28 protein-coding genes and 1 tRNA gene (1 of these 29 cut by a window edge) are annotated in these 43,743 nt (G+C 43.5%); 13 read left to right on the top strand and 16 right to left on the bottom strand.

Annotated features, from left to right (window positions below):
* Positions 1-668: 668 nt before the first annotated feature.
* The 3 genes from ABDW33_RS25520 (at position 669) to ABDW33_RS25510 (ending at position 5,804) form a co-directional block, all read left to right on the top strand.
* Positions 669-753, top strand: a tRNA-Ser gene (locus ABDW33_RS25520).
* A 934-nt stretch (positions 754-1,687) separates the two neighbouring features.
* A complete protein-coding gene (locus tag ABDW33_RS25515; RefSeq protein ID WP_343692934.1) occupies positions 1,688-5,191 on the top strand; it encodes an ABC transporter permease in 3,504 nt (1,167 codons plus the stop codon).
* Positions 5,192-5,435: 244 nt separating this feature from the next.
* Positions 5,436-5,804, top strand: coding sequence for a hypothetical protein (locus ABDW33_RS25510; RefSeq protein WP_343692933.1), 369 nt, complete (start codon positions 5,436-5,438; stop codon positions 5,802-5,804).
* A gap of 67 nt (positions 5,805-5,871) precedes the next feature.
* On the opposite strand, the gene ABDW33_RS25505 is transcribed toward ABDW33_RS25510, so the two are convergent.
* From ABDW33_RS25505 to ABDW33_RS25475, 7 genes are all read right to left on the bottom strand, one after another.
* The gene (locus tag ABDW33_RS25505) at positions 5,872-8,262 is read right to left on the bottom strand and encodes an ABC transporter permease (protein ID WP_343692932.1); all 2,391 of its coding nucleotides are present in this window, start codon (positions 8,260-8,262) and stop codon (positions 5,872-5,874) included.
* Between the two features lie 990 nt (positions 8,263-9,252).
* Positions 9,253-10,038: an AraC family transcriptional regulator gene (locus ABDW33_RS25500; RefSeq protein ID WP_343692931.1), complete on the bottom strand. Its 786-nt coding sequence runs from the start codon at positions 10,036-10,038 to the stop codon at positions 9,253-9,255.
* A 25-nt stretch (positions 10,039-10,063) separates the two neighbouring features.
* Entirely contained in the window at positions 10,064-10,969 is a 906-nt protein-coding gene (locus ABDW33_RS25495; protein WP_343692930.1) for an SDR family NAD(P)-dependent oxidoreductase, read from the bottom strand.
* A gap of 334 nt (positions 10,970-11,303) precedes the next feature.
* A complete protein-coding gene (locus tag ABDW33_RS25490) occupies positions 11,304-12,221 on the bottom strand; it encodes a helix-turn-helix transcriptional regulator (RefSeq protein ID WP_343692929.1) in 918 nt (305 codons plus the stop codon).
* Between the two features lie 49 nt (positions 12,222-12,270).
* Entirely contained in the window at positions 12,271-13,071 is an 801-nt protein-coding gene (locus tag ABDW33_RS25485; RefSeq protein WP_343692928.1) for an SDR family oxidoreductase, read from the bottom strand.
* Between the two features lie 128 nt (positions 13,072-13,199).
* Complete coding sequence (locus ABDW33_RS25480; protein WP_343692927.1) at positions 13,200-13,988, bottom strand: AraC family transcriptional regulator; 789 nt, start codon at positions 13,986-13,988, stop codon at positions 13,200-13,202.
* An 8-nt stretch (positions 13,989-13,996) separates the two neighbouring features.
* A complete protein-coding gene (locus ABDW33_RS25475; protein WP_343692926.1) occupies positions 13,997-15,034 on the bottom strand; it encodes an aldehyde reductase in 1,038 nt (345 codons plus the stop codon).
* Positions 15,035-15,517: 483 nt separating this feature from the next.
* On the opposite strand from ABDW33_RS25475, the gene ABDW33_RS25470 reads away from it, so the two are divergent.
* The 3 genes from ABDW33_RS25470 (at position 15,518) to ABDW33_RS25460 (ending at position 20,733) form a co-directional block, all read left to right on the top strand.
* Entirely contained in the window at positions 15,518-17,368 is a 1,851-nt protein-coding gene (locus ABDW33_RS25470) for a beta-L-arabinofuranosidase domain-containing protein (RefSeq protein WP_343692925.1), read from the top strand.
* A 28-nt stretch (positions 17,369-17,396) separates the two neighbouring features.
* Complete coding sequence (locus tag ABDW33_RS25465) at positions 17,397-19,034, top strand: alpha-L-fucosidase (protein ID WP_343692924.1); 1,638 nt, start codon at positions 17,397-17,399, stop codon at positions 19,032-19,034.
* Between the two features lie 97 nt (positions 19,035-19,131).
* Positions 19,132-20,733 carry a glycoside hydrolase 43 family protein gene (locus ABDW33_RS25460; RefSeq protein WP_343692923.1) on the top strand — a complete coding sequence of 534 codons (1,602 nt, stop codon included), beginning with the start codon at positions 19,132-19,134 and terminating at the stop codon, positions 20,731-20,733.
* A 239-nt stretch (positions 20,734-20,972) separates the two neighbouring features.
* On the opposite strand, the gene ABDW33_RS25455 is transcribed toward ABDW33_RS25460, so the two are convergent.
* Together ABDW33_RS25455 and ABDW33_RS25450 are read right to left on the bottom strand one after the other, a co-directional pair.
* Positions 20,973-21,422: a hypothetical protein gene (locus ABDW33_RS25455; protein WP_343692922.1), complete on the bottom strand. Its 450-nt coding sequence runs from the start codon at positions 21,420-21,422 to the stop codon at positions 20,973-20,975.
* A gap of 115 nt (positions 21,423-21,537) precedes the next feature.
* Positions 21,538-22,638, bottom strand: a complete 1,101-nt coding sequence (locus ABDW33_RS25450; RefSeq protein ID WP_343692921.1) for a hypothetical protein — start codon at positions 22,636-22,638, stop codon at positions 21,538-21,540.
* A 628-nt stretch (positions 22,639-23,266) separates the two neighbouring features.
* On the opposite strand from ABDW33_RS25450, the gene ABDW33_RS25445 reads away from it, so the two are divergent.
* The 7 genes from ABDW33_RS25445 (at position 23,267) to ABDW33_RS25415 (ending at position 33,523) form a co-directional block, all read left to right on the top strand.
* Positions 23,267-23,842, top strand: a complete 576-nt coding sequence (locus ABDW33_RS25445) for an RNA polymerase sigma-70 factor (RefSeq protein ID WP_343692920.1) — start codon at positions 23,267-23,269, stop codon at positions 23,840-23,842.
* Positions 23,843-23,910: 68 nt separating this feature from the next.
* The gene (locus ABDW33_RS25440) at positions 23,911-25,056 is read left to right on the top strand and encodes a FecR domain-containing protein (protein ID WP_343692919.1); all 1,146 of its coding nucleotides are present in this window, start codon (positions 23,911-23,913) and stop codon (positions 25,054-25,056) included.
* 160 nt (positions 25,057-25,216) lie between these two features.
* Positions 25,217-28,540, top strand: a complete 3,324-nt coding sequence (locus ABDW33_RS25435; protein ID WP_343692918.1) for a SusC/RagA family TonB-linked outer membrane protein — start codon at positions 25,217-25,219, stop codon at positions 28,538-28,540.
* Between the two features lie 9 nt (positions 28,541-28,549).
* Positions 28,550-29,965: a RagB/SusD family nutrient uptake outer membrane protein gene (locus ABDW33_RS25430; protein WP_343692917.1), complete on the top strand. Its 1,416-nt coding sequence runs from the start codon at positions 28,550-28,552 to the stop codon at positions 29,963-29,965.
* Between the two features lie 5 nt (positions 29,966-29,970).
* On the top strand, positions 29,971-30,678 hold the full coding sequence (locus ABDW33_RS25425; protein ID WP_343692916.1) for a DUF4843 domain-containing protein: 708 nt from the start codon (positions 29,971-29,973) through the stop codon (positions 30,676-30,678).
* On the top strand, positions 30,623-32,104 hold the full coding sequence (locus tag ABDW33_RS25420) for a PKD-like family lipoprotein (protein ID WP_343692915.1): 1,482 nt from the start codon (positions 30,623-30,625) through the stop codon (positions 32,102-32,104). Before ABDW33_RS25425 ends, ABDW33_RS25420 begins: the two co-directional genes overlap by 56 nt.
* Positions 32,105-32,383: 279 nt before the next feature.
* Positions 32,384-33,523 carry a TlpA disulfide reductase family protein gene (locus ABDW33_RS25415; protein WP_343692914.1) on the top strand — a complete coding sequence of 380 codons (1,140 nt, stop codon included), beginning with the start codon at positions 32,384-32,386 and terminating at the stop codon, positions 33,521-33,523.
* Positions 33,524-33,745: 222 nt separating this feature from the next.
* Here ABDW33_RS25415 and ABDW33_RS25410 read toward each other — a convergent pair whose 3' ends face one another.
* The 7 genes from ABDW33_RS25410 to ABDW33_RS25380 form a co-directional block, all read right to left on the bottom strand.
* Entirely contained in the window at positions 33,746-34,621 is an 876-nt protein-coding gene (locus ABDW33_RS25410; protein WP_343692913.1) for a serine protease, read from the bottom strand.
* Positions 34,622-34,685: 64 nt separating this feature from the next.
* Positions 34,686-35,777 carry a thioredoxin family protein gene (locus ABDW33_RS25405; RefSeq protein WP_343692912.1) on the bottom strand — a complete coding sequence of 364 codons (1,092 nt, stop codon included), beginning with the start codon at positions 35,775-35,777 and terminating at the stop codon, positions 34,686-34,688.
* 10 nt (positions 35,778-35,787) lie between these two features.
* Entirely contained in the window at positions 35,788-37,134 is a 1,347-nt protein-coding gene (locus tag ABDW33_RS25400; RefSeq protein WP_343692911.1) for a TlpA disulfide reductase family protein, read from the bottom strand.
* Between the two features lie 55 nt (positions 37,135-37,189).
* Entirely contained in the window at positions 37,190-38,116 is a 927-nt protein-coding gene (locus tag ABDW33_RS25395; protein ID WP_343692910.1) for a hypothetical protein, read from the bottom strand.
* A 9-nt stretch (positions 38,117-38,125) separates the two neighbouring features.
* Complete coding sequence (locus ABDW33_RS25390) at positions 38,126-39,709, bottom strand: RagB/SusD family nutrient uptake outer membrane protein (protein ID WP_343692909.1); 1,584 nt, start codon at positions 39,707-39,709, stop codon at positions 38,126-38,128.
* A gap of 12 nt (positions 39,710-39,721) precedes the next feature.
* Positions 39,722-43,384: a SusC/RagA family TonB-linked outer membrane protein gene (locus ABDW33_RS25385; RefSeq protein ID WP_343692908.1), complete on the bottom strand. Its 3,663-nt coding sequence runs from the start codon at positions 43,382-43,384 to the stop codon at positions 39,722-39,724.
* Between the two features lie 119 nt (positions 43,385-43,503).
* Positions 43,504-43,743, bottom strand: partial view of a FecR domain-containing protein gene (locus ABDW33_RS25380; protein ID WP_343692907.1) — the final stretch only. Its footprint extends 915 nt past the window's final position; the window shows 240 of its 1,155 coding nt (coding positions 916-1,155); the start codon falls outside the window, past its right edge — the gene reads right to left on this strand; it ends in the stop codon at positions 43,504-43,506.

Genomic DNA, 43,743 nt, shown 5'->3' with positions numbered 1-43,743 from the left:
TTTAATGCGAAAATCAAAGCGTTTAGAAATGCGATGAGAGGAGTAAGAGATGTAGAATTTTTCCTGTTTAGGTTATCCAAAATTTATGCTTGACAGGATCAATCCCCCAAGAATTCAACTTGATCCAAAAAATAGAATCAAGTTGAATTTTTTGGGACCAGGTAGAATTCCTGGGGATTTTCGGTTAATTACATCTTTTTTTATTTGAATCGTTTCTCAAACGATACATAAACCCACCAATTAATATTTCTGGCAAATCAATATTCGTGTGGCTGGTAAATAGATGAATACATGATCGGGGATTATCCCAGGGCTACATTTTTTCACTCTCTTTTACCCTTTTATACTGTGATGTATCCTCGAAGGCTGCGGAGGTAGGAATGACTGTGTTGCATCTTGATGAAGATGAGATATAGATGTACACGTTAGGCATACAACCAGAGAAATAAGAGATAAAAGGTGGAAAACCAGGTAAGTGCAGTAAAGAGAAATTCCCATCAAATGACTGGGAGCATTTAGGAGTGTAGCGATGAATACCAATAGTAGCGTGGCTTTGAGGCGGGATTGATAACGGAAAATGATTGCCTTTGGAGGTAAGGTTTGAAAAATGTTTTACACATTTTAAAAAAATATTTGGTGAATCACTTTCAGTTTTTCACTTTTGCACCGGAGAAATGGCAGAGCGGTCGAATGCGGCGGTCTTGAAAACCGTTGACTGTAACAGGTCCGGGGGTTCGAATCCCTCTTTCTCCGCTAAGAGGGACTGATTATCGAAAAGATGATCGGTCCCTTTTTCGTTAGTAACCGTATTGCCCACCTGTTGGGCAATACGATTGAAAATATAATTGACTTTTGGAGTTCGAAATGCCTCATTTTGGCGGTCATAGATGATTCCGTTGGGGAATATCAGGGTTTGGAGTTTTTCTTTTGCACCTGTGTTACTGGAACGCCATACCATAGCGAGATTGGAAGAAAGTGTCAGCGCTTTTTCAATCGCTTCTTCTGGGTTCGAAATACTTTTTGAGCTTTTCTCCAATTGGCTAGAAATAGTTTCTCGCTCTTTACTGTACCGGGAGAAGAATTTATCAAACGTTTCCTGGCTTATTTCTTTTAATACATACCTGCTTTCCTCCAAATTATCAATCTTGGTATCTATCTCTTTTAATTGGGTCGTCAACGTTCTCTCCTCTTCTAGACTCTCCTGATTCTTTTCGTGATACTCCGCTAATAGCATGCTCTTAAGAGATTCTTTCAGGGTATCATTGAAGCAATATTGTACCAACAAGTTCCAAGGAAGTGTTTTTCTTTCCCAGCAAAGTTTATAAGACCTAAACGAGGGGCAGACATTTTTTTATATCAATATCTATAATTGCTTTCTAACTGGTCTTGACCTAAAAAACGGATACCCTGTTAACCTACATTTTTTAATTTCATTTCCTGACAGTTTAACTCAAATTCATCAGGAGATACATAGCTAAGAGGAAATATTTTGCCGTCAAAAGAGAAAAATGACAATTCCTGTAATTTTCATGAGTTCGCGCGACAAGGTTCACTGTTACGCAAAGCTGACTCATAAAACCGAACACGTGATCGTGCGGTTTCGGACACTATTTATTTATGGCTATAACTTAAGTGCTGTATATTAACACCTTACAAAGCTGGAACAACGATTGTAAGAGCTAATGAATTGAAATACTTTTTATCTCATATTGACTTATACCACCTGGCCGTCTTTGGCGCAGTCTTCATCGGCTCCTACCTCGCGTTGCTTTTAATGTGGAATAAAGGTAGCGATCGGGCCGCTGATCGCTGGCTGGCGCTCACGCTGATAAGCAGTATGTTAGGTCTTTTTTGGATGCCATTTGGTCTGGTCGTCGGGCCATTGTTATACTTTTTTGTCCGGAAAATGACCGATCCGGCGGGATCGTTACAGAAAGCAGATCGTCTTCATTTTGCACCATTGATCGTAGCCATTGCAGGCATCCTGATACCGCCTTTTCACCAGTGGCCGTTGGTGTGGCAAGGGACTGCCTGGGTTTGCATTATCGGTTATATTTATCACGGTCGCCGGGTGATCGAAGAATTTTACGACCGGCAAAGCTTCACAGGAAATGACCGTTTTCGCCACGCTTTCAGGTGGCTGCATCACTGGTTGACAGGGATCGGCACTGTCGTGCTGCTGTCGTCGGCCGTCACACTTATTACTTTCTTTTCTGCCAGTGAGCACATAGTTACGCAAGCTGCTGAAACAGGTTATTTGTTGCTGTTAGTTGTTATAATCGGGATGGCCAGCAGGACATTACTCAGTTCAATGTCTGCCCCGGCCCTGAACACGTTGCCGTTACTCAAACCCATGCTGCCTGACGACCTGAAACAAAAAGCTGCCCGGGTAAGAAGCGAGATCAGGACTAACCGTTATTACGAGGACCCGGAACTGACCTTAACTTTATTGGCGACTAAACTAGGGTTGACCACGCATGAACTCTCACACCTGACTAATTCCGTTTTTAAGAAAAGCTTTAACGGCCTGGTCAATGAATACCGGGTGCAGGCGGTCATCCGGAAAATGCAGGATCCGGCTTACGATCATCTTACCCTGCTGGGTATCGCTTTTGAGTGTGGCATTAACTCCAAGCCCACCTTTAACCGCATTTTCAAGCAGTTAACAGGCAAAAGCCCGGTGGAACACAAAGCGTTGCTGCAAAAAGAGGTCTTACCTTATAACCTGAGACGCTATCCTCAGGCACCAGCGGTAATTTCGAAGTGGAAATTAAACCGCAACATCATGTTCAAAAACTATTTCAAAATTGCCTGGCGCAGCCTGCTGCGCAACATGAGCTATACCATCATCAATCTAACCGGCCTGTCCATCGGAATTGCCGCCTGCCTGCTTATCTTCCTGGTGGTTCGTTATGAGACCAGCTTCGATAGATTTCATACCCAAAAGAATCAGATCTACCGCGTGGTCGGGGTAACGAAGAAACCCTCTTATAGTTTAAGCAGCGGTGTGGCATTTCCGGTCGCAGACGCGTTACGCCTTGATTTTCCTCAATTGAAGCAAGTAGCCACGATCCTGCGCAATGAGGGTAGCGTGTTTAGTATAGGTGACAAAAAGTTCAAGGAAGATGAGACCTATTATGCCGGACCGGAATTCTTTCAAACCTTTGACTTTGCTTGGTTGGCCGGTGAGCCCAGGACTGCCTTAGCCGGGCCGAATACCGGGGTCCTTTCCCGAGACGAAGCAAACCGGCTCTTCGGCGATTGGCACCAGGCGCTAGGGAAAACCCTCCGGTACAAGAACAAATTTGATTTCAAGATCACTGGCATTTTGGAAAATGTGCCGGCGAACAGTGACTTTCCGTTGAAGGTCGTGCTTTCCTATGCGACCCTGCATACCAAGGGCGCAGACTATGATGCCCGTTCTTCCGACTGGGGCTGGGTGATCGGCGAGCATTACTGTTTTGTTACCTTACCACAAGGAGTGGACGTGTCGCTTTTCAACCGGCAGCTGGATGCTTTTATCAAGCGGCATATTCCTGCCCGCTACGCAGACGTGGCAGGAATGCAACTACAGCCGCTAACGGAAATGCATTACGACACCCGCATCGATATTTTTACCGGGCATCCTTTCAGCCGGGCGCTGATCACTGCGATCAGCCTTATCGGCCTGTTCCTGCTGGTAATCGCCTGCGTAAATTTTATCAACCTGGCTACCGCTCAGGCGGTCAACCGTTCCAAAGAAGTCGGCATCCGGAAAGTGCTAGGCAGTGACCACCCGCAACTGATGCTCCAGTTCATGAGCGAGACCTTCATCCTGACCCTGGCAGCGTTATTGATCGGTACGCTTGTCTCCGGGTTCTGCTTAAGCCTGCTAAACCGGTTGCTGGAAACTCATCTGAGTATAAACTTATTGTTCACCCCGGCCGTCCTGCTTTTCCTGCTGCTTACATTGATCGGCGTTACTTTCCTCGCCGGTTTTTACCCTGCGCTGGTCCTGTCAGGCTTTAACCCGATCGGGGCTTTTCGGAACAAGATCAAAGCGGGCCGTTCTAGCGGCATTTCGCTCCGCCGTGTCCTGGTCGTATTTCAGTTCGGTATCGCGCAGGTACTCCTTATCTGCACGCTGGTGATCATCTCCCAGCTGAATTACTTCAAAAACAAATCATTGGGGTATAACCGGGATGCCATTGTGACCATACCCATTCCAAATGACAGTCTGAGCAGGAGCAGGCAGGCAGGCCTGCGGGATGACCTGTTACAACAACCCGGCATCGAGGGCGTCAGCTTTAGCCATAGCAGTCCTTCCGATGTAAATGCCTGGTTTAGCTCTATCCATTTTGATCACTCGTCCGAAGAGACCGACTTCGGTGTCAGCCTGAAATTCGCGGATGCCGACTATTTCAAATTGTACAAACTACAGTTTGTAGCGGGCGGGCCTTATCAGGCAGCAGATACCCCGCGTGGCTATGTCATTAATGAGACGCTGGTCAAAAAGCTTGGCTTAAAAAATGCACTGCAGGCGATCGGCAAAACAATCAATTTAGGCGGGAACGCCCATACCAATTTTCCCGTAGTTGGCGTGGTACGGGATTATATCACGGGTTCATTGAAAAATGCCGTCCCCCCGGTATTAATGGGTTCGTACAAAGGAAGCTACCAGTTACTTAGTGTGAAGATAAAGCCTGGCCAATTGCAACAAACACTAACAAAGATCGAGCAACAGTTCAATGCAGCGTTTCCGCAGGCTTTATATGAATACAATTTCGTGGATGATCAAGTGGCACGTTTTTATAAGACCGACACCCAGCTTTCGCAGCTCTACCAGATCGCGGCCGGTATTGCGATACTGATCTCCTGCCTCGGACTTTTCGGCCTCGTCTCGTTCATGGCCGTCCAGCGAACCAAAGAGGTCGGCATCCGCAAAACGCTCGGCGCTTCGGTCGGGCACATTGTTTACCTGTTTTCGAAAGAATTCACGCTCCTTGTAATCATCGCCTTCGTTATCGCCTGTCCTGTCGGTTACTACCTCATGCAACAATGGCTGCAATCGTTCGCATACCGTGTCGAGTTAGGCCCAGGCGTATTTTTGCTGGCAATCGCGTTTTCTGTGCTCATCGCCTGGATAACTGTCGGCTACAAAGCCGTCAGGGCAGCGTTGGTAAATCCAGTCAAAAGCCTGCGAAGCGAATAGGCGGTGACTGTATTGATATTATTATAAGCTGCAAAAGATGCCGCGGTTATTGCTCAACAGCTGTAACCAGGCAATTGGGGTAGTATATGATCTGCCTGCAAATAAATAATTAGTCGTATGAACTACCGCAAAAACTGTTGCATCAACTCATGAAAATTATATTCCCAAAAAATATTTTTAAATCATCTGATAAGATTTGATTTTTCAAACGCTATATAAATAGAAACCAACCACTAGATTGTCCATGATTGATCCGAAAGTGCAAGAACTGCTTCGGCGGTATGAAGAAGGCTTGTGTACTCCTGACGAAAGACGGGCCGTAGAAGCCTGGTATGATAAACAAGCTTCTTTGCAAGCTGAGCCTGAATTGGAAGATTTTCAGCAATTGGAAAAGGAAATGCGGCACCGCATCCCTTTGGGTTCTCCAGCTTTTGGCCGTCGGATCAGAAATTGGGCAATTGCTGCATTGGTCATGGCGGGCATCGGCATTGCCTGCTTGACGTATCCCTACGGGCAACAGCATATTTCCAGAGTAATAAGTAAGATTATTTTTGCTGCATTATCCAATTATGTAGAAGTAGTTCTTTCATTTTATTTACTTAAATGGTTTTGACTGTAACAGGTCCAGGGGTTTGGATCCCTCTTTCAATTGCTTTTAAAAATACCTGTCTGCAAAACTGTTATTCTGTTCTTAGGCTTTTTACCGGATCAGTTAACGCAGCTTTCATGGATTGAAAACTTACTGTTAACACGGCAATCAATATTGCCAGTATACCTACTCCTGCAAAAATCCACCATTGTATGATAATTCTATTAGCAAAGCTGTCCAGCCATCTGTTCATGCTCCACCAGCATAACGGCGTGGCAATGATAATGGCGATGAGTATCAGTTTTACGAAATCCTTTGTCAACAGTTGCACTATAGCTGCTACGCTGGCGCCCAGTACTTTGCGGATACCTATTTCTTTAGTGCGCCTGCTGACATTGTAGGCAGTCAATCCCAGCAACCCCAGGCAGGTAATGAAGACAGTGAACGCTGAGAAAATGCTGACGATTTTACCAAACCGAATATCTACTTTATATTGGCGGTCGTACATTTCATCCATAAAATAATAGTCAAACGGATGACCGTTGAAATTCGCCCGCCAGGTTTTTTCAACTGCAGTGAGATCGGCGCGGATATTACTCCCATCCATCTTCAGCAGATAATAGCCATAGGGAGGGGTCTCATCATACGAGTGGATCATAGGCATCTGTGGTTCTTTCCAGGACCGCTGGCGATAATTTTTCATCACCCCTACTATCGTATGATACTTGCCATCGCTAGACCGAAATGAAATTTTTTCTCCTATAGCTGCTGCTACTGAGGGGAATCCCAACAAACGGGCTGCTTCTTCATTGATGATGACATCTTGCTTGTTTTCTGAACCTGCAAAGAAATTACGACCAGCTACCATGGTAATTCCCAAAGCCGGAATAAAGTCAGCGTCAATACAATAGTGATAATAATTATATCCTGCGTGCACCTCATCCCCCATCCTCGTGATAGAATTATTTGTATTCATAAAACCTTTATCCAGGCCGGGAACCGAGCCGGCCCAGGCTACCTTTTTAATGCCAGGTATTCTCAGTAACTCGCCTTTAAATGCCATCCTATGCTGCAAATTCAAAGAATCCCATTCTCCTCCAGCGCATCTTACTATCAGCGTTTGTTGGATATCCATACCTATTTGCTGGCTGCGCAGATAAAGAAGTTGTTGATATATAATTAAGGCAGCTGCCAGCACTATAATGGCAACCGAAAATTGGCTGACCACCAGCGTTTTTCTCAACCAGCCTCCCTTTGGCGCGTTAGTAAAGCTTCTGTTGGTCACGCTCATGGGTTTTACTGCCGATAACACAAAGGCAGGGTACAACCCTGTTAATAAACAAATGAAAACAAATAAACCGATACTTATGATCCAGAAGCCAGTATCGCTAAAAATGCTGGTGTTGAAAGGTTTATCAACTAGGTTCAAATATATGGGCGCTACTATTCTAATGATGATAAGCGCCAGAACAAATGAAAGTATATTGATCAATAGCGAGTCTGTCAGAAACTGTTGGATGAGCGATAACCTGGAGGAACCCAATACTTTCCGGATGGCAGCCTCCTTAGATCTTTCAACAGACCGGGCTGTGGTCAAATTCACATAATTAATAGAACCTATTAATAAGACCAGGCCGGCGATTACAAGCAGAAAATTTACCGTTCTTGCGTCACCATTTATTTCCGGTTCAAATTCTTTATGAGAATACAAATGTATTTTTCTGATAGGTTCCGCTGTGAATATTTCATTTTTCAATTTTTCTTTAGAAAAAATTCTGAGCTTTTGATTAAAGGAAGTAAGATCAACACCCGAAGACAATTGCAGATACAGGTAATTATTATTGCTTGTCCAGCTATCTACTTTATGGCCGAATTTTTCAATGAAAGAAAAAGGAAGCAGCACATTCATTTTTAAGTGCGTGTTTTCCGGCATATCTCTGATCACGCCTCTTATGGTTACAATATTTCCTCCAATTTTTAATGTTTGGCCGAGCACATTCCTGTTTCCGAAAAATTTCTCTGCTATCGTTTCTGAAATAACGGCATCGGTGGCTCCCCTCAGTATTGTTTGCTTATTTCCCTGGATGAATTGAAAGTTGAAAATGGAAAAAACAGCGGGATCAGCCGCGAATATTCTATCTATCAGAAAAGATTTATTTTCCCCATCGCTTACTTCATTCATTTTAAGATTCTGTATCCTTGCATAATCCACGATTTCAGGCATTCTGAGTTTTAACTCCGGAGCTGCGGCGGGATAGGTTCCAGCATCGGTGGTCACATATTCCCCTCCTTTGTACAAATCAAGCGTTACACGGTAAATATGCGCTGCTTTTTCATGGACATTTTCATAGCTGTATTCGAATCTTGCATAATGAATGATCAATAGGGAAGCAGCGATGGCAAGTGCCAAACCGCCTACATTCAGAAGGGAATAAAATTTATCTTTCTGCAGGTTGCGCCAGGCAAAGCGAATATTGTTCATAGAGGTATGCCATTTAAAGATAACTGTTTGCAACAGCTTTTATGCCATAGCTAATGAGATTTATTTTCAGGTAACTAACAAATAGTATAAAATGATTAATTGTTCGGAAACGGACAGGGTATGTTCTATTGCGCGCTCTGGCAAGCAAGCCAAACTTTTAGGGCTCTTTTTTTTCATGTTCCAACTACAAATGAATGGATGGTGAGCCATGTAATTGTTAAATGCTCAAATAAAGATGATTGTATTTAGTATAAGCAGATCAGATCTGCTGGATATACTGTGACATAGAAAGATGAGATAATATTCCAGCTTTCAATGCATCTTTATATTTAATTTACCTATACGATGGTCATAATACCAATTTTCATAACTATTGATATTATACAGTTTCATAAACTCCGGTTGCAGAGACATTAAATCTGTTAAGCAATCATTTTTGTAGTGCTCGAAGTTTTGTTTTGATGATAAGCTCATTGCTGTTTATTTGTCCAAAGTAAACTTAATATAATCATTTAAAAAAACGGCTCATCACCACGAATGGTCGGACGACTAACTCTTTCGAATTTTTTGTTTTACAGAGGAGCTATTTTTCAATGAACCAATTGAATATCTTTATTTCTATACTTCTCATGATAATGACAGTTCTGTCCAGCCATAAGCTCTACTTATAAATTACTGTCGTAATGATTCATCTACTATTCGTTAATTATATCTTGTAGTGATTTGTCATCAACTACAGGGATATTGATCATAGCCTACTAGAAACCTATATTTTATACATTAACTGGATTCTTTTGTTTCCCTAAGCCTTGCAGATCTATCAGACATTAATAATGCGAGTAAATCGAAATCAGATAAGCTAAATCTGATAAATAAAGTCGGTGGCTACTCCAAAGGAATTATTTTACGAAAGAAGTCTTATAAAGGTCATAGTTTAGATGTAAAATATAAGATTGGAGGTAAGGAATATAATTATAGTACCCTACTCTATTACTCCTGTTCTTGCCGCAACAAATCAGACGGCGAAATATTGAACTGCTTTTTAAACGCAAAAGAAAAATGCGATAAGGTTTCAAAGCCCAGTTCCACATATATATCAGATGGCCTTTGATGTTTCTTTTCAATCAAAAAATAGGCTTCCGCTAAACGCCGACGTACCAGCCAGTGGTTTGGCGTGTCGTCAAATATGCTTTTAAAATCCCGTTTGAAAGCCGACAGGCTACGTCCACTCAGATAAGCAAAACGCTCCATGCTTACATTGAATTTGTAGTTACTGTTCATAAATGCTTCCAGGTTTATTTTTTGCGGAATACCGTAATCAAAAAATAAACCCGCCAGCTCAGGCATTTGCTTCAATAAGATCAGTAACAACTCCTCCCGCTTCACATTTGCGAATACCGGCTCCAACTTCCCGGATTTATAATAGGGAATCAGCGAGTGGATAAAATGCGCTGTCAGCTCGTTAGGCGGCAAGCATAAAACCGCTTCTGCACACTTGAATTTGCAGGATTCAGCGGGATGGGCAGCCTGAAATTTCTTCAAAAAGCTTTCATCCAGGGTGATAAATACTTTGGCAATTTCGCCATCTACCTTCTCCCTGACATAACGAAGCAAATTATTTTTACGAATAAGTCCCGCCTGTCCCGATTTGAAATGATAGGTTTTGTTCCCGTCATATAGGTGCATGCTCCCTTTGATCACATAACAAAAGGTATGCTCCGGAACAAACTGTTCCGCTGATATTTCCCCAATGATATAAGTTTTCACATCTTTCATTGCCTGTCAAATTTACAATATCTGCTTAAACCTGGGTTAGTAAGGCTCGGGTTTCAGCCACAACGCGGTCTTGAAACCCAGTATCCTGAGCTAATTTAGAACCCAACATAGGCCGACCCTTTTCATCGAAATAAACGCCGGTTTTCCCCGGCTGGTTTGTCAGGATACCCGTTATGGTTTTGGCTGTTTTTTCCGGCGTGCTTTTATATTCGGCTACGGCAGGGATCAATGAAAATATTTTGCCAAACAGGTACCGTACTATAGCATTGGTGTCCTCGCCACCAAGATTGGTTCCATGGGTTATTCCCGGCTCTACCGCATTGACATGTAACCTCGGATTTTCCCGTGCCAAAGCCATCGCCGCTACCAGCATACATTGCTTTGAGGTGGAATAAGCGTCCATTCCTGCCATTTTAGAACCGCCTGCGAGCCACTCCCCCCGGGCGCTGGCCTCGGCAGAGATATAACGACCGCCTTTAAGTCCCATCATTTTTACGGGTTTACGCTCCGGGTCTTCAATGGCGGATACCACAAATAATACATGGGCGCCATCGGGAAGATGAGCCGCCAACGCTTCCGTCAATGCAAAGGGGCCGAGATGATTGGTCGCATAAGTCAAATCCCAGCCCTGGGCACTTTTACGCGCCTTCCGTGACATGATACCCGCGTTATTGAGTAAGCCAGCTATCGGCAGGCCAAGTTCGATGATTTGCTTTGCCGCAATTCGCACACTGCTGATATCCGAAATATCGCAAACGATGGATACCGCTTGCTGTCCGTTTTTCCTGATACTCGTTTGTACCCGGTCAAGTTTTTCTTTATTACGGCCAACCAGGATCACTGTGCCATGCTTTGCCAGTTCCATGGCGGTTGCCAGACCAATGCCTGAAGTAGGGCCGGTAATGATATAGGCTCTTTGCATATTTGTCATAATGTGTAGGACAAAATTACGCGCACGACTATGACAGGGTTATCCTGAGAAGTCCAGACTGAATTTCCTGAGCAGCTCAATTACAGGTCAGTTTTATACATTGAAGGGTCGTAAAAGCAAAAGAATGCTGCTCCGGTAAGGACTCCCCTTAACTTTGGCCAATACCTCGGCAATACGATGAAATGCCTTGAGAGAAAGTTTGATTTTGAACACAATGAGCTGGCTATATCAACCCTCACAGAAACGCTGGCTGCATTCTCTTTAAAACCGGCTCAGCATGTGGCCGATATACCGGAACAACAATTGATCACTCCCCCCAAAAAAGCACCCGGAATCAGTTTGATCTAAACTTCTCCTTGAAAGCAATTGGCGTGAGATCGGTTTTATTTTTAAACAGCTTATTGAAGGACTGCGGATATTCAAATCCCAGCTTATAAGCAATTTCAGCCACGGAAAGATTGGTTGCTGAAAGGTACTCCTTCGCCTTTTCAATCAACTTTTCGTGGATATGTTGCTGGGCATTCTGTCCCGTAAGATGCCGAAGCATATCACTCAGGTAACGTGGCGACAGGTTTAATGCCGACGCCAGGTACTCAACAGTTGGCAACCCTGTATGTAATCCCTCCTCGTTTTCAAAATATCGCTCCAGCATATCCTCTAATTGCGTTAACAGGGAGTGGTTAGCAGGCTTACGGAAAATAAACTGCCGTTTGTAAAATCGGTTGCTGTAATTTAACAGGGTCTCGAGATGCGAAACCACTATATCCTGGCTAAAATCATCCACAGGGTGCTGAAGCTCTTCCTGTATATTTTCCAACAGGTGAAGGATGATCTCTTTTTCTTTATCTGAAAGGTGCAATGCCTCATTACTATCATACGAGAAAAAACCAAAACGCCTGATATGTTTACCTAAAGGATAACTGCGGATAAAGTCAGGATGAAACAGCAACGAAATACCAAAGTATTCAGTATCGTTTGAGGTTGCTATGAGTTGAGAAGGCGCAACAAACGTCATCGTCCCGTCGTCGAAATCATAATAGCTTTGTCCGTAGCCAGTACGGCCTTTCATTTTTTTCTTGTATGATATGCTATAGAAGTCGAAAATAAAATTGGCCGGCAGTTGTTTTTTATTCATCGCAAGCTGGGTATTATCAAACACGCTGACCAGCGGGTGCAATGGTCCAGGCAATTCCAGCACCCGGTGCAACTCAATGATAGACGAAAACCGGTATGGATATTTAGTGTCTTTCATCACAGCTTTGATTGTTTAAATTTAAATTGCCGGCCTTATTATTAAGCGCTTATTGCCCTAAAAATGTTTGCGCCATAAATTGGCGGAATGCTTCATCGCCTAATTGTACTCGTTGCTGATAAATAGCTTTCGCATCTTCCCCTGCCAGGTAGCGCAACTGGTCTTTCCCGTCCGTAGCAGCTTCAAACACTACTTCGGCGATCTTTTCTGCGGGTGTAAACGTAACACCGTCCACATTGGCAAAGAAGCGATTGAACAATTCATCATACGCGGGGTGAAAAGCTTTGTCGTAAGAGCGGCTTATAAAATCGGTTGCTATCGCGCCCGGCTCCACCACTTTTATACCCACATGTATATTTCTAAGCTCGTAGACCATGCTTTCGCTCCAGCCTTCCAGTCCCCACTTGGTGGCATGGTAGAGTGATGAGAACGGAAATCCGATCAATCCACCCAATGAACTTGTAGAAATAAAAAGCCCCTGACCTCTGGTGCGGAAGTACGGGATAAATGCTTGTGTTACCCGGATAACACCCAATAGATTGGTATCGATCTGCCGCAATAACTGATCTTCCGATATCGCTTCCAAAGGTCCTGATAAGCCATAACCTGCATTGTTAAATACTACATCCACCTCAAAGTCACGGGTAACTTTTTCTGTAATAGCACTGATCTCCCTTGTATTGGTGACGTCCAGTGGTAATACAATAATGTCAGGTAGCTGGTTCAACTCCGTCTCTTTATCCGGGTTCCGCATCGTGGCAATCACCTGCCAACCCTTGTCATGAAACAGTTTTGCGGTAGCCTTACCCAAACCAGATGACGCCCCTGTAATAAAAATAGTTTTGCTCATTTTATTTGCTGTATTTGATAGCACAAAGTTCAGCAGCAGGCACGCCTCAGATGTATCCGTATTGAGTTTCTATGTATCCAAAAGTACCTGTAAGGACTGATCAGAACTTTTAAACCGGTCGCAACTGATTACGCCCCCGGCAACTTGCCAGGTGAATAACCATATTGTTTTTTAAAGGCAAATGAGAAATGCGACAGGTCTTCGAAGCCGGTATCCAGGTAAACCTCCGAAGGCTTTCTTCTTTGCTCCACTATCTGATAGTGAGCCAGTTCCAGTCGCTTATGTGTTAACCAACGTCCTGGCGAAGTATTGAATGCATTCTTAAAATCTTTTTTGAAGGTAGTCAGACTTCTGCCGGTTAAGTATCCAAACTTTTCAAGCGGCAGGTTAAACTGGAAGTTTTGTTCCATAAAAGTCACCAGGTCTATTTTACCCGGCGCTTCAAAGTGCCCGAGTAAGCCATCCGTCGCAGGATCGATTGCTCGTAAAATACGAATAGCTTCTTCTACCTTAAATGCGGCGATGTCGGCGGGCAGCGCATCGGCTAAATCAAAATAAGGCTGCAAAGAGTTAAACAAGCTTTGCAGCAAAGGGTGATCCGCAAAGATCACAGGCTCCTGGCTATGTTCCACTATCGGCGGGATTCCCTTGTAATATTGCTCCAAACGGTCCTTCCTGAAAACCACCGAGATCGCCACGCACGCATGTCCGTCCAGGGGCAGCTTGCTCATCCGCGCCAACTGGTCACGTGGTAACAGGGCCGTATCGCCCGCCCGGAAACGATAGCTGCGGTCAGCAGCCGCAATCCGCATCTCACCCGAGATCACGCGTACCAGTGCCGGTTGTGAGAGCATGAGCTCCCGGCTGTAATGGACTTCCTTTTTACAGGATATAAAGACTTCTGCGACTTCCTGCATAACTTAATTTACAACAAATTTAAACGGACCAGGCTTTCAGCTGCCGCCAAAATCGCATCTTTCGGCGAACGCGGCGACCAGCCAAGCAACGCGATCGCTTTGGCACTGGTCAGGTTCATCGGTATGCCCAGTAAAGGCACCATACTTTTCACCATCGGGTCTTTGAGCGCGGCAATGCGCAACACAATATCCGGCAGCTGCATAGCCTTCACCTTGTCAGCCTTATGGCCCAGGTTGGCTTTCAGGATCTTTGCCACCTCCACCAGCCAGATACTCTCGCCGCCGGTAGCAATAAAGCGCTCTCCCTTCGCTTTCTCATCAATCATCGCCCGCAGGTGTAGATCAGCCACATCCCGCACATCAACAAAACAGGAGTTGATCTTCGGGCAACCAGCCATTTTTCCCGTCAACAGGTTTTTGACCAGGTAAATGGAATGCGAGTAATCCGGCCCTAATACCGGCCCCATCACCGCGGCAGGGTTCACGACTGACAATTCCAGCTGGCCGCCCTCGCTTGCTATAAAATCCCAGGCTGCTCTCTCCGCCAGCGTTTTTGATTTCTGGTAGGCCGGTGCATGAGTAGTATCAGTCCATACGGTTTCATCATAAGGTGCTGTTTGCTTAGGATGGCCATACACGATGGCACCGATGGCAGACGTCAGTACAACCCGTCTCACGCCCGCATCCCTGGACGCCCGTAACACCCGCAGCACACCTTCCCTGGCAGGAATGATCATCTCATCCTCATGCCTGAAATTCAACTTAGGTGTTGGCGATGCAACATGCAGCACGAAAGTGCAATCTTTTACCGCTTCTTCCCAATGTACATCGCTTGATAAATCAGCTTGTATGAATGTCAACCGTTCACCGGCCTCTACCCCTCCTTCACGCAGCATTGATCTTACAGCAGTTTCCCTGTTCAGATCACGAAGTGTTGTTCTAACCCGGTAACCGGCATTTAGTAATTGCAGGATGCAATGCACAGCAATAAAGCCCGCGCCACCTGTAACGAGCACCATTTGCCCCGTATTTGAATCTGTGTTCATCATCTCATGTTTTGATGATGCAAAATTCGGCGTAAAGCCCACACGGCGTTTTGTTTAAAAGGCGCAATATGTTTTGTTTAAAAGGCGGCCTTCTCGGTTTGGTGAATCAATTCCATCAGTTCCAGTCCGTCATTAAAAGAGGGCGCTGTAGAAGTATTGTTCTGAAGGAGAAATGAAGAGCATGCATTCTAACCCCACAAGGCTGATGAACCTGCTCAGCCTTATTACTATCAGCAGCGAAAACCAGTAACATCACACCAGCGTAACCCAGGTCGGATTTATATAAAAAAAAGTCTATTTGGCACAAAACAATTCCCCTTCGATACCAGTAAATTCGTATCAATCAATTGAGCCTGAGCAAATAAACCGGCTATATCATGCTAAATAGCTTTTCCAACCATGCCAGGCCTGCGTCAATTGAAGTACTTTCTGAACATTGTTGGTAACCTGGTCTCGACGTTATGAAATTTTCAAGCCACGTAAATGAAAAAAAAGCTGCTCCTGATTTTTTTAGTACTATGTGCTGTGTGCCGCTTTGCATTCGGCCAAAATGATACTTACCTGCTTGCAGGAACTAAAATATCGCCATTTCCTGATGAGGCGGTGGTATTAAAATCTTCATGGATTAAACAACGCGAAGAACTGAACACCGCCTACCTGTTATCACTCGACCCTGACAGGCTGCTGCATAACTTTCGGGTAAACGCGGGACTGCCATCTACTGCCCGGCCTTTATCGGGATGGGAAGACCCAGGCGTCGGCCTCCGTGGACATTTCACTGGCCACTACTTATCTGCCGTTGCATCACTGGCAGAAAGGAACAGGGATACTACAGCAATACACCGGCTGGAATATATCGTTAACGAATTGTACAAGTGCCAGCAAGCCCTTGGCAACGGTTACCTGAGCGCATTCCCGGAAAAAGATTTTGATACGCTGGAGAAAAAGTATGGAGGCGTATGGGCACCGTATTATACCCTCCATAAAATTATGCAGGGGCTTTTAGACGTTTACGTTCGTACAGGTAACCAGAAAGCATATGTAATGGTGAACAAGATGGCAACTTATGTCGAAACAAGAATGAGTAAACTAAGCCCCGAGACCATCGACAGAATACTCTATACGCCTGAAGCCAATCCTTCTAACGAAGCAGGCGGCATGAATGATGTATTGTATAAGCTTTACGAAGTCTCCCATAATCCCCGGCACCTGGCCCTGGCTAAAGTCTTTGACCGGGATTGGTTCCTCAAACCATTGGCCGGTAATCAGGATATCCTGTCAGGACTTCATTCTAACACACATATTGTATTGGTGAATGGATTCGCGCAAAACTATATCATTACCGGGGATACATTGTATCAACACGCCGCACAGAATTTTTGGGATATGCTGATCCATCATCACGCATACGCTAATGGTTCCAGCAGTGGTCCGCGTCCAAATGTCGTTACCCCCACCTCGCTGACATCTGAGCACTGGGGCGTACCTGATCACCTCAGCAATACAATGACAAAGGAAATAGCAGAGTCCTGTGTATCACACAATACACAAAAACTAACCGCTATGCTATTCTCCTGGACCGGTGATGCCAAATATGCGGATGCCTACATGAATACTTTTTATAATTCCACAATGGCCCTGCAAAATGCCCGGAACGGGACAGTCGTTTATCATCTACCTTTGGGTTCCCCGCAAACAAAAAGGTTTTTAAAAGACGACGATTTCCGTTGCTGCAACGGATCGTCCGTGGAGGCATTTGCAGCATTGAACACCGGTATCTATTACCACAACACTGCTACATTATGGGTGAATATGTATATCCCGTCTCAATTAAACTGGAAAGCAAAATCGTTCTCTTTGGAACAAAGCGGCAACTTTTCGACTGACTCAGTTGTAGCATTTACCATCAAAGAAGCGAAAAAAGAAACGCTGACCTTAAATATGTTAATCCCAGATTGGTCGGGGAAATTTGAGGTGTACATCAATGAGCAGCAACAACCGATCAATGCAGCCCCCGGTTCTTACCTGTCATTGCAGCGGGTATGGAAGAAGAATGACAAAATCAGGCTGGTATTCCACTACGATTTTTACCTGAAGTCAATGCCCGATGATGAAAACGTTTTTGCCATTTTTTACGGCCCGCTGATGCTGGCCGCCGAAACGGATGCTGAATTCATATTGAAAGGCCGCAAAGACGATATTCTAAAAAATATCACATCGACAGGCGATCATACATTCCAGTTGAGAAACGGAGAAAATACATTTGTGCTGCGCCCACTAAGCGACATCAATCAACAATCTTTTGGTGTTTACGCGACGATCAGGAATTATTAATTCATCTCTGTAACTTATCTGAACACATATGAAGAGAAGAAATGTACTAAAAGGTATAGCATTAGGACTATCGTCGTTGTACCTTTCCAAAAGTTATGCAGGCGCCTTGTTGAATGCGCCTTACTCTGCAGGGCCTTTTAAACCCACCTGGGATTCACTGTCACAATACCGGGTGCCTGAGTGGTTCCGCGATGCGAAATTTGGGATGTGGGCACACTGGGGGCCACAATGTCAACCCGAATTTGGCGATTGGTATGCACGCGAAATGTATATGGAAGGCGGCTGGAAGTATAACTACCATGTGCAAAAATATGGCCATCCTTCAAAATTTGGCTTCAAGGATGTGATCAATGAGTGGAAGGCCGAACAATGGAACCCTGAAGAACTGGTGGCGCTTTACAAGAAAGCAGGCGCTAAATATTTTATGGCGATGGCCAACCACCACGATAACTTTGATATGTGGGACAGTAAATACCAGCGGTGGAACGCCGCCCGCATGGGCCCTAAAAAAGATATCATCGCCGGATGGGCCAGGGCAGCAAAAAATAATGATCTACGATTCGGCGTAAGCGTACATGCCGCCCATGCCTGGAGCTGGATGGAAACCGCACAGCGGGCGGACAAAACCGGCCCGATGGCAGGCATACCATATGATGGCCACCTCACTAAAGCCGATGGCAAAGGCAAATGGTGGGAAGGAGAAGACCCCCAGGAGCTGTACGCCCAAAACCATGCCCTGAGCGAAAACAGCCAGGATAACGGCATGATCCATAAACAGTGGGCCTGGGGTAATGGCGTATCAGTACCTACCAAAGCATACTGCGAAAAGTTCTATCATCGCACCATCGAGTTGCTCGATAAATACAGTCCTGACGTCATCTATTTCGATGATACGGTGTTACCATTATGGCCTGTTAGCGATGCCGGACTACGCATAGCCGCTCACATGTATAATACCAGCATCAAACGCCACGGAAAGTTAGAAGCGGTGCTGTTTGGCAAAGTGCTCAACGACCAGCAACGCAAGTGCATGGTCCTCGATATCGAGCGGGGACAGAGTAATATCATAGAGTCCGAGCCCTGGCAAACAGATACGTGCCTGGGTAACTGGCACTACGAACGCTCATTGTATGATAACAACGGATATAAAACAGCCGAAACTGTCATCCATGCACTCGTCGATGTAGTGAGTAAAAATGGGAACCTCATGCTCAACGTTCCGGTACGCGGCAACGGTACTATTGACGATAAAGAACGCGCCGTGGTGGAAGGCATTACCGAATGGATGCGCATCAATAGTGAAAGTATTTACAACACCCGCCCATGGACCACGCTTGGTGAAGGCCCGGCACTTGAAGACGTAGCACCACTTGTAATGCAGGGATTTAATGAGGGCAAAGGAAAACCTTTCAGTGCTGCCGATTTCAGATTCGTCAAAAAAGGAAATGTGCTATATGCCACCATGCTGGGCTGGCCGGGCAATAACCAGGCTATCATTAAAAAACTGGCGCTTAATAGTGTACCCAAAGTACAACGTGTGAGTTTGCTGGGCGCTGATGCCCCACTGGATTTTGAACAAACCGGGGAGGGGTTGAAAATAAATCTGCCACAAAATCGCCCGGGCAATATTGCATACGTGTTTAAAATTAATGGAGCTATTGCCTGATAATTTGGGATTGCCATAGCTTAACGCTAACGCTTAAATGACTGGATATCGCTTGTAGACTTATATTCCAGTCATCAACTCCTGATAATTGCAGATTATGATTCGTCAAATGATTATTGCAGGCTTTGTTGCCTCCCTGCTTTGTTTTGATAAAGCCAGTTGCCAAACTAAACAAGCAGACCCGCTATGGGGCAACTGGACTCACTGGGGAGACCAGCTCGATGGCACTTACCGTAACCCGGTCTTACCTGGTGATTACAGTGATGTGGACTGCATCCGGGTAGGGACTGACTACTATGCAGTGTCGTCCACGTTTCAGTACTCGCCGGGTTTTGTGATCCTGCATGCGAAGGACCTGGTGAACTGGCACATACTAGGCCACGTCGTCAACGATATTTCGGTGATTTCACCCGCCATGAATTATACAAAAATGGATCGCTATGGCCGTGGCATCTGGGCGGGGGCCATCCGCTATCATAACAACCGTTTCTGGGTCTATTTCGGCGATCCGGACGAAGGCTATTTTATGAGTTCCGCCACACGGCCCGAAGGCCCATGGGCACCTTTAAAGCATATATTGGCCGAAAAAGGCTGGGATGACTGCTGCCCGTTTTGGGATGATGACGGACAGGGATACCTGGTAGGCACCAAATTCGCAGATAATTATAAAATACACCTGTTTAAAATGTCGGCAGATGGAGCTTTGATTGATAGGGAGAGCGACAAAGTGATATATCAGTCACACGGCAGCGAGGCAAACAAGCTATACAAAATAAATGGCTACTATTACCACCTGTTTAGCGAGGTGCGCAACAACGTGAGGGTCCTTATGATGGAGCGCGCCAAAAACATCTGGGGCCCATATGAAGGTCCGCAGCAGTTAAGCGAAGGTCAGCCACAATTTAACGAACCGAACCAGGGCGGACTAGTGCAAACTCCTGACGGTAATTGGTACTTCTTAACCCACCATGGCTCTGGCGACTGGTCAGGCAGGATACTAAGCCTGTTACCTGTAAACTGGACGAATGGCTGGCCAATCATTGGCCAACCCAATGCAGCCGGCATCGGCGAAATGGTATGGCAGGCTCCTATGCCGGTAACCGGAACCAGCCGGGTAGTTCCACAAAGCTCGGATGAATTTTCCGGTAGCATACCCGGCCCCCAGTGGGAATGGAATTACCAGCCCCGCGCCGACAAATGGTCCTTAACTCAAAGAAAAGGCTGGCTCAGACTACACGCCTTCAAACCGCTCAAAAACGACCTGCTGTACGCCGGCAACACCATTACCCAACGCTGCTACCGCACCACCGCCAACGAGGCTATCGTTAAAATTGACCTCAGTGGCATGGCTACCGGCCAACGCGCAGGGCTATCACACTTCGGTGCCCCCTATTATGCAGCAGCTGGAGTGGTAAAAACCAGCCGGGGTAAACAATTACAGTTTTTTACTAAAGACACCATCACCGATGGCCCCATCATCAAAGGCAATACCATTTGGTTACGCACCGTGTGGGGACTGGATGGCAAAAGTAATTTTACATATAGTACCGATGGTAAAGATTTCAAACCTATCGGGGAAACCTATCAGTTAAGATGGGCATCATACAGGGGGGACAGACTGGCCATCTACAGTTTTAATGACTTACAGGATGCCGGTTTTATTGATGTTGATTACATGCACTATCAATATACCCACTAAATACATCTACATATGGGAACATACCTCCTGATCATCCGCATTATACCGGTTTTGTAACCATTACCGGCCTGAGTTTGGTACATACTTCCCGATCTCCACCAACACAAAGCCCTCAGGTCAAAAAGACCTGAGGGCTTTGTGTGCTGAGACCGAAATACCCGGTCATGTCATCATGATTTCAATGTTGCCGGGTCAGCGAACCATATCCCAACCTCCCGAAATATCCCGCATACCTTGCTTTACTCAGCAACTCTCATGGGAAACATAAATGCCTTCCCTTTCTTATCATAATCTCTCATTGTATTAATCAGCCATTTAGAATAGTTACTGAAATCTGTATCATTATGCTGAGAAGAAAGCTCAAATCCCTGCCCTCCCTGACTCACTACTACATAGGAGTAAAACTTACCTCTTTGACCTGTTCCCCACAAAAGACTATCCTTCGTCCGATAGAATGGAAATCCAAAATAGTCAGTAACATACTGCTTAAATTGATCATCATTCCAGGTATAGTTGTCAAAAGGCCTGAACAATGGATAAGTAAGAAAAACATCTTTCCCGTTCGTATAGCGATCATCTTCTCCGGTTAAATTATCGCCTGCTATTAGTTTAAACCCTTTCGGAAAAGTTATTTGTCCTACAGTAGTCTTAACATAGAACAGGAAAAGGAAAATAAATAAATACTTCATAAGTTGGGTTTAATTGCACTTGCTTGAAATTCTTAAAGTCGAATTTAACGTAATATTTGTATAAATACTAAATAATGACGACACTGATGGATTCTAGTACCTTTTCAACACAATTTCAGGATTGTTTAATCAGGTATAGCTTTCTATCACTATTACTAAACAACGCATATGCAAGTTTCGGATTGGTATAATACATATAAGCATCAACAATTACCGGAGGCTGGGCCTTGTTCTTGGTGAGTGTTCCTATATTCTTTCCGTTTATGTCAATCGCCGACGCATGCCATTCTTCATCGAGGTACATAAATTCCTTCAATCTGAGCGTATCATTTTTAAAAACCACATCAGTAAAAAGATTGCCGTGGTAAAGTTCTTTATTAAAACCTGGCGCGTTGCCTCCGCCTCCTGAGAAACGCACCTTTTCCTGCACTGTCTTCTGGAAATAGCGGTACTGAATATTAGCAGTCTGAATCACCTCTTTATCACCACTAACGGCTGTATTGATACGCCTAAAAAGATTATTTAATAATAACTTTTGTGTGTAAGAATAAGGAAAATGCCTGTTAACATCCAATGTGGTGTAAAACTGAAAGCATTCGTCATTTACAAAGTAGTTTAATATTGCGTAAGTCTTTATCGCCTGTGTCGTCTGGATTTCATCTCCAGTTGACTTTTGCGGTTCAGGACTTTCCACCTGATAGTCTACATAAACGGTCATCGATTTTTCAACGATGGCAGCGAGTTGTTCCTGCTGCTTCTCTACCTTCCAATCCAGCTGCCCGTTTTTTACAGTAGCGTGAATCGGTTGCTTACTGCCATCAAAACTCCATTTGTAATATTGATGCGTATCTTTATCTATGATAAAGCCCTTAACGAAGACAATGTTTGTATGTCTGCTATTGATCATTAAAGAGTCAATGATATCTCCTGTGGGGCTGATCTTGTAGAATAAATTTTCTGTTTTGCCCGATACCGTGTAGATGATAACATGATTGTCTGAAGTTAGGAAGGACTGGATATCTTCTGTACTTTCCAGTAATAGCTGCATTGTCAGATTGCCCGATGTAATAACTTTCAGGCTATCAAGAGATTGATAATGCTCAAATTGCTGCATAAACTTCTCTGTCCTGATGCTTCTTTCTTTTGTACGTTTTAACCAGAAAATAATACAGGCACATATTGCCACAATGAACAAAAGAATATAGAACATTCTCATAAACGATAGATATATTATTAAATAATGGTAACACTTTAAAGATCAATTTTACTGGCAACGTCTATAATATCTTCAATTGAGATAATACTTGAAATTTGCCAGTAGTTAAGCCATTCAAAATATCACATTTATTACAAAAGACGCTGACCATATATATTTTTATCCCATAAGCCAATGCTCAGTCAAATTAATTGATAGCTCGAGGCGAGGACCGGCCATCAATTGTAAACAGCAATTTTCGAACCGGCGGAGTAATCGCAAACATCAGCGCGCCTCCTTTTGGATATTGCCCGAAAAAATATTGCCCATACCACATGATGACAGTTACTGCACAGGCAAATCTTCAAATCGTTGCCTCGCATAAAGAATAGCGGCGCACAAGTATTTTTTATTTTCTAATATTGATAATTTCCAAACGGGTATATCTTTTTTTAATAAATGGTAATATATAAAACAGACAATGAATAGCACAGGCAGGTAAGTTATAAGATCTTAGCATAAGAAGTCCCTGACTACAACATGCAATTCATGAAAAATCCGTTTGTACATGTTAATTACATTCAATAAAAATTCTGATATTTTTTTAAATTGCAAATAAATAGTTCAACAATACTATTTTAACACCATAATGTCAATATTTTCGGACGCTAGCGATAATGATCTTTTAGCAGCTTTCACAGCGGGTGACACCAGTGCGTATCAAGAGATATACGAACGATACTGGCAGGTGTTATTTCGCTTCTCCCGTAAAATGCTACAGGATGAAACAATCGCAAAAGACGTCGTACAGGAAGTATTCACCACTTTATGGACAAAAAGGACGACCTTAAATATTTCCGCCCCATTAGCAGCCTACCTATACACATTAACCAGGAACCGGATCCTGGATCTGGTAAAACGTTCTAAGGTTGAAAACAAATACCTGGAATCGCTAAGAGATTTCATTCAGCTGAATCACACTACTCCAGACCGGCTATATATTCAGAAAGAACTGTATGATCAAATAGAGCACGAAATTCAACACCTGCCTGAAAAAATGAGGATTGTGTTCGAAATGAGCCGCAAACAACACAAATCCAACCAGGAAATCGCAGATGAACTGCTCATATCTAAAAAGACAGTAAAAAATCAGCTGAGCAATGCCTTGAAGCTCCTAAAAAACAAATTGGGAGACTCCTTTAATATCTATCTCCTCTTTTTTTAAAAATTTTCTGCTTTTCTCTGGGACCTTCGTACCACTTAGTCGTTATGTCTTTATCTATACTATGACTAATGACTGAAAAGGATACCAAATTTGCACAGGATCTTCTTAAACGATATAATGAGGGGCGCTGCACTGAAGCAGAAAGACGCCTCGTCGACGCATGGTTTAATCACCAAGCCAGGCTAAATGATGAGCTTCCTGAGCGGGACGATATGCACCTCATCGGGCAGGAGATATGGTCCAGATTGCCAGTTAAGGATAATGTTGTCAGAAGAATGTTCTGGAAAAGGACCGCGGTTGTTACGGCAGCGGCAGCAGTACTTCTTGTCTTACTATACCTCACTGTTTTTCACCAAACACCTTTAAATAAGGGTCAATATGTAGCAAAGGCCCAAAAAGGAGCCATATCACCCGGGACATATGGTGCAACATTAACGCTTGGTAATGGGACGCAAGTAGCGCTAGGTTCAGTGAAAAACGGCGTTTTCGCAGAAGACTCAACCGTCAGGATCAGTAAATCTGCTAAAGGAGAACTGATTTACCAGGTAAAAGGAGTAACATCGGACAGACCGCAGAACAATACCCTCAGCACTGCCAAAGGTCAAACGTTCAAAGTCGACCTGCCTGACGGCTCGTCAGTTTGGCTCAACTCAGCTTCCAGCCTGACCTACTCAACCAATTTAGCCAATGCAGCTTTACGATCTGTCCGCCTGACCGGGGAAGCTTATTTTAAGGTCGCCAAAAACACAGAACATCCATTTGTTGTAAAAATCGCCGGGCATGAAGTCAGGGTATTAGGCACGGAATTCAATGTAAATGCGTACCCAAATGACGACGCCGAGACAACTACGCTGATAAATGGCAGTGTACGCTTGTCTACTTCCACCCAACAAATCACCCTGGTACCGGGCGAACAAGGTAGTGTGAGCAATGGAAAAATTGAAAAATCAGCAGCTAATGTCTATGCTGCCACGGGATGGAAAAGTAACGAATTCGTTTTTGCCAGCCAGGATATCCGGTCAATCATGAAAATGATCTCTCGCTGGTATGACGTAGATATTATTTATGAGGGTAACGTTACTACTGAAAAGATAAGTGGCAGTATTTCCAGGTTCGCAGACCTGCACAGTGTCCTTAATATTCTTCAGGCTACCGGGACTGTAAAATTTCAAATAAATGGGAATAGCATTACCGTCTCTGAAAATCGTAAATGAATAAATAAAACCAGATCATTAATCTATTTACAAACTTTATCCCGAATTATATGATAAGACAATAAATTCCTTTCCTTTTCAGTAGCACGCCAGGATCAACCAAAAGGTATCCAGACCAATGGAGTAAACAACCAACCAGTTATTAACTAAAATCTAATTAATGAAGACAAATCATTTTAATGATATAGGGACCGCTCGCTCTAAACTTTTCCGGGCACTTTCTGTATCACGTATCATCCTGATCTTTTTCTTTCTCCATTTAAGCATTGCTGCTTTTGCTCAAAAAGTCAGTTTGACCGCGGCCAATAAGCCAATAACCGACATATTCAGAACGATTAAAGAACAGACAGGGTACAATTTTGTTTTCACGGACAAACTTATTGCAGAAATTAAACCCGTCACTGTAGATTTCAAAGACCAACCATTAGAATCCGTTTTGAATATCATACTCGGGTCACAGAATGTAAACTATACTATTCAGAACAAAACCGTGGTATTGACTGGCAAAAAACCATCAGCAGATGAAGTGATCGAAGGAAGCGTAAAAGACAGGAAAACAGGCAACCCGATGAGCAATGCACTTGTATCGGTACAAGGCACTAAAATCTTTACACAAACAAATACGCAGGGACAGTTTAGAATCCAGGTACCTGCTGACGCAAAGGCGTTAGAATTCAGGTATATTGGCTACAAAACAGTCGTTGTCCAGATCAAACCGGGAGCCCGTTATGATATTTTCTTAGAGGCGCAATCAGTCGCCCTCAACGAGACGATCATCAATGGTATCTTCGAGCAGAGAAAGGAAAGCTTTACCGGTGCTGCTAAAAGTATCTCCGGGGCGGAGCTGAAAAAGGTGAGTTCTAACAATGTATTTGCTGCCATAAGTGCCCTGGACCCTTCTTTCAGGATCGTGGAGAATAACGTTGCCGGCGGCAATATCAACCAACTTCCCAACATTCAATTGCGGGGAGAAAATTCTTTTCCCAATCTTTCCGGTCAGCTATCAACTGCTCCCACACTACCGCTGCTTATTTTAGACGGATTTGAAGTTACACTGCAGCGAATTGTTGACCTGGACATCAATCTCATCAGGAATGTTACAATATTGAAAGATGCCTCTGCAACTGCCCTTTACGGTTCAAGAGGTGCTAATGGAGTAGTTGTCATCACCACAATAACACCGGCTCCCGGCAAATTCCAGGTAAGTGTTACTAACGACTTTCGCTTTACCTCACCCGACCTTTCTGTATACCATCTGCTAAATTCACAACAAAAACTGGACTTTGAAAAACGGGTAGGGATATATACGTCAACTGTTCCCAGTATTCAGACCAGTCTGGATATGCTTTATAATGAACGCTATAAAGCTTATGTAAAAGGCGTTAATACCGATTGGCTATCCATTCCCACTCAAAATGGCTATAGTAATCGTACGTCAATTTATGCGCAGGGCGGCGATGCAGTTATCCGGTATGGACTACAGGTATCCGGAGACTTTCAATCCGGGGTCATGAAGGGGCAAAACAGAAAAAATTACTCCGGACAATTCGACTTGAACTACCTGAAGTCAAAGTTTGAATTCAGAAACTCAATCCGTATTTTTCAAAATAACGCTAATGAATCGCCATATGGGAACTTCGCCGATTATGTTCGTATGAACCCCTACTGGACTCCTTATAACTCTCAGGGACAGGCATCAAAATTTGTGGAAGACTACAATTACCTTGGCTATGCATATCAAACAGCCAACCCTGTCTACGACGCTACCCTGCATTCAATAAATAGTACTAACTATTTCGGCATCTCCAACAATTTCAGCGCCCGTTACAAACCCACACAATCATTTTATATTGAAACGAGCCTGAGCATTAACAAACAAACAGGTGGCAGCGATCTTTTTTATTCGGCGGAAAGTCCGCGATTTAATGCTATCGCCGATTTGAATCAGAAAGGAAGCTACCAGTTGACTAGCAATAGTTCTACCGGCTACGAAAGTTTAACAACTGCCAATTTGAATTCAATATTCGGCAAGCATCAGATTTACTCTAACCTGGGCTTTAATATTGCAGACAACAGATCAAATTACTATACAATTGCTGCGACCGGTTTCCCTACAGATGCCTTAGATAACCTGTTATTTGCTGCACAGTATACCGGACGGCCTACAGGAGATGAAAATTCAACCCGGAGGATCGGCATGCTGTATAGCGGAAACTATATCTACGATGACCGCTTCCTTGCCAGTGTATCGGTAAGACGGGATGGATCTTCGCAATATGGCAACGAAAAACGATTCGGAACCTTCTGGTCTGTTGGCGGTGGCTGGAATATCCACAACGAGTCTTTCTTTGGGAAAAGCGATATCGTCAATCGTTTAAAAATAAGAGGTAGTTACGGTTCCACCGGTTCGCTCAATGTACCTTCATACGCCTCACAATTTCGCTACAATTTTAATTCCAGTACCGCTTACTACGATAATTTAGGTGCAACATTGGCAGGAATGGGCAATGAATTCCTTAGCTGGCAGAACGTCTATAAAGCTAATATCGGTTTGGATGCACAACTCTTCAGAAGCAGGTTAGACCTTAGAATAGAATTGTACCGCGAAAATACTAAAAATGCGGTGACACAGATTACCTTGGCTCCCTCCGCAGGCTTCAATTCCTACACGGAAAATTTCGGGGAGTTATTAAACAAGGGATTCGAGTTTTATGCCCGGTACACTGTGTGGCAAAATCCGGCATCCAGGACACTCTGGTCTGTCACCCTGAATGCATTTACCAATAAAAACACGTTAAGAAAGATCTCAAATGCACTAAAAGCTTCCAATAAGCTGCTGAACAATGGGAATCCGGACCAGGTTGCGCCCAATATGCAATTGGTGGAAGGACAATCTATCAATACCATATTCGCAGTAAGATCCCTGGGAATAGACCCCGTAACAGGCTCGGAAGTTTTCATGACCAAATCCGGAGAAACTACCATGAACTGGAATGTGGCTGACAAAGTCCCGGTCGGCATCAGTCAGCCGGTTTGGAACGGAAACTTTGGAACTAACTTTTCTCACCGCGGCTTCGAAATTGGACTCATTTTCAACTATCAACTGGGAGGGCAGTTATACAACCAAACGCTGGTGGACCGGGTGGAAGATGTAGACCCCCAATTTAATGTCGATCAAAGAGCTTACAACCTGGGATGGTCAGGTCCGGGATCCATAAGTCCGTATAAAAGAATAACAACTAACCCCAGCGTAACCAAACTGACATCCAGGTTTGTTCAAAACAATGACAACCTGATCTTAAGCTCCGCATCGTTAGGTTATAACTTTTATAACAGCCAGTTTCTTAAAAGAACCGGGCTACGCAGCCTACAACTTACCGCAATTACAAACGACGCTTTTAGAATAAGTTCAATTCAGATTGAGCGTGGTACAAGTAATCCATTTGCAAGGACCTATTCATTAACATTAAGAGCAGGTTTTTAAACTTAAGATATGAATCACAAAAAATTTCTGGCAGTATTGGTTTGCTTCGCCTTCATACTGGCCTCATGTAAAAAATATCTTGACGTTAATCCTAAATCTTCGGTATCTGAAGACCAGCTGTTCAGTTCTGAACTAGGATTTCAACAGGCGTTGGATGGGGTGTATTCGCTATTCGCTTCACGCAGTCTTTTCGGTGATAATCTCTCCATGGGCTTTGTCTCTGCACTTGCGCAGAATTATGACATTCCCACATCAAAACCACTTTACGAGAGTGCTAATCTTAATTTCACTTCGCAGGAAGTAATTAATTACGGCAACGACATCTGGACGAATGGCTATAATGCTATCGCTGGTGCCAATAAAGTCATTGAAAATACAGAGAAAAGACGCAGTGTACTTAGCGATCAGGATTATCAACGAATTCGTGGTGAAGCACTTGCTTTAAGAGCCTACATGCACTTTGAATTGTTAAGGCTATTTGGTCCTGAATATGTAAGTGGTCAAAACAAAAAGGCAATTCCCTACAAAACAGCCGTAAACCAGTTTACCGTCATTCCCTCCACTACACAGGTTGTTGTAACAAAGGTGCTGGCAGACTTAAACGATGCTGAACAGCTGCTGTGGACATCCGATCCTATAATAAGCGGAGATGGGAGCCGTAACATCAAAATGAACTACTATGCAGTTAAAGCCTTACAAGCGAGGGTATACCTTTACAGCGGGGACAATAGCAAAGCATTTGCTGCAGCACAGGTTGTGGTAAATGCCAATAAATTCCCATTCGTATCATTTGAAGCGGCAACAGCAGCCGCCTCTTCGAAAGATCGCCTCTATTTGACTGAGCAAATTTTTGGACTGCGCGTTGCTGGATTAAAAAATTGGGCCGACCCCGGATATTTCCGTGGAGGCTCCTCCATGAGAAGATCTATAAATGACTACCAAACTTTATATGAAGCCGGATCGGGCGGAGGAACAGATATCCGATTCATTGCGGGGATTGAAGCAGATAACAACAGTGGAAGTAACACAAGCTTTGTTTTCGCTTCAAAATTCTGGCAAACCTATCCCGGCATTGCCCCCTCACCTGACAGGCTCGATCAGCTGGTGCCAATGATACGCTTATCTGAGATGTATTATATTCTGGCGGAATGTGCTACAAACACTGCAGATGGAATTAACTACCTGAATGTGGTCAGACAGAACAGAAATCTGACGGCATTGCCCGGCACTCTTAGTCAAAGCTCCCTTAACAACGAAATTACGAAGGAATACCAAAAAGAGTTCCTCGTGGAAGGTCAGCTTTTCTTCTACTATAAGAGGAAAAATGTTGTTAGAATGCAATTTATGACGACAGATATATCATTGTCTCAATACATTCTTCCCATTCCGGATAGTGAGTTAGAGTTTAATCCTAATTACAATTAACAGCTATGAAATACTTACTCATACTTTTTCTGTTGGTCTTTACTTTGGGCTGTAAGAAAAGTGACATTCCCACCTACCATGGCCAGGATGGCATTAGCTTCTACACTAAATATTTTTCAGATCCTGATAGCATTAACTATTCATTTGCTTTACAGCCAACAAATAAACTACGAGATACGGTCCTGATTCCAATGCGCCTGGTCGGTAAAACGTCCACTGATCCTCGACGCATAAAACTAAGAGCAGCAGACAGCTCGACTGCCAGGGCCAATATCGACTATATACTCAATGAAATCGATCTGCCGGCGAATCAAACCTCCGTTAATTATCCGCTGATTGTCCTGAATTCGCCTGAGATGAAGACAAAAACGCTGAAGTTGATACTGGAAGTAGATCCCGGCAGTGAACTGGTTGCGGGGGCACCAGGTGTAGCCGTAGACTACTCCGAAAATTTGCAACAGATGACGGTCAACATCACCAGTCAATTGATCAAACCTAACTACTGGGATAACATCGAATTTGTCTATGGACCATTCAGCGTAACAAGGTTCCAATTTATGATAAGAGTTACGGGACTGCTAAATTTTGATCCCAATGTGATCGGGAGTAGTGAAATTTTCCGTCTCCAGGTCATGCTGAGAAATGCCATAGCAGCATATGAACTGGCAAACGGTCCACTCATTGATGAATTTGGAAATCAAGTTAAATTCTAAGCAAATGTTGAAGATCAAACTTAATATATACGTATTCCTCTTTATTTGGGTCAGCCTGTTGTCTTGCAAAAAAGATAATCAGGACTTTACTTACGCAAAAATTAATGAGTTACAGATCAACGCAGATTCTGTTTTGAGTATCAATCAATTTGACACGTTAAAGATTAATCCTCAAATTCTCCAATCCAAACCGGGAGCCGGAAAATTTACTTATCAGTGGAAAATTTATCCAGATCAGATAGTTGCAGGTTTCACCCCTATGATCATCTCTACTGACGAGTCATTGAATGCTGTGATAAGTGTGCCGCCATTATTGGGAGGATACCATCTTGAATATAAAGTGACCAGCACTGATAATGGTGTCGCTGCTTTCAAAATGTTCACTGTAAATGTTACCAGTGTATTCAGTGATGGCTGGGTGATAAGCAGTTCCAAAGATGGCAATGCTGAATTAAGTTTTGTCAGGTCGGACTATAGAGTCTTTTACACACCAGCAATGTCTGTGAATCAAACTGTATACTCCGGCCATGCTATAGGCACCTACGTCTATCCTATCTCTGATGGAACCCAACTTGGTATCGGTTTTTTCACAGATAAAGGCAATTATAGATTTAGCGCAAATGATTTTCTGCAGACCGGCACTTCTGTAACAAGTTTTACACCTGCAAAAGACAAATTCACCTTTTCATTATCTAAGTTTAAAACAGAAGAATATGTAATCAATGATGGCAGTCTATATGCTGCATCAATCTTCGATGGACCTCTTAACGTCACTTATACAGAGAGGTTAAGCGGGGATTATTATTTTTTCCCTAAAGTGATAACCAGTACGCTGTTCAACACCTACTTCTATGATAATAAAAATAAAAGATTTATGTCAGTCGCCTTTGGCGGATTTTATATAACCCCTGCCTTTGGCTCTTCTTCGACGGCATTTAATATGGGTAATACAGACATGCTAATGGTAGGCGCCATGGATGGGCCTCAAACTAGTAGTTCCGGGGTGTATTATTTTGTTATGGAAAACAGCAATGGTGAAAGATACCTTTATTCATTGTCAGGCGCCCAACCAGGCCTAAATCAAAAAATCCTGAATAGTCCTGAGATTGAGTCCGCACATTCATTTGCCAGTTCGCTTTTACTAAGGCAAATGTATTATGCCACCGATAACAAAATCTACCAATACGATATATTGGCAAATTCCTCAACATTAATTTATACGTTCCCTGCCGGCACGAGTATCAAACAGATCGAGGTACAACCAGACAATGGCAAAACATTAGTCGTTGCCGCGAATGCCGGTTCTACCGGCCAGGTCTATTTTTTCAACCTGGATAATTTAGGAAACATCTCTAATAATACTTATTCACAAATGATAGATGGTTTTGGGGAGATTGCCAACATCGCCTATAGAAAACGTAATTAACAATTTAATTTTTAAACAATGATCCGAAAAAGATTCTTATTTACCAGCCTGTTGCTGATATCGCAAATACAGCTGTTTTCCCAGGAAAAACGTGACATTCAAAAAGAAATCGATTCATTACTGAACATAAAAGATACCATTGCTCTTAATAATAAACTAGATGCATTAAAGAATGGATCAGAAGACGACCTGAAGATGTTGTTATACTATAATTATGCAAAGAATTTGCCGATGCAGCCAGTGACCGAATTGGGGATAAAACGTTTCCCTAATGGAGATATGGCATTTGATAATGCTGTCAATCAAATGGCTTCAGCGCCAAATCTCGACAGGAAATTGCAACTAATGGACTCACTTAAAATTAGATTCCCGAAGAAAGATCTCGGCGAACCCAATGCAATTTTAACGGGTGCTTATGCAAACCTGGGCCAATTTGATAAGGCGATGTCTTACCTGCACAAAACAACTGGTGGTTCCCGAATGACCGCGTGGGCCACTTTTGCCTATTTATCCAATCCGGCGCTTAATAATAAAGCAGAACAAATTGTTGATCAAACACTACGCAGCGGAAAGATAGATAAGCCGGAAAAAATAATGCTATTGAAGCTAAAGCTTAACTTTTTAGAAAAGAAACAAAACTACAGGCAGGCAGCAACAATCGCAAAAACGATTATCGATATGTTGGGAAGTAAAGATGAAAACGCGAATGGACACTACGCTATTTTGCTCAGTAAAAGCGGGCAATACAAAGCAGCGTTTCCATATCTGCAGGAAGCTATAGAAAATGGTACGGAAGACCAGGAAGCCATGGCAGCGTACCGGAAATGCTATCAGGCAATCTATCCTGGGAGGAATGTAGACGCGCACCTGGATTCCATTAATCAAACGTTGCTGGCTAAGTATAAAGCGCAATACGAAAATAATATAGCGAAAGAACTTGTTAAAGTTAAAGCTCCTGATTTTGAACTGTTGAATGCAGACAGTGCTGTAGTATCCCCGAAGGACTTCAAAGGCAAAATAATGGTCATTGATTTTTGGGCGACCTGGTGTGGCCCCTGTAAAGCAGCTTTGCCCGGCATGCAGCAATTAGTGAATATGTACAAAGCTGACACTACAGTTAAATTCCTTTTCATACATACGGCTGAGCAATTCGACGACACCTTCGCATCTGTTAAAGCCAAATCCCAGGCGTACTTCAAAAGTCATCATTACTCTTTGCCGCTCTACCTTGATCTGAAAGATAAAGCCAGCAACGAAAACAAGGTTGCCAAAAACTTTCAGGTTAAGGGCATTCCGCATAAAGTGATTATAGACAGTGAAGGATTTATCCGTTTAACCAGCGTGGGATTCAGCGGCTCAACGCCTGAAATAGTAGCTGAAATGGATGCTGCAATTAAAGAAATTAAAAAGCTACACTAATAATACAATGTCCTGATCATTGCTTATGGTCAGGGCATTTTTTTGTCCATCCCTGTTCAATCGATCTCCGTGTGCTGAGGAAAGAGTTAAAGCTATTAAAGTATGTCAGTCTGTAAAAATATCATAATGTCACGGAGTCTTTTTCACCGCCCAAATAAAAAAACCTCCAGGTCTCACGACCTGAAGGCTCATACTCAAAATATAGGCAAGGTTATTAAAAAGCTACTTCCGGATCAGTTTCCAAAGTATTTCAACCGGAACTGTATTCTTCAGCACCATTTGCACGCCCGCATTCACATCGCTGTGCAAAAACATGCGTGTATTGGCCACGGTACCTACCACATTACCATACATATCCATCACAGGGCCTCCACTCGAACCAGTCGCATAGTCAGCCGAAACAGACATCATCTCGCGGTAGAATTTATTTTCTCCCTCCCCTACTTCCTCCATATACTTATTATTCACATTGCCCTGGGAAAAGTAATAGTGAATCCCTTTCGGATGACCAAGTATATAGATCTTGTCGCCAATAGCAGCTGAATCTGCCAGCGCAATGGCAGGTAAGATATCACCATGTGTCTCCAATTGAAGAATGGCAAGGTCATGCTTTTTAGACGATGCAAGGACTGCCTTCACTGCATACACACGACCATCTGCCATACGGACTACAAACCCCTTCGGTTGATTGCCGTCTTTCATGAATGCATAAGTAGCTGTGACATGGTAGTTAGTAACAATGATTCCTTTCGGATCGATTACATAACCTGTAGATTCGCTCAAATGTACATTTGAGCACCTGGGACACAGATACGCCACGCCGGTGATAACTGTAGCACTCTTAGCTTTCTCATACACCCCATGACCTGTCAGTTCCTTCGAAGCCGGTTTTGCCAGATCAAGCGTAACCCCACTCCGTTCTGCCATCAATGCTTTTTGCGCTTCTTCTGCAGTAATGGTCCCCCCTTTTGCTGATAAGGAATCAAAAGCATGTAAGAAATCAGCAGCTATCTTTACATCGTCCGTAAACCCCTGTCCAACGGCTATACCAGCTATGAATAAAACATTCATGACCAATAAAACAGTGAATCTGATCATATATCCTTTTGAAAAAACGCTCATTTTTCTGCTATTTAAAAGTTAGGCAACCCGGTATCGTCATTTATTTTGAGAGATTGTCTAACTGAGCCTGGCTGTACCTGGCCTGTCTGTCGAAATTCCTTTTCTCCAACTGAAAATATTCTTTGATGGCCGCTTTCTGGGCATCTGTCACCTTCGATATTTTAGTTGACAGAATACCATCCAGTATACCTTTAAAAACATCATTATCCGGCATATTGGCAATATACCGTTTGTAGTAATCAATCATCCCATCTATGTCCTTATTCACCACATACAAAGCAACCCTGCACATGTGCAACTCAGGAGTCGGCTCCATCTTTAACAATGAAATGGTATACGCGATATCTTCCACCTGCTGAGGAGTATAAAATACATTGTACCTTGCACCGGTTTCATTTGCGATCAGGTACATATGCTTGCGAACCTTATCAAAGATGATACGGTTAGTCACCTCTGTACCAATTGCCTGATCAATACGTCTTTTGTCCAGCATCAGTTTCCTGAAAAAAGGGCTGCCAAAGTCCGTTGCTTCCAATGCCATCTGCAGGTAATCACCACTGAACCGCTCGTAATCCTGCGCCTTGTCAAAGACCTCACTCAACACGGGAGAAGGATCTCTCGCATTGTCAAGCAGTGCTTTCGCATAAGGCAATGCAGTAGTCATATTCTTCTCCTTCTCATAAGCAGCCTTCAAACCTGCCAACGAATTGTTAGGATTTAAAGCCACCTTCACCTTTTCAATAAACTCCTCTGCAACTGCTTTTCCTACCACCCTGTTGATCTCCTCACCCTTGGCATTCAGGATCAGGAAGGTGGGAAACATCTTCACGTCATACTTCTTTCCAATTTCAATACCCTCTCCTTTCTCTATATCGAACTTTACAGAAACGAACTTAGGATTGAAAAAGTCACCTGATACTTTCTTAGGAAACTCCTGTTTGGCCATTTCAATACAAGGGCCACACCAGCTGGTATAACAATCAACAAAGATCAGTTTTGGTGCTGCCGGGTCGGCTGCCTTCGCCATTGCCTGTTGAAGGGTCAGCTCCTGGAATATAATCCCCTGTGCAAGGGTGTTTTGTTTGCACAAAACACCTATTGCCAGGAATATTGAAACAATGAATACTCTCATTTATCTACTATTAAATTTTGGATTCGATTAACTCTTTTAACTTTGGATCTGAAGGCCGGATAGCATCATAACTCACCATTTTACCGTTTTTGTCAAACAGGATGAAGCGTGGTACGGAGGTGATTTCGTAGTCCTGGATCATACTTCCCTTATTTTCAGAATATAAATGTAATCCTGACAGTTTCTTCGTCTCTACCATATTCTTCCATTTGTCTTTCTCTGTATCTATTGAGATACTGAGGAACACAACATCCTTACCCTCCAAAGATTTCTCAAGCGTTTCCAGTGCAGGCTGTTCTGCCAGGCAAGGCTTACACCAGGTAGCCCATACATCTACCAGTACAACTTTACCACGAAAATCTTTCAGGTGATGCATTTTTCCTGCCATATCAGGATATGCAAAATCAATCGCCTCACCTCCTGGTTCTTTCACATTCGCTCTCTTCTCAAGCACCTGCATCTTTTTCTTTTGGTCCTTTGTAACCATGTATTGTTTGTTCTTACTCACAAATTTAGCCATGTTCTGATATTCGTGGCGGTCCAATAGTGTGAGAACATAATTGGCTCTCAACATTGGATCAGTGATTTCAGGAACAATTACATCTTCAAGGAATCCACTCTCAGCGTTGTAAATGTAATGCCGTACGAATCCATGGCTCTGTATGTAGCTATAACCAAATGGAAGCGTCCATATATTTGGATCTGCATATTTCTCTGTATTAAACAGGTTTACCAGGAAAGCAGGATATTTGTCACGATTTTCATATCCGATGCCTTCTGTAAATGGTAACATCGCATCCATCCGGAAACTATAAGGCAACATCATTTTTACATAAGTGTCAAATTTCTTGTTACCAGTATTGACAGTGCCCATAAATTTTTCCGCAGGCCCAACTATTGAATCAAGTGTAGCAGCATAGTGATCGTGTGCACGCAGCCAGCCTTCTTTGGTATAACCATATTTCCTCAGTGGTGTCATCATTTTATACCAGTCGGCAAACACTTTGTTCTCATTATTTACTGTGCCGGAATAAGCTGCCTCACCAAATCCACCCTGGAGGTTAAGCGTATCTCCTTTGCGCATATATACTGGGTACACTTCATCTTCAAAGCCTATATACCTGATCACGTTCAGATCGCTGTCTCCAACGGCCACCTGGAATGAATGATCCTGCCTGGTCAGAGGGATCATGTAATAAGGCACAATTTCACCCTCTACAGCCTTGAAAAGATAGATCTGGCTCGCACTCACGTTACCGCCTTTCTCCCTCTCAAATTTACCTTTGATCACCGCACTCTGCGCCCATGCCGCCGCTGTAATACCCAACAGCAGGGCAGATAAAACTGTTTTTTTCATTTGGAAATTTTAAAATAATTTATAAATATGATTGTTTGATGTTTTGATGAACCCACTATTGCACAGGTACTTTAAGATCAGCGAGTATCTGCCTGATATAACCATATTTGGTCATGATAGTAGTCTGCGTACCAAATTGCTGTTTAAACTGAGCCTCTGATTGACCGAGTGTTGCCTCTATGTACATAGACACATCCATATTAGTTGACATAGGCGTGAAATATGAATTTCGGGGATCCGGACCCAGGAACCCAATGGCCTGAGGCGTAGCTGAAACGCCGGGTGGCAGACCTGTTACATAACTGGCAAGCTGAAATGTATACACCCCATAGGCATCTTTAGAAGGCATAAACTTCCTGGAGGCATTGTAAAATTTATCCAGGATATCTTTGTATTTATCATCCTGCACCGCATTGGTCAGCAAGGCGCGCAGAATAGCCCCTTTATAAGCTGCCCGGGTCGCATCATCCATAGTTGGTATCTGTGATACCGCACCTATCACCACCGTATTAAATCCCTTAAATGCGTAGCTGCCAAACCCATAACTGCCTAGCGTATTCACAAGCAGGATACTGGGCACATGTACACTTGCAGGTAACGACGGCATAATCTCCGCTCTCAGGAATGCCAGCGCCGCAGGCACATCTTCTTTTGAACAATAAGTGAATGACTCCACATATGGCGGAGCACTCGAACCCAGCGAACCACCCAGTGAATAACTCATGGACAACACTTCATAAAAAGTGTAATCATGCCCAAACACATCCTTCCGCTGTTGAGAACCGATCGTGTCATTGATGTATATCGGTATCCCTGTTTCCTTGTAAAACAGGTAATTCGCATGAATCGTAGGATCATTAGGATCATCTTCTACCACGAGCCAGTTTTTATCGTAGTCAGGAAAGATCGTTTCTTCTTCCTTTCTGCATGACGTCGCCATAGCAAACAAAGTAAAGGCGATCAGGTATATTTTGTAGTTCATTTGCACTGATTAAAATTGTTGAATCGGACGAACAGGACGAACTGGATTTGTAAGCGTACCTTGATTAAATGTGATCGCATAATCAGGGATCGGCACCTGCCAGGATGCCGCATCCTGCGCATAGGATTTCAGCACATAATACCCTGCGGGTGAATACGTATTGGAGGACGCATCATAGCTGTACACAGGGTGTTTGATCACAAAACTTGCAGGTAAAGGATACTTGGAATTCACCCCATAACGCCTGAGATCAAACCAGCGATGTCCCTCAAAACACAGTTCACGACGACGCTCTCCGCGGATAAAATCAACCAGTGCTTCGTTTGATGAAGGTAACTGGTCTGCAGTTGCATTCCGGAAACGCTTTGCACGGAGATTCTGTAGCTCGGTCCTGGCATCTCCATCTGATCCCATCATTGCCAATGCTTCTGCACGATTCAATATCACTTCTGAATAGCGGAGGTAAAATATGTCAGACACCTGGGCCACATCATTATACGTAGTCCATGATCTGTATTTTCTTGGCAGAAACGCTTTATTCTTGGTTGATCTGTCAAAGAAGGCATTACGTCTCAGGTCAGCTGTATCATATGTATCCATCAGGTCATTAGAAGCCTTGAATGCAGAAACACGGTTATCATTGCCACCCCATGAAGAAAGTGAGTCGTTCATAAAAACAGCCGGCGTAACATTAGCTCCCATTGTAAAAATAGCCTCCCCGGAAGTGCGATAGTTGAAGTTGGCACCCTGTATAAACTGATTGAGATCTGTAAGACTATATCCCATTGTCTCAAAGTCCTTCAGGGTCGCTACCACCTTATCATATTGTTCTGTATACAGGTAGACCCTGCTCAGTAAAACTTTGACGGCCGCAATACCTACCCTGATATTATTGTCAGGATTGTAACCGTCCAGGTAAGTCGCCGCCTGGTTCAGATCAGCAATAATCTGGTCATAGACCTTTTGATTATTATCCCGGAAAAAATACTTATCATCAATTTTTTCAGTCACCTTCACTGGCACCCCCTGATCCGTAGCAGCAGTGCTTGTGCGGTAAGGAGAACCATAAATATTCTGCAGCATGAAGTAATAATACCCCCTGAGAAAGTACGCTTCTCCACGGATATGCTGCAATTGCACATTTTGTGATGAGCTATCCGCAATCTTCGACGCCTGGAAAAGGATCGCATTCAAAGACCCGATACGTTTGTACAACTTGCGCCAGGCAGTTTCTTCCCACGCAGTATTTAAGATATTAACGGATGGTAACTGGCTCCAGTTATGAAAGCCGGAAAACATATACAACGGAGTGGCCTGACTTGTTTCTACCTGGTCTGCCACAAACGTTTCACTGTCATCATCCATTACATGCAGCCAGGGTGCAAAGACACTCGTTGCTGATGTCAGGTCCGACATCGTAGCCTGACTATAGATAGAGAATGTTACATTATTTATGAATGCTTCTCCGATCATCAGTTGCTCAAGATCATTCGTATTAGAAGCATATCTCTGATCTGTAGTATATTCTTCCAGGAATTTACGGCATGATGGCAGGAGCAGTAAGCACATAAGCAGCGCAAATACATTTTTCATGGTGCTTAAATTTTAGAATGAAACGTTAATGGAACCCGTGTAAGTAGGTCTTACTGAAAGGTTGATATTAGGAGATGCGCCTGATTGTGCAGGATCCTGTCCCTTTAATAACCTGTTGGTGATCGTGAACATATTGGTGCCTGTAATACTTACATAAGCAGACGCAAATCCCAGCTTCCGAATCATTTTCTCATCAAAGTTGTATTTGAAAGAGGCTGACTGAAGTTTCACGTAATCAGCACTTATCACCCTCAAATCAGAATTATCATACATATCGTATACACTACCACCAAAAGAATAAGCACTTGCCGGATACTGATTCCACCATGGTGTATTCAGATTATTGTTTGCCTGCAGACCAGGAATGTTGGTATATGCTTCGTCACCCGGATGGCGCCATCTGCGCACAAATTCCTTACGGAGGTTCTGCTGTGGATAGGTAACCGTAGAGGCATAACCGGAAGCTATTTTCAGCATCCTGATCTTGTTACCAAGAGAATAAGTAATATTACAGGAGAGACCAAAATTCCTCCAGCCAAAATAGTTGGAAATACCACCTTGTAAGAAAGGCTCTCTACGGCCAGATTCAGTCATCACCGACAGGTAGACATCCTCTTTTTTCATCTGGGAATATTGCTTATTGTATTCATCTGCAAGTTCAGCCTCTGCGCCATAAAAAATCGGGGAACCATCCTCGTGACTCAGTCCTTTAAATTTGTAGGAGTAAAAAGTATTCAACGGCTTACCGGCTAACTGTACAGATCCATCCAGGAAGTTACTATAGGTAATATTATCTATCAGCACGTTATTCCTGTTATTGATAGCCCTGTTCAACACTTTGTTCAATACCTCTCCCAGCTGCGGATCTATACGCCATACAAATCCCCTGCGGGAACTGTTTACATTGACGTTATCAATCGCTTTTATTGACAGTGCTACCTCCAAGCCTTTATTTTCCAGTGTACCACTGTTGATGACGTATGATTGTACACCATTGATCTCTGAAACAGTTTTGTTCAGGAATGCATCCTTCGTCCTCTTATAGAAATAAGCTACTGATCCATTCAGTTTACCCTTCAGGAGGGAAAAATCAAAACCAGCGTTGAATGAAGAAGTCTTTTCCCATTTCAGGTCCGGATTAGGATAGTTTACAATATTGGCAAAGGGTTCATTATAATAAGTATCAGAATATGTACTCTGGCGGATCACCATGTTCGCTGACTGCCCTGGCAGCATATTTCCCTGCCAACCCCATGAGCCCTTAAAGGCAAGGTCATTGATCCATCCTACATTCGGCACCACATCATTTTTCATGTTCCAGCGACCTGATAATGCCCAGATAGGGAGAAAGCGATTATTGGTTCTGGAACCAAAAAGATTGGATTGTTCACCCCTGATATGGACGTTGAACATATACCGGTTATCATAATTATAACCGGCTGTACCAAACCAGGCAAAATCGTTTGTAAGCTGACGGTTAAAAGCACCTAAAGCTGCTTTTGTCGTCATCCACTGATTGTAGTAACCGCTATAGGTAGTAGGTACGATATCAAAATAACCGCCCATTTCAGGGAAGTAACCTCTGCGGGTAATGTCAAATCCATTGTATGCATTGGATTTAACTTCTACACCACCCGTTGCTGTTAAGGAGTGTTTCCCGGAATTATCCAATGTAGTCATGTAGTTTACCTGCAAACGTCCGGTATAATTCTTATTGTTTGTGGTAGACTTCTGCAGTTCACCACCTACAGGCGCCTGGTCCCACCTGGTGGATTGATCGGCGCGTAACTTAAATATGTAATAAGTGTTCTTGGTATAATATACCTCCCGATCATTGTTGCTAATACCAACGGCAAAAGTACCTTCCAGATCCAACCCCCTGATCACATGCCACCTTAACAACGCCCTGACATTGGTAGACATCAGGTTCGTATGATCATTACTATTGTCACGCTCATTCAGGATATTGTAATTATAAAGAAGCGAACCATTGGTTTGTGGATAATAAAAGAGACTTCCATCGGTATTATACGCAGGAATAGTACGGCTGGTATTATAAGCATAGTTCAGAATACCCAGGTCCGTTGGCGTGTAATTCTTTACCTGGTAACTACCATTGAAGGCAATCTGTGCCATGAACTTTTTGTAGTCGGCAGTAATGTTCAGCATAGAAGAGTAACGTTTGTTACTTTCTTCTTTGATCACACCCTGTTCATTCAGATAACCAATAGACGAGTAATACTTGATATCTTTAGATCCACCGGAGAGGTTTAATGTATGGTTTTGAGTAAATGCATCATGCGTGATCAATCCCATCCAATCAGTATTCACATTGGCATAGTAATCACTTAAACGTTTGAACTCATCATAGCCGATTTTACCTGCATAATAATCCTGCAACGCTCTTTCATAACCTGACCATTGCGTCACGTTATTGTATTGCATACCGCGCTCTACCATTTCTTTGGATACATCCATACGCTCCCTGGACGTCATCATGTACATACTCTTGTCAGAATATCTTGGGCGGCGTGAATAACCGGATGACATAGAATAAGATATCATCGGCTTTCCAGGCTTCCCTTTCTTGGTGGTGATCACGATCACACCGTTACCGGCTTTAGCACCATACAATGCCGTAGCAGAAGCGTCTTTCAGCACGTCGATCTGCTCAATATCTTCAGGATTCAGACCAGAAATCGCATTTCCCAGCAGGTTCACAAAATCGAGGTCATTGATCTGCTGAGGATCTACGTTCACAGGATCTGTGAGTACGATACCATCCAGCACCCAAAGAGGCTCACGATTCCCAAGAATAGTCGACGTACCCCTGATCCTCAGTTTGGGTGCTGCGCCCACCTGCCCGGAGTTCTGCATGAACATCATGCCCGGTACCCTGCCTTCCAGCAACTTGTCTATTGAATTCACCCCCGGCGTAATGATATCATCCATCTTGATGGTGGTAACTGCACTGGTCAGGTGACGACTGTCTACCTTCTGATAACCTGTGTTAACCACTACATTCACTTCATTCAGGTCTGAAGCCGCCATGGCCAGTGTAACTACCCGGGCTCTCTTTGCACTCATTTCCATATCAGCATAACCCAGCATATGAATTTGAAGCATCCCATCTGCATATTGGCCGGGAATAGTGAAGTCACCGTTTTTATCACTCCTGGTGCCAAATTTGGTATTCTTCACCCTGATAGCAACCCCTTCCAGTGGAAGACCTGCTTCGTTCGTAATACGACCCCTTACATCAGACTGGAATGCCTGCTCCTCTTGGGTAAGTGGTGCACTCTTTTCTGTAATAATGATCAGACCATCTTTGATCTCATAGCTCAATGGCTGTTCTGCTAACAACTTTTGCATCGCACTGGAAATCGGCTCCTTCACCAGTTTCAGTGTAACCGGCTTTGTCTTTTTCAGAATGCGGTCATTGTACGAAAAATCGATTTTAGTCTGCCTGCTGATCTCTTCCGCCACCTTCACAAACGGGGCGTTTTTCACATCCAGTGTGACTGTCTGCGCCTTTGCAAACAGCTGCAACAGCAGCATAGGGATAAAAACGGACAAAAATTTGGTTGTAAGTGATAATGTGCTACAATTGTTCTTTCCCGAACGCTCACGGTACAGCACATACCTTTTGTCCCTGACAAAAAGGAGATTGCCCATAATTTGAAACGGTTGGTTTTTGGTTGATTATTATAAGTATAAGGATCCCCCCTGCTGATGTGTGTCATATACACGCCAGCCTAAAGACGGAAAGCCGATAAAAAAGATTTTGGTATTTACTAATGAATGATGCTAATGTTCTTTCCCTCTACTGCGAATTTTATATCCCCTATTCTTTCGAGTGCATGAAGCACTGTTGACAACTTTTTATCTCTTCTGATTGATGCATGCACTTTGATATCCGCCGGAATGCTGGTGTAATCTACATCCAGGTCATACCATCGACCTATCTGGCGCATGACTTCTGTTAATGGTGTGGCTTTAAACCGGAAATCTCCATCTTTCCACGCGGTGTATAA

The sequence above is a fragment of the Chitinophaga sp. genome (assembly GCF_039596155.1).
Taxonomy (GTDB): Bacteria; Bacteroidota; Bacteroidia; order Chitinophagales; family Chitinophagaceae; genus Chitinophaga.
Note: the sequence above shows the minus strand (reverse complement) of the source record. Positions and strands in the feature narration are given on the sequence as shown.

Excerpts from the sequence above, each read along its gene's own strand:
- ABDW33_RS25510 (WP_343692933.1), top strand. The coding sequence starts at position 5,436 with ATGATTGATCCGAAAGTGCAAGAACTGCTTCGGCGGTATGAAGAAGGC.
- ABDW33_RS25505 (WP_343692932.1), bottom strand. The coding sequence starts at position 8,262 with ATGAACAATATTCGCTTTGCCTGGCGCAACCTGCAGAAAGATAAATTT.
- ABDW33_RS25500 (WP_343692931.1), bottom strand. The coding sequence starts at position 10,038 with ATGAAAGATGTGAAAACTTATATCATTGGGGAAATATCAGCGGAACAG.
- ABDW33_RS25495 (WP_343692930.1), bottom strand. The coding sequence starts at position 10,969 with ATGACAAATATGCAAAGAGCCTATATCATTACCGGCCCTACTTCAGGC.
- ABDW33_RS25490 (WP_343692929.1), bottom strand. The coding sequence starts at position 12,221 with ATGAAAGACACTAAATATCCATACCGGTTTTCGTCTATCATTGAGTTG.
- ABDW33_RS25485 (WP_343692928.1), bottom strand. The coding sequence starts at position 13,071 with ATGAGCAAAACTATTTTTATTACAGGGGCGTCATCTGGTTTGGGTAAG.
- ABDW33_RS25480 (WP_343692927.1), bottom strand. The coding sequence starts at position 13,988 with ATGCAGGAAGTCGCAGAAGTCTTTATATCCTGTAAAAAGGAAGTCCAT.
- ABDW33_RS25475 (WP_343692926.1), bottom strand. The coding sequence starts at position 15,034 with ATGAACACAGATTCAAATACGGGGCAAATGGTGCTCGTTACAGGTGGC.
- ABDW33_RS25470 (WP_343692925.1), top strand. The coding sequence starts at position 15,518 with ATGAAAAAAAAGCTGCTCCTGATTTTTTTAGTACTATGTGCTGTGTGC.
- ABDW33_RS25465 (WP_343692924.1), top strand. The coding sequence starts at position 17,397 with ATGAAGAGAAGAAATGTACTAAAAGGTATAGCATTAGGACTATCGTCG.
- ABDW33_RS25460 (WP_343692923.1), top strand. The coding sequence starts at position 19,132 with ATGATTCGTCAAATGATTATTGCAGGCTTTGTTGCCTCCCTGCTTTGT.
- ABDW33_RS25455 (WP_343692922.1), bottom strand. The coding sequence starts at position 21,422 with ATGAAGTATTTATTTATTTTCCTTTTCCTGTTCTATGTTAAGACTACT.
- ABDW33_RS25450 (WP_343692921.1), bottom strand. The coding sequence starts at position 22,638 with ATGAGAATGTTCTATATTCTTTTGTTCATTGTGGCAATATGTGCCTGT.
- ABDW33_RS25445 (WP_343692920.1), top strand. The coding sequence starts at position 23,267 with ATGTCAATATTTTCGGACGCTAGCGATAATGATCTTTTAGCAGCTTTC.
- ABDW33_RS25440 (WP_343692919.1), top strand. The coding sequence starts at position 23,911 with ATGACTGAAAAGGATACCAAATTTGCACAGGATCTTCTTAAACGATAT.
- ABDW33_RS25435 (WP_343692918.1), top strand. The coding sequence starts at position 25,217 with ATGAAGACAAATCATTTTAATGATATAGGGACCGCTCGCTCTAAACTT.
- ABDW33_RS25430 (WP_343692917.1), top strand. The coding sequence starts at position 28,550 with ATGAATCACAAAAAATTTCTGGCAGTATTGGTTTGCTTCGCCTTCATA.
- ABDW33_RS25425 (WP_343692916.1), top strand. The coding sequence starts at position 29,971 with ATGAAATACTTACTCATACTTTTTCTGTTGGTCTTTACTTTGGGCTGT.
- ABDW33_RS25420 (WP_343692915.1), top strand. The coding sequence starts at position 30,623 with ATGAACTGGCAAACGGTCCACTCATTGATGAATTTGGAAATCAAGTTA.
- ABDW33_RS25415 (WP_343692914.1), top strand. The coding sequence starts at position 32,384 with ATGGCATTTGATAATGCTGTCAATCAAATGGCTTCAGCGCCAAATCTC.
- ABDW33_RS25410 (WP_343692913.1), bottom strand. The coding sequence starts at position 34,621 with ATGATCAGATTCACTGTTTTATTGGTCATGAATGTTTTATTCATAGCT.
- ABDW33_RS25405 (WP_343692912.1), bottom strand. The coding sequence starts at position 35,777 with ATGAGAGTATTCATTGTTTCAATATTCCTGGCAATAGGTGTTTTGTGC.
- ABDW33_RS25400 (WP_343692911.1), bottom strand. The coding sequence starts at position 37,134 with ATGAAAAAAACAGTTTTATCTGCCCTGCTGTTGGGTATTACAGCGGCG.
- ABDW33_RS25395 (WP_343692910.1), bottom strand. The coding sequence starts at position 38,116 with ATGAACTACAAAATATACCTGATCGCCTTTACTTTGTTTGCTATGGCG.
- ABDW33_RS25390 (WP_343692909.1), bottom strand. The coding sequence starts at position 39,709 with ATGAAAAATGTATTTGCGCTGCTTATGTGCTTACTGCTCCTGCCATCA.
- ABDW33_RS25385 (WP_343692908.1), bottom strand. The coding sequence starts at position 43,384 with ATGGGCAATCTCCTTTTTGTCAGGGACAAAAGGTATGTGCTGTACCGT.